The 57,671-nt window shown below is 64.3% G+C and carries 32 protein-coding genes and 1 CRISPR repeat array (2 of these 33 only partly in view); of the genes, 7 read left to right on the top strand and 25 right to left on the bottom strand.

The genetic code is table 11. From position 1 onward, the window contains the following. The 6 genes from ACSJJU_RS14340 to ACSJJU_RS14315 all read right to left on the bottom strand — a co-directional run. Positions 1-520 carry the 5' portion of an SDR family NAD(P)-dependent oxidoreductase gene (locus ACSJJU_RS14340; RefSeq protein WP_435916269.1) on the bottom strand. 308 nt of this gene lie to the left of the window's left edge, so 520 of the gene's 828 nt are visible here — the first part of the coding sequence; its start codon is at positions 518-520; the stop codon falls past the left edge of the window. Between the two features lie 75 nt (positions 521-595). Further along, the gene (locus tag ACSJJU_RS14335; protein WP_435916268.1) at positions 596-1,402 is read right to left on the bottom strand and encodes an enoyl-CoA hydratase/isomerase family protein; all 807 of its coding nucleotides are present in this window, start codon (positions 1,400-1,402) and stop codon (positions 596-598) included. Beyond that, positions 1,399-2,445: an NAD(P)H-dependent flavin oxidoreductase gene (locus ACSJJU_RS14330; protein WP_435916267.1), complete on the bottom strand. Its 1,047-nt coding sequence runs from the start codon at positions 2,443-2,445 to the stop codon at positions 1,399-1,401. The genes ACSJJU_RS14335 and ACSJJU_RS14330 overlap by 4 nt, the downstream gene beginning before the upstream one ends. A 25-nt stretch (positions 2,446-2,470) precedes the next feature. Then, positions 2,471-3,352, bottom strand: a complete 882-nt coding sequence (locus ACSJJU_RS14325; protein ID WP_435916266.1) for an SMP-30/gluconolactonase/LRE family protein — start codon at positions 3,350-3,352, stop codon at positions 2,471-2,473. A gap of 39 nt (positions 3,353-3,391) precedes the next feature. Beyond that, complete coding sequence (locus ACSJJU_RS14320; RefSeq protein ID WP_435916265.1) at positions 3,392-4,792, bottom strand: aromatic ring-hydroxylating oxygenase subunit alpha; 1,401 nt, start codon at positions 4,790-4,792, stop codon at positions 3,392-3,394. Positions 4,793-4,836: 44 nt separating this feature from the next. Continuing rightward, on the bottom strand, positions 4,837-6,207 hold the full coding sequence (locus ACSJJU_RS14315) for an aromatic ring-hydroxylating oxygenase subunit alpha (protein WP_435916264.1): 1,371 nt from the start codon (positions 6,205-6,207) through the stop codon (positions 4,837-4,839). Between the two features lie 166 nt (positions 6,208-6,373). Here ACSJJU_RS14315 and ACSJJU_RS14310 point away from each other — a divergent pair, with 166 nt between their 5' ends. Further along, entirely contained in the window at positions 6,374-7,084 is a 711-nt protein-coding gene (locus tag ACSJJU_RS14310; protein ID WP_435916263.1) for a TetR/AcrR family transcriptional regulator, read from the top strand. Here ACSJJU_RS14310 and ACSJJU_RS14305 read toward each other — a convergent pair. The 3 genes from ACSJJU_RS14305 to ACSJJU_RS14295 form a co-directional block, all read right to left on the bottom strand. Continuing rightward, entirely contained in the window at positions 7,081-8,826 is a 1,746-nt protein-coding gene (locus ACSJJU_RS14305) for a sensor domain-containing diguanylate cyclase (protein WP_435916262.1), read from the bottom strand. The two genes, ACSJJU_RS14310 and ACSJJU_RS14305, sit on opposite strands and share 4 nt — an antisense overlap. Before the next feature lie 118 nt (positions 8,827-8,944). Further along, entirely contained in the window at positions 8,945-9,364 is a 420-nt protein-coding gene (locus ACSJJU_RS14300) for a GFA family protein (RefSeq protein WP_435916261.1), read from the bottom strand. After that, positions 9,361-10,158 carry an SDR family oxidoreductase gene (locus tag ACSJJU_RS14295; protein WP_435916260.1) on the bottom strand — a complete coding sequence of 266 codons (798 nt, stop codon included), beginning with the start codon at positions 10,156-10,158 and terminating at the stop codon, positions 9,361-9,363. Before ACSJJU_RS14295 ends, ACSJJU_RS14300 begins: the two co-directional genes overlap by 4 nt. Positions 10,159-11,077: 919 nt before the next feature. Here ACSJJU_RS14295 and ACSJJU_RS14290 point away from each other — a divergent pair. After that, positions 11,078-11,749: a TetR/AcrR family transcriptional regulator gene (locus ACSJJU_RS14290; protein WP_435916259.1), complete on the top strand. Its 672-nt coding sequence runs from the start codon at positions 11,078-11,080 to the stop codon at positions 11,747-11,749. A gap of 27 nt (positions 11,750-11,776) precedes the next feature. On the opposite strand, the gene ACSJJU_RS14285 is transcribed toward ACSJJU_RS14290, so the two are convergent. Both ACSJJU_RS14285 and ACSJJU_RS14280 read right to left on the bottom strand, forming a co-directional pair. Then, positions 11,777-13,729 carry an outer membrane protein assembly factor BamB family protein gene (locus ACSJJU_RS14285; RefSeq protein WP_435916258.1) on the bottom strand — a complete coding sequence of 651 codons (1,953 nt, stop codon included), beginning with the start codon at positions 13,727-13,729 and terminating at the stop codon, positions 11,777-11,779. Between the two features lie 59 nt (positions 13,730-13,788). Then, positions 13,789-16,095: a TonB-dependent receptor gene (locus tag ACSJJU_RS14280; RefSeq protein WP_435916257.1), complete on the bottom strand. Its 2,307-nt coding sequence runs from the start codon at positions 16,093-16,095 to the stop codon at positions 13,789-13,791. A gap of 251 nt (positions 16,096-16,346) precedes the next feature. Between ACSJJU_RS14280 and ACSJJU_RS14275 the strand changes: the two genes are divergently transcribed. After that, positions 16,347-16,829 carry a GAF domain-containing protein gene (locus ACSJJU_RS14275; protein ID WP_435916256.1) on the top strand — a complete coding sequence of 161 codons (483 nt, stop codon included), beginning with the start codon at positions 16,347-16,349 and terminating at the stop codon, positions 16,827-16,829. 35 nt (positions 16,830-16,864) lie between these two features. Here ACSJJU_RS14275 and ACSJJU_RS14270 read toward each other — a convergent pair whose 3' ends face one another. Then, positions 16,865-18,109, bottom strand: a complete 1,245-nt coding sequence (locus ACSJJU_RS14270; protein ID WP_435916255.1) for an MgtC/SapB family protein — start codon at positions 18,107-18,109, stop codon at positions 16,865-16,867. Positions 18,110-18,563: 454 nt separating this feature from the next. Between ACSJJU_RS14270 and ACSJJU_RS14265 the strand changes: the two genes are divergently transcribed. The 4 genes from ACSJJU_RS14265 to ACSJJU_RS14250 all read left to right on the top strand — a co-directional run bounded on the left by ACSJJU_RS14265 (position 18,564) and on the right by ACSJJU_RS14250 (position 25,203). After that, complete coding sequence (locus tag ACSJJU_RS14265; RefSeq protein WP_435916254.1) at positions 18,564-20,336, top strand: DUF885 domain-containing protein; 1,773 nt, start codon at positions 18,564-18,566, stop codon at positions 20,334-20,336. 53 nt (positions 20,337-20,389) lie between these two features. Further along, positions 20,390-22,180: a DUF885 domain-containing protein gene (locus ACSJJU_RS14260; protein WP_435916253.1), complete on the top strand. Its 1,791-nt coding sequence runs from the start codon at positions 20,390-20,392 to the stop codon at positions 22,178-22,180. Between the two features lie 505 nt (positions 22,181-22,685). Beyond that, entirely contained in the window at positions 22,686-23,384 is a 699-nt protein-coding gene (locus ACSJJU_RS14255) for a lasso peptide biosynthesis B2 protein (protein WP_435916252.1), read from the top strand. A 16-nt stretch (positions 23,385-23,400) separates the two neighbouring features. Continuing rightward, entirely contained in the window at positions 23,401-25,203 is a 1,803-nt protein-coding gene (locus ACSJJU_RS14250) for an asparagine synthase-related protein (protein WP_435916251.1), read from the top strand. 699 nt (positions 25,204-25,902) lie between these two features. On the opposite strand, the gene ACSJJU_RS14245 is transcribed toward ACSJJU_RS14250, so the two are convergent. From ACSJJU_RS14245 to ACSJJU_RS14185, 13 genes are all read right to left on the bottom strand, one after another. Then, on the bottom strand, positions 25,903-29,004 hold the full coding sequence (locus ACSJJU_RS14245) for a S8 family serine peptidase (protein WP_435916250.1): 3,102 nt from the start codon (positions 29,002-29,004) through the stop codon (positions 25,903-25,905). A 185-nt stretch (positions 29,005-29,189) separates the two neighbouring features. Continuing rightward, the gene (locus ACSJJU_RS14240) at positions 29,190-32,048 is read right to left on the bottom strand and encodes a TonB-dependent receptor domain-containing protein (RefSeq protein ID WP_435916249.1); all 2,859 of its coding nucleotides are present in this window, start codon (positions 32,046-32,048) and stop codon (positions 29,190-29,192) included. Between the two features lie 580 nt (positions 32,049-32,628). Continuing rightward, on the bottom strand, positions 32,629-34,842 hold the full coding sequence (gene katG / locus ACSJJU_RS14235; RefSeq protein WP_435916271.1) for a catalase/peroxidase HPI: 2,214 nt from the start codon (positions 34,840-34,842) through the stop codon (positions 32,629-32,631). A 494-nt stretch (positions 34,843-35,336) separates the two neighbouring features. Continuing rightward, on the bottom strand, positions 35,337-38,996 hold the full coding sequence (locus ACSJJU_RS14230) for a hypothetical protein (RefSeq protein WP_435916248.1): 3,660 nt from the start codon (positions 38,994-38,996) through the stop codon (positions 35,337-35,339). Between the two features lie 11 nt (positions 38,997-39,007). Beyond that, on the bottom strand, positions 39,008-47,899 hold the full coding sequence (locus tag ACSJJU_RS14225) for an isopeptide-forming domain-containing fimbrial protein (RefSeq protein WP_435916247.1): 8,892 nt from the start codon (positions 47,897-47,899) through the stop codon (positions 39,008-39,010). 405 nt (positions 47,900-48,304) lie between these two features. After that, positions 48,305-49,246, bottom strand: coding sequence for an MBL fold metallo-hydrolase (locus tag ACSJJU_RS14220; protein WP_435916246.1), 942 nt, complete (start codon positions 49,244-49,246; stop codon positions 48,305-48,307). A gap of 411 nt (positions 49,247-49,657) precedes the next feature. Beyond that, a CRISPR array of direct repeats spans positions 49,658-50,763; the repeat unit is 32 nt; unit sequence GTTTCGATCCACGCCTCCGCGCGGGAGGCGAC. 197 nt (positions 50,764-50,960) lie between these two features. After that, on the bottom strand, positions 50,961-51,251 hold the full coding sequence (cas2, locus tag ACSJJU_RS14215; RefSeq protein WP_435916245.1) for a CRISPR-associated endonuclease Cas2: 291 nt from the start codon (positions 51,249-51,251) through the stop codon (positions 50,961-50,963). A 3-nt stretch (positions 51,252-51,254) separates the two neighbouring features. Beyond that, positions 51,255-52,295, bottom strand: coding sequence for a type I-C CRISPR-associated endonuclease Cas1c (cas1c, locus tag ACSJJU_RS14210; protein WP_435916244.1), 1,041 nt, complete (start codon positions 52,293-52,295; stop codon positions 51,255-51,257). Positions 52,296-52,319: 24 nt separating this feature from the next. Next, positions 52,320-52,967 carry a CRISPR-associated protein Cas4 gene (gene cas4, locus ACSJJU_RS14205; protein WP_435916243.1) on the bottom strand — a complete coding sequence of 216 codons (648 nt, stop codon included), beginning with the start codon at positions 52,965-52,967 and terminating at the stop codon, positions 52,320-52,322. 3 nt (positions 52,968-52,970) lie between these two features. Beyond that, complete coding sequence (cas7c, locus tag ACSJJU_RS14200; protein WP_435916242.1) at positions 52,971-53,906, bottom strand: type I-C CRISPR-associated protein Cas7/Csd2; 936 nt, start codon at positions 53,904-53,906, stop codon at positions 52,971-52,973. Beyond that, a complete protein-coding gene (cas8c, locus tag ACSJJU_RS14195; protein ID WP_435916241.1) occupies positions 53,903-55,720 on the bottom strand; it encodes a type I-C CRISPR-associated protein Cas8c/Csd1 in 1,818 nt (605 codons plus the stop codon). Before cas8c ends, cas7c begins: the two co-directional genes overlap by 4 nt. After that, positions 55,717-56,388, bottom strand: coding sequence for a type I-C CRISPR-associated protein Cas5c (gene cas5c, locus ACSJJU_RS14190; protein ID WP_435916240.1), 672 nt, complete (start codon positions 56,386-56,388; stop codon positions 55,717-55,719). The genes cas8c and cas5c overlap by 4 nt, the downstream gene beginning before the upstream one ends. Before the next feature lie 163 nt (positions 56,389-56,551). Next, positions 56,552-57,671 carry the final stretch of a CRISPR-associated endonuclease Cas3'' gene (locus ACSJJU_RS14185; protein ID WP_435916239.1) on the bottom strand. 1,226 nt of this gene lie beyond the right edge of the window, so the window shows 1,120 of its 2,346 coding nt (coding positions 1,227-2,346); the start codon falls outside the window, past its right edge; its stop codon occupies positions 56,552-56,554.

Genomic DNA, 57,671 nt, shown 5'->3' with positions numbered 1-57,671 from the left:
AGCTCTGGCAGCACCCGGCGAAGGGATGGGATTCCACCGCGCTGATGGTGGCAATCTGCACGAAGCTCGCCGCGTCCGATTTCCGGAAATAGGGATAGGCCGCATCCCACATGGCCACCGCCGACAGCAGATCCACGTGATAGTTGAGATCCCACCCCCGGCGGTTGCGGGGAATGCCGCCCAGCGCGCTGGCGTTGGAGACGACGATGTCGATGCCGCCCATGCGCTCGGCCGATTCCTGCACCCAGCGCGTCACCTGATCCTGATCGGCGCAATCGACGACGGAGCCGTGCACCGTGCCGAACTGGCTGAGCGCCGCCAGCGCTTCCTCAAGGCCGTCATTGCGCAGGGTGTTGCTGACCAGATCGGGCGCGTCCGCGTTCGGGTCGCGCGACGACCGGCGGCGGGCGCAGATGGACACCTCCGCCCCTTCCCGCAGGAAGCGCTCGACAATGGCCCGGCCGACCCCGCGCGAGGCGGCGCTGACCACCACTTTCTTTCCCTTCAGCTCCAGATCCATAGCCTTGTCTCCCTCCCTCTCGGCCCTGCGGCGACGCAGGCGACGGCCCCGAAGGCGCGTTGTCGGTCTTTCCCGCTATTGCCCCCGGAACACCGGGCTGCGCTTCTCGGCAAAGGCGCGCGCCGCCTCGGCGAAATCCTCCGTCATCAGCCCCACCACCTGGGTGTGGTTCTCCAGTTGCAGCGCGGCCTCCAGGCCCGGCGCCTCCAGATTGGCCCACATCACCTGCTTGCTGTGCTTGACCGCATAGGGGCTGTTGGCCGCGATCTGGCGCGCAACGCCCAGCGCCGCCTCACGCAGCGCCGGACCGTCCGCCAGCTGCGTGACCAGCCCGATGCGCAGCGCCTCCTCCGCCTCGACCGGCCGGCCGGTGAGCATGATCTCGAAGGCGCGCCCGGCCCCCACCAGACGCGGCAGGTGATAGCTGATGCCGCACTCGCCCGCCGTGATGCCGATGCGCACCGCGCCGATGAGAAACCGCGCGTCCGCCGCCGCCACGCGGATGTCGGCGGCAAGGGCAAGCCCCAGCCCCGCGCCGACCGCGACGCCATTGACGGCGGCGATGACCGGCTGGCGCACCCGGCGGACCGCCAGGATGAGCCCGGCGAAGGCTTCCTGCAGGCGCATCCATGCGACGGCGCCCTTGGCCTCCCCGCCCTCCGGCAGCACGGCCTTGAGGTCGAGCCCGGCGCAGAAGCCGCGCCCCTCGCCGGTGAGGACGATGACCCGGCACTCCGGGTCCGCATCCAGCCGCTCCAGTTCGGCGCGCAGCGCCTCGACCATGGGCACGGTCATGGCGTTGAGGCTGCCGGGACGCGCCAGCCGCACCAGCGCGATGCCGGGCTCCGGCGTTTCCGTGACGAAAAATGCGCTGTCGCTCATGGCTGCATCTCGCATGCAAGGCCGGCGGCCTGCGCCGCGCTGTCCTGCGGTTCGAAAAATCCACTGGCCGTGCCCAGCGCCCGCTGGCAGTCCGCCACCATGCGGGCGATCAGTTCGGCACAGGTGGGCACGTCGCGGATGAGGCCGACCACCTGGCTCGCCCAGACGAGACCGCCCTCCACGTCGCCCGTCTCCAGCGCCTGCCGCCCGCGCGCGCCGGCGACCAGGTGGCGGATGTCGTCGAACGTGCAGCCGCCCGGCCGGGTCTCGATGGCGATCACTTCCTCCGCCACCGCATTTTTCAGCACGCGCCCGGTGTTGCGCAGGGTGCGGAAAATGAGGCGGGTGTCGCGCTCGCTGGCGTTCACCAGCGCCTGCTTGATGTTGGCATGGAGCGGCGCTTCCTGCGTGGCGCAGAAGCGGGTGCCCATGTTGACGCCTTCCGCGCCCAGCGCCAGCGCCGCCGCCATGCCGCGCCCGTCGCCGATGCCGCCGGAGGCGATGACGGGAATGTCCAGCGCATCGACCGCCGCCGGGATCAGCACGAGGCTCGCCACGTCATCCTCGCCCGGATGGCCCGCCGCCTCGAAGCCGTCGATGCTGATGGCGTCCACGCCCATGCGCTGGGCGGAGAGGGCATGGCGCACCGCCGTGCACTTGTGAACGATGACCGCGCCCACCGATTTGGCCCGGGCGATGAATTCGGGCGGCACGCGCCCGGCCGTCTCCAGCACGCGCACGCCGCCGTCCAGCGCCGCCTCCAGATACGCCGCATAGGGCGGCGGGCTGGCGGTTGGCAGCATGGTGAGGTTGACGCCGAACGGCTGATCGGTGAGCGACCGGCAGCGGCGGATTTCCTCCGCCAGCGCCTCCGGCGTCGGCTGGGTCAGCGCCGTCAGGATGCCAAGGCCGCCCGCGTTGGAGACGGCGGAGGCCAGCTCCGCGCGCCCCACCCACTGCATGCCGCCCTGGATGATGGGATAGCGCGTGCCAAGCAGCCGGGTGACCCGGGTCGTCATCGACTTCGGGGGGGTGGTCGTCATCGGTTTTGTCTTTCTCCTGTCGCGCTCAGGCGCGGGCGATGAGAGCAGCGTCGAGGCGGGTGCGGCCTTCCCGCAGGCCCGGAACGTCGGTGCGCAGGCGCGCCAGCCCGCCCGGTCCGGCCTCGCCGCCCAGCGTGCCGAGGCCCACATACAGCTCGGTCAGATCCTTGCCGCCAAAGCCGAGGCCGGTGACGGCAAGGCCGGGGAAAGTGACGGTGCGGTCGATCACGCCATCGGGGCGGAAGCGGATCACCTCGCCCGTTGACCAGCACGCAACCCAGATGCCGCCCTCCTGGTCCACCGCCAGGCCGTCGCAATCCTCCCGCGCCGCGAACAGCACGGGATTGCGCGGCATTCCGTCCGCGCCGATGTCGTAGGCCCAGATGCCGCTGAGCGAGATCGAGTGGTAGAAAATCCGCCCGTCCGGGCTGAAGCCCATGCCGTTGGAGACGGCCACGCCCTCGCGCAGCACCGTCGCCTTGCCCTCGGGCGACAGATGGAACAGCACGCCCGGCTGGGGCGGCTCGCCGCGCTCGAGAATGGCGGGGAAGTCCACCGTGCCGCCGAACAGGCCGCCCCGCCCGTCCGCCTCGATGTCGTTGACGGCAAGGACGGGCTGGCCGTCGATCTGCGAAAGCAGGGGGCGGGCGACGCCCGCGCCCGGGGGGACGACCGCAAGGCCGCCCCGGCCGGAGCAGACGACGGCGCCGCTCTCGTCGAGAACGATGCCGCCGACCCACAGCCGCTCCGGCAGCACGGTTTCCACCCCGCCCGGCCGCCAGCGGTAGATGCCGCCGCCGGTCAGGTCGCTGAAACAGACGCTGCCGTCGTTATCCGCCCGCGGCGCCTCGGCAAAGACGAACCCGTCCGCCAGCGTCTCGTGCGCGATCATAGCCGCCTCGCCCATCGGCCCTCCCCCCGTTCCTTGAGCGCCTTTGCGCGCCGGTCAGTCCGCCAGATACTTGTCGAGCGTCTGGTGGAACTGGCGGACGCGGATTTCCTGATAGTTGCCGAGCTGCACCTCGCCGTTCTTCGAGGCCTTCAGGCCTTCCTGAACGTAGGGCAGGTTTTCCATGTCCTGATCGAACACGTCGCCGAGGATGCCCAGCTCCTTGGCCGTGGACCAGGGCTCGTCCGCGCCCAGCATCTTCATCGGCACCGAGCGCGGGATCGGCTGGCCCGGCGGCACGCGGGTGAGAATGCGCACCTCCATCAGGCAGTGATCGGGATCGCTGCCCGGCCGCCAGCGGTAGACGATGTTCGGCATGAACCCGCCCCACGGCGCGAAGTTCGGGAACACGTTGTAGGTGAAGGCGTCGAGCAGTTCGGAGTCGGTCGCGTGGCTGTGGTCGTGACCGAACATCTGGGTGTACTGCTTGCGCGCCGCCTCCGCCAGCGCGCGGCGGGCGGTCAGACCCTCCGGCACCTCGACGCGCAGGCTGGCCTCGCCGTCATAGTTGTCCGCCGAGCGGCCGTTGTATTTGACGAACTCGTCGACGATCCACTGCTGGCTCTTGCCCTCCGGGTCGATGTGCGGGGACATGACCGCGAACGGCGTGAAGGCCACGTTCACGTTGTCGCCGTAGATGTTGTAGCGGGTGTTGGCATCGCCCGTGAACGGCAGCAGCTGCGGGTGGGTGACCAGCGCGTGCCAGGCCTCCATGAAGGCCTCCGCCGTCACCTTCCAGTTGGCCGGCACCACCTTGGCAACCCAGATGGCGGTGGTGCACTCCTCATGCCTCCAGCGCTTGAAGTGCTCCGGCAGCGGCGCCAGGAATTCCTCAAGGCTCGGGCCGCCCGGCTCCTCGCGCAGGAAAATATAGCCGCCCCAGCGGCCCACCTCGGGCTCGGGCAGCTTCATCTTTTCCTCGGTCAGGTGCGGGAAGTCCCAGCGGCAGGGAATGTGCTTCAGGCTGCCGTCCGTATTCCAGGTGAAGCCGTGGAACGGGCACTGGAAATCCGCCGCCCAGCCGCTCTCCGTGCGCAGCTTGCGGCCGCGATGGAGGCAGACGTTATGGAACGCCCGCACCGAGCCGTCTTCCTGACGCACGATGAGGTAGGAGCGGCCCGCGATCTCGTAGACCACATAATCGCCGGGCTCGGGCAGGTCTTCCTCGCGCGCCGCGAACTGCCACACGCGCGGCCACATCTTGCGGTTTTCCAGCTCCATGAATTCGCGGCTGGTGTAGCGCTCCGCCGCCAGCGGCTCGGACCCGCGATACTCGTAGGCGTCCTCCTTCATGAACTCGGGGACGGGCCGGGTGTCGGTTGCCATGATGTCGTCCCACGATGTCCCGGGGCAGCGGGGAATCTGGGCGGAGCGGTTGGCGGGATCGCGGTCTGACATGGGTATTCCTTTTTCCAGTATGGGCCCGGACGCGAAGGCTCTGACTAGCGGTTCAGGTAGAAATCCAGCGTCTCGTGCAGATGCCGGATGCGCGCTTCCTGATAGCGGGCGAGAGTCTCCGCGCCCTTCTCGCTGGCGTACATGCCCTCACGCTGCCACCGCATGATGTCGGTGTCCTGGTCGAGCACGCTGGCAAGGAACGGATCCATGCCGGGCACGGTGGTGTAGCTTTCGTCCTCACCGATCTCGACCACTTCAGCAACGGGCGGCTCGGAACCATCCGCCGGTTTGGGGCGGAACACCAACTGGTCAAAGTAACAGTGATCCGGGCTGTTGCCGACCGGCCGGTACTGCTGGAGCAGGCGCAGCGCCACGCCCGCGTAGAGAAACACGTTCGGGAAGAGATGATACTTGATGGAGTCGATCATCTCCGGCACCGACAGGTGGGAGTAGTCGTGTCCGTAGCTGTTCCTCATGGTCTCGCGCATCTGCTCTGCCATCACCGAGCGGGCGGTCTTGCCCTCCGGCACCAGACGGCGCTCGCTCACCACCGAGCGGTCCGACACCAGCATCCGGTCCAGCAGCTCCTGCTCCGACAGGTTGAGCGGCGAGGTGGGGCTGGGGCTCGCCATCGGGCAGAGGTCGCGGCTCACATGGCGGCTGAAGATGTCGTGCTGCATGTTGTGGTCGCCCACCACATGGGTCATCTCCGGGTGGGCAACCGGCGTGTGATAGGCCTCCATGAACGCCTCGATCGCCACCTTCCAGTTGGCGGGCAGGCGCTTGCGCACATGGGTGTGGACATACCAGTTGGTCATGTCCCAGCGCTTCCAGTGCTCGGGCAGCACTTCCAGATACTCGAGCAGCGGCGGAGCGGAGCGGTCCATGTTGATGAACACGAAGCCGTTCCAGCTGTCCACCTGCACCTCCGGCAGGCGGGCGGCCTCGTCCTTCACGTGCGGGAAATCCCAGCGGCAGGGCAGGTTCTTGAGGGTGCCGTCCAGGTTCCAGTCCCAGCCGTGGAAGGGGCAGGCCAGACTCGGGGTCCAGCCGCTGCTGTTGGACGGCTTGAGCTTGGTGCCGCGATGCAGGCAGCTGTTGTGATAGGCCTTGAGGCTGCCGTCCTCCTGCCGGACGATCAGAATGGAGCGGCGGCCGATGTCGTAGACGTAATAATCACCCGGCTCGGGCAGGTGCTCCTCGCGGCAGGCGTACTGCCACACGCGGCGCCACATCCGCTCCATCTCCAGATCGAAGAAGGCCTGGCTGGTGTAGCGCTCGAAGGGAATATCGGCGGTGGACTGGGGCGGATTGGACTGAATCGACAGGGGCTCGGGCACGGGGCCGTCCCGCAGGGCGATATCCTGATAGCTGGGACCAGGGCACCGGGCGGCCGGCACGGTTGGCGTATCCATCTCTCTTTTCTCCCCACCGAATTAGAATTATGATTCTATTTTTCGGATAATGCGGGAGGCAGGGCGATCCGCAACCTGTGACTTTGAACAGGACGCGGCCCGGCGCGCGGCCTGATCTATAGGCAGTGCCGGGAGATCATCGCCGGAAGACTGCGGGGCCACGGGCATGAGCCAGCTCATCAAGCGCACAAGCGACATCGCTGTTTACGAGGACAACGACTGGGTCGCGCCGCCCCGGCAGAGCCGCAGCCGCGCCTCCATGGAAAAGGTGCTGCGCGCGGCGACCACCCTGTTCACCGAGCAGGGCTTCGAGGAGACCTCCATCGCCGACATCGCCCGCGCCTCGGGCGTCTCGATCGGCGCCATCTACAACCGTTTCGCCGACAAGCAGGCGATCCTGCTCGCGATCATGGAAGGCTACCGCCGGGTGCGGTTCGAGCAGATCACCGAGATGGGCCGGCCCGAGCGCTGGGTGGGCAAGCGGGCGGAGGACATCGTCGCCTTCCACATGGAGATCATCTTCGGCGCGTTCCGGCAGGACGGGGGCGTGCTGCGGCTGATGGAGCGGCAGCGCATCGTCAACCCGGTGATCTATGACCAGGTCCACCGGGGCAACGCGCTGGTGGTCTCCACCATCGCCCGGCTGCTGGAGCCGCACGCGGCGCGCCTCGCCCACCGCGACGTGGAGGGGGCGGTGCGCTACCTGCACAACACGATCCGCAGCGCGGTGGTGTGGGGCGAGATCCCCCTCACCCGCCGGCCGGACGCGCCCCTTCAGGCGGCCAGCGACGCCTTCAAGCGGGAGGCGCTGCGCATGAGCCTCGCCTACCTCGGCCTGCCGACGGAGGCGGCGGACCGGATGGAGGAGACCCGCTAGCCGGAGCGCGCCGCCGGGCGGGGGCTGTCGGGCTGCGCCTCCCAGGCCACATTCACCCGGTTGCGGCCCGCCGCCTTGGCCGCGTAGAGCGCAGCGTCGGCGCGGGAGAGAATGGCGTCGAGCGAGGTCTCGCTACGCAGGAAATTGGACAGGCCGATGCTGATGGTGACGGGAATGGTTCCCCCGTCCCACGGCACCGTCAGCGCCTCCACCGCCTGGCGCATGCGCTCGGCCGCGCGGAGCGCCTCCTGCGCGTCCACATTGACCAGCAGCGCCGCGAATTCCTCCCCGCCCCAGCGGCACATGAAATCGGACCGGCGCAGGGTGGCGTCCAGACACCGCGCCACCGCCCCCAGCACCGCGTCACCCGCCGCGTGGCCGTAGGTGTCGTTGATGCGCTTGAAAAAATCGATGTCGATCAGCGCAAGGCAGTCGTGATCGTCATACCGGCGCGCCCGGAGCAGCGCCTTGGTCGCCTGCTCGGTGAAATGCCGCCGGTTCCACAGGCGGGTCAGCGCGTCGGTCGTCGCCACCTCAAACAGCTTGCGCTCGGTCTCCATCCGCTCGGTGATGTCGGTGGCGATGCCGAGATAGCCCAGATGATTGCCCTGCTCGTCGGCCAGCCGGGTCAGCGCCAGCTCCACCGGCAGACGGCTGCCGTCCTTGCGGATGTAGGTCCAGACCTGAATGTCCGGCTCGCCCGACGGGGCACGGCCGTGAAATGCCTCGTCGATGGAGGCCTCCCGCCCCAGCATCTGGCCCATGGCCGTGCGGCGCTCCTCCACCTCCACCGGGTCGTGAAGCAGCAGGGGCGTCGCCTTGCCCACCATCTCCTCGGCCGTGTAGCCCAGGAGGCGCTCCGCCGCCGCGTTGAAGCTGCGGAACACCAGATGGCGGTCCACCGACAGGATCATCTGGTGCGCGCTGCCGAGAATCGCCTTCTGGAGCGCATGGGCCTCGGCCAGCGCCCGCTCGGCGCGCTTGCTCTCGGTGATGTCCCGCACGAACCAGATGCGCACGCGCCCCAGGCTGTTTTCGTCGATCAGGCTGCGGCTGAGGAGCTGGTAGATCTTCCCGCTGCGCAGCTCCAGCTCCTCGCCCGCCAGCTCGGCGCACGGGCTGCGATTGAGGGCGTCGATCTTGCGGCGGGCGGCCTCGGCATCGGCAAGCTGGGCGAAGATCAGCGGAAACACCCGGTCCGCGCCCTGGCTCATGTCGGCGTCCGTCAGGCCGAACAGCTGGCGGAACCGGGCGTTCCAGCTCAGCATCCCCCCGTTCGCATCGGTGATGAGGATGCCGTCGGGAGACAGATCCTGCTGGGCCCGCAGCAGGAGATTCTGGTACCGCACCGCCTCCTGCGCCTGCCGCTCCTGCGTCACGTCGATCGCGGTGCCGAGCAGGCGCACGACCGCGCCCGCCTCGTCCCGCACCGGGTTGAGCGCGACGCGCAGCCAGCGCTCGCCCCCGGGCGACGTCAGCGCCGTCTCGAACATCACCGGCGCGCCCGCCAGCCAGCACTGGTGAAAATAATGGCGGAACACCTGCCCCTGCTCCGGCGGGGCGATGGCGGCGCAGGGCTGGCCGCGCAGATCCCCGGCGGAGAGGCCGAGAACCGCCTGCATCTCCCGGTTGGCGTAGAGGATGACGAAGTCGTCAGGGCCCGTCACGCCGACGAGAAAGGTCGGCGTGCCGATGCTGTCCATAAGCCGCTCCAGGTCGGCTCCGCTCAGGCGTGCAAGCATGATCTGGCCCAGTGAGGATCAGCAACGCGCAAGGCTCGATGCCCGAGCCGCGCACTCTGTAACGCACGAGAGGCGCACTCCGCCGCAGCGCAAACCGCACGCGGCCCGTGTTCCGGGGCTATTCCTGCTCCAGAAGCTCCGCGTCGGGCGGCAGCGGCAGCCACGGATGGGCGCGCTTGACCCAGTAATGGGTGGTGGGCCTGAGGTCCGACACCTCGTCGAACGTGCCCGCCTTGACGAAGATAACGCCCTGCTCGCGGGCCCGCTCCGTATCGGTGAGCACGGGCGAGCCGCAGCGGCCGCAGAACTGGCGGAACACGGTCTGGCCGCTGGTGCCCCGGTCCTCGTAGACCGTGAGCTGCCCCTCCACCCGCAGCTCGGTGCGGGGGAACACGGCCACCACCGACAGGGCGCTGCCCGCCTGCTTCTGGCAGTTCCGGCAGTGGCAGACAACCGTTGCCAGCGGCCGCGCCGGGGCGACGTAGCGCACCGCGCCGCACAGGCAGCCTCCGGTGCGGGTGGGCTGAGTGTTGCTCATCTCGCAGTGTATCCTCCATCCAGAACCAGCTCCGCGCCGTGCATGGCGCTGGCCTCATCCGACGCCAGAAAACGGACGCCCGCCGCGATCTCCTCCGGCTCGGAGAGACGCCCCAGCGCATGGGCGCGCACCGACAGGGCGCGGGCCTGCTCCGCCGACTCGACGACGCCCAGTTCGGCGAAACGCTCGAAAATGGTCTGGACCATGGACGTGTTGACCCCGCCCGGGTGGACCGAGTTGACGCGAATCCGGTAGCCCAGCGCGCTGAACTCCAGCGCCAGCGCCTTGGTGAGCATCCGCACCGCACCCTTGCTGGCGCAATAGGCGGCGTGAAACTCCGCCCCCACCAGCCCGGCGATGGAGGACATGTTGATGATCGAGGCGCCGCCCGGCCGCCGGGGACCGCTCTCCCGCAACAGCGGCAGCGCCTTGCGGATGCCGAGAAACACGCCGTCCACGTTGACCGCCTGGCACTGCCGCCAGGACTCCAGCGTCATCGCCTCGAAGGTCTCGACGATATCGACCCCGGCGTTGTTGACCAGAATGTCGAGCCGGCCGTAGCGCCCGCTGATGTGCGCCATCACCCGGTCCCAGTCCTCCGGGCAGGTGACGTCAAGCCGCAGCTGCTCCGCCGCCGGGTGCGCGCCGGGCCCGGACCCGGCGTCCGACGACAGGCCCCGGTCCGCGCCGAGGACGGTGGCCCCCGCCTCCGCCAGCGCCGCGCAGATGGCCCGGCCGATGCCGCGCCCCGCGCCGGTGACAAGGGCGACGGTTCCCTCCAACGATCGCGCCATGACGGCTCCTTCCCCCACTGCCGTGCCGAGGAAAACTGTAGCCGCCCCGGGCGGCCCCACACCTGCGATAAAGGTGAGGCGGGCGCACCCTCACCGGAAGGCCCGGGCGTGGTCATTCGGGGGAGGAGGAAGGGGGGGAGCCTGTCCGCCCTTTCGCCTGCCTTGCGGCCTGTTGTGTCTGTTCGGTCTGTTCTGCCTGGTCTGCCTGTTTCCTTTCGGTCTCGGAGAAGAAGTGCCGGTGGTTGAGGGTCTTGGTGTCGGGAGGTCAGGGTTTGTCAGGGGGGCGGAGCCAAACGGGTTTTGTCATACGTCTGCCACGCCATGGGTCAGACGCAGGGGCCAGGGACCTCGGTCTATGGCCCGGATGACGCAGAACGCGGTGACGCGCACGACCCTCAACCATTTCAACCGGCGTGCAAAGGCAGCCATTCTGCTGCCCAACCCTGAGCACTAGAACCGACCCGATGCGCGGAACCGGACTCGCCCTGCCCGCCGCGCCCTCCGCGACAGCGGTTCACCCCAGGCGGACTCCTGTCCCCTCACAGGCCCGATACGCCGCGATGTTCAACCGAGAGGACGTCTGTACACCCCGGCGTTGTGCCGGAGCGCCCCGTGACATTTCGCCCCGCGGGCGGGAAATACGCCCCGCTGCGACGGCCCCAGCGCCCCCGTACGGGGCCATCCCGCAGACGTCTCCCTCGAACTCCCCCGCGCGGGGGCGCGGAAGAGACGCATCGAAACGCAACCGACTCATCGCGACAGGCAGACGATAGGTTTTTGACGATTCCGTGTCAAGGGTTTTCCCTTTTATGGTGGTTCATTTCCTATCACGGCCGGTCGCAAGACGGTTTGTTCTGCTCTTTTTTTCGGGTACCGCCGATGCTCTGGCTAACCTGTAAGGCGTATGAAGGCGTCCATCATGAGTGAGCAGGCAATCATCGAACCCAAAGCCGACCGCCGGTTCCGCCGCCGCGGGGCCGAGCGCCATACCCAGCTGCTGGATGCGGCCGAATCCGTGTTCGCACGCAAGGGCTACTGGGGCGCCGGGCTTCGGGAAATCGCCGAAGTGGCGGAGACCAACCTGGGTCTCATCAACTACTATTTCCGCACCAAGCAGGCGCTGCTGGAAGCCGTGGTCTCCCGGCGGCGCGGGGACCTGCACAAGCTGGTGGACGAGCGCCTCGGCCAGTGCGACCCGGCGTCTCCCAGCTACGGGCGCGACGTGATCCGCGCCTTCATCGGCACCATCCTGGAGCTGCTCGGCAACCGGGGGCCGGGCTGGCGGAACTACCTGCGGGTGATCTCCCAGTTCCTCGCCTCCTACGACGCGCCGGAGCTGCACCAGCCCCTGCAAAGCGTGGACCGCACCGGCCAGCTGTTCGCCACCGCCCTGCGCCGGGCCTTCCCCGACCTCTCCGAGGCCGAGTTCACCGCCCGGCTCTACATCATCGAATCCTCGCTGACGTTTCTGGTCATCGACCGGGGCACGCTCGACAGGCGCGCGCCCGGCATTCACAGCGTGACGCGCCTCGACCAGTTTCTGGAGCCGCTGGTCGAGGCCTATTATCACACCATGAGCACCGGGCGCTGAACCCGTCTCCGGTTGCGCGCGGGCGCGCTACTTCCCGTCCACGGAATAGACGTGCAGCGCGTTGCCGGGCATGTGGAAGGAGAAGCCGTAGCCCGAGTTCACCACCACATGGCCATCGACGATGAGGGGGCCCGGGCCGCTCATGGAGCCGCCGCGGGCGACCATGCCGTTGGCGGTCTCGACCGGCCGGGTGGTGTCCACCTCCCAGAGAACCCGGCCGGTCTCGCCCTCATAGGCACGCAGCCAGCCGTCCATGCCGCCCGCGAACACCACGCCAGGCATGGCCGTCGCCGCCGCCGAGATGCCGGGGTCGCAGTATTTGCGCCCGCCGCAGGTGTCGGGGCTGAGCGCGCTCCACAGGATCTTGCCGGTGCGGGCGTCCACCGCGTGGAGGCCAGACCGGCCGGGCTCCTGGATGGGACGGCCCAGGCTGTCCTCCGTCATGTCGGTGATGGGCACGTAGATGCGCGTGCCCTCCGCCGCCATGCCGAAGTGGACGCCGCCCTGCATGCTGCCGCGCCCGACGCGGGTCTGCCACAGGCGCTGGCCCGTGTCCGGGTCGAGCGCCGTCATCATGCCGGACTTGGGCGCGGCGATGAGCACATCCTTGCCGCCGCCGATGTCGATGACGAGGATCGAGGCGGACAGGTCGAAGTCCGGCCCCTTCTCCACCGGGCAGTTGGGATGGTCCTTCATGACGCAGGTGGAGTTCCACGCGTCCCCCGCCAGCAGCTGGTGATGCCAGCGGCGCTTGCCGGTCTTCAGGTCCACCGCGAACACGGCGTCCGAATTGTCGTCGGCGGGCGAGGAATAGTTCTCGCTGCTGCCGTGGTAGAGCACGCCGCGCTTCAGATCGAGCGTCGGGCTGGTCCACACCGCCGCGCCCGACGGGCCGAGGATCGGCGTGCCGACCGCGGTCTTGCCCTGCTCGGTGGGCGGATTGGGCACGGTGAAGTGGGTCCACTTCTCGGCGCCGGTCTCGATGTCCAGCGCCACCACCGACCCCCGGAAGGTGCAGCACGCATAGTTGGGGTCCGCCGCCGTCACCACCTCCAGCGAGGAGACGGGCACGTAGAGCGTGTCGCCATGGAGCAGCGGCGTGCCGGTGATGGTGGCGTTGGCGTGGTCGTCCGGCCGCACGCGCCACAGCACCTGGCCGGTGAGCGCGTCCATGGCATAGACCCGGCCCATCAGGTCGCCGAAGAACAGGCGGGGATTGCGGGCCGGCTTCTGCCCCTCCGCCCACGGCTCGACCACGATCGCCGTGCGCACCTCGGCGGTGACCTTCGAGGTCCAGCGGGCGCAACCGGTCTCCAGATCGAAGGCGTAGATGGTGCCGTCCTGGCTGCCGACGAACACCGCGCCCATGGCCGCAACCGGCTGGGAGCGGGCGCGCAGCGCGCCGGGGAAGGCAAAGGACCACTTGCGCTTCAGGCGCGGCACATCCTCCTTGCCCAGCTTCGCCACGATCGCCGGGGTGAAGCGGCGGGTGTCATAGCCCCAGCCCACCTGTGCCGGCGGGCGGGTGAGATCGAACTCCGCCGCCTTGCCGGTGCACATCTGCGGGCCCGGCGCGGGCTTGTAGCTGGCCAGATCGGTGCGGGTCAGAAATTCGGTGATCTGGCGGCGCTCATCCGCCCCCAGATGCTCCGCCTGCTGCTGCATCACGCCCTCGTTCAGCGCGTGCAGAATGCCCTCGGGCGGCATCATTTCCAGAAATTCGCGGTGCGGCGCCTTCGGCACGCCGCCCAGATGGCACATGGCGCAGTTCTCCTCGAACAGCGCCTTGCCGGGATGGGTCTCGGGATCGAACGCCGCGTCGGGACGCTCGAAGCTGTTGACGTTCCGGTCCCCGTTCGGCGCGCCCGCGGCCACGGCCTCCTCCGGCCCCCGGCCCGTCGCCACAACGGCAACGCCCGCCAGCGCCAGAAGGGCAGGTCGGCTGGCGACCCGTTTTTTCAGCCCCTTGTCTGTCCGCATGTTCACTCTCCCCCGGACGGAGCGCGGGCCCGGCGGCGACGCCGGGCCCGCTCCATGCCCTACCACTTGACCTTGAAGCTCACGCCGTACTCACGCGGCGGCGCGTAGTTCACCAGGCCGAACACACCCGGCGCGTCGTAGACGCTCTGGATGTAGCGGTTGTCGAAGAGGTTGGTCGCCCACACGCCGATGGACCAGGCCTCGCTGTCCGGCGTCCAGTCCAGGTTGGCGTTGACGATGTGGGTCGGCTGCACCTCGGCGCGGCGCGCGTTGTTGATCGCCGTCAGATACTTGGCGGCGGTGTAGGTGTAGAGCACCCGCGCCCGCGCCTCGCCCGGGCCCACCTGGGCGGTGTAGGTCGCCCCCAGGGTCGCCTGCCACTTGGGCGCGTTCTGGAGACGCTCGCCCGCCATGTCCACCCGGGTGACGGTGGTGCCCGCCACCTGGTTGTAGAGGAACCGGTCGTAGGTGGCGTCGAGATAGGCGAGCGAGCCGTCGAGCGTCAGCCCCTCGGCCGGCAGCGCCTGCATCTCGAGCTCGAAGCCCTTGATCTCCGCCTTGCCCGCGTTGAGGATCGAGTTGCCCTGCACGGTGGTACCGGAGCCATCCTCCGTGAAGTAGATCTGGGCAATCTGCATGTTGCGGTAGCTGGTGTAGAAACCGGCCAGGTTGACGCGCAGGCGGCGGTCCAGCAGATCGGCCTTCACGCCCGCCTCGAAGGTGTCCACCTTTTCGGGGTCATACGGGCCGATGTCCTGCGGAATGCCGACGCGGCCCACAAAGCCGCCCGACTTGAAGCCGCGCGCCCAGTAGCCATAGAGCATCACGTCATCAAGCGCCTGGTAGTCGAGGCCCAGCTTCCAGCCCACGTTGTCCCACGACTTCTTGCCGGCCACGGTGAAGCCGCCCAGAGGCGTGTTGCCGGTGCCATCGAAGGTGGTCACGCCGCTCGGGTGGGCGGAGTTGTAGGTGCCCGCCACCATCTCGGTCTTTTCATGGGTGTAGCGGATGCCCGCCTGGAAGCGCAGCTTGTCGGTCACGTCCACGTAGCTCTGGGCGAACAGCGAGGCGGACCAGTTGTCCTGATCCTGGTTGTTCACCTGAAGCAGGCCCGGCGGCGGCGAGAAGGAAATGCGGAAGTCCTGCTGGTGATCGTAGTGCGTCTTCATGTAGAAGCCGCCCAGGATCACGTTGATGCTGTCGTTCACGTCGAACGCGGTGCGCAGCTCCTGGCTGAGCTGCCAGCCTTCCGTCTCGCGGCGGGTGTCATCCCGGCTGACCGGCGTGCCGTTCTGGTCGGTGTACTCGAACAGGTCGAACTTCTTGTAGCCGGTGATGGCGGTGATGTCGCCAATGGCGGTGTCGGACACGTTGAGGGTGAAGTTCACCCGGTAGGTGTTCATGTTCGACTTGTCGGGCACGCCCTCGAGCGCCGAGTAGTATTTGTCCGGCGCCTTGCAGCGGCCGCCGTCCGCCGGGCAGGGGTTGGCGTACATCGGCAGCTTGGCATTGTCGAAGCGGGTGCCGGGCGCCACATACCGCGCCTCGCCGGGGGTCGCGCCGTTCACCACGATCGGCGCGCCGTTGCGGGCGCGCACATATTCGCCCATGAGCGTCGCATCCACCCGGTCGTTGGGCGTGGCGCGCAGCGCGGCGCGGAACAGGGTGACGTTCCGCCGGCCCATGTCCGAGCCGTCGACGATGTTGGTGACATAGCCGTCGCGCTCGTTGTGCGAGATGCCGATCTTGCCCGACAGCTTGCCCTCGACCAGCGGCGCCTCCACCGTGCCGCTCACGTCGAGGCGGTCGTAGGTGCCGTAGCCGATCTCCGCCTTGCCGCCGAACTCGCCGGTGGGCTGGTTGGTGATGATGTTCACCACGCCGCCGGTGGTGTTGGCGCCGAACAGCGTGCCTTGCGGACCGCGCAGAATCTCGATGCGGTTGATGTCGTAGAGATCAACCAGCGCGCCCATGCTGAAATATTCGGGAACGCCGTCCACCATGATGGAGACGGTGTTGCCGGCATAGGGGTCGGACTCGATCACGCCGATGCCGCGGATGGTGTACACCGCCGAGTTGGGCGCGTTGGAGAAGTTGTTGATCTGCACGTTGGGCACGGTGCCCTGAAGGCCCTGCAACGTGACCGCCCGCAGGTTCTCGACCGCCTCGGACGTAACCGCCGTCACCGAAACCGGCACGGTCTGCATGTTCTCCGCCCGCTTCTGGGCAGTGACCACAATGGCGTCGAGACCGATCGACGCCGCCGGCGCCTCCGTGCTCCCCTGAGCCTGCACCGGCAGGGCAAACAACGCAACAAGCGGCAGGGCGCCAAAGCGCGCGCCGCCCCACAAAGAGCGAACTGTCATAAACTCCCCATCTCCCCAACAGGCCGGTGCCCCCTCAAGGCAACCGGCGCGCGGCTTTTTCGCGGCGTCTCTTGCGAACGCCCCACGGCAAACTCGCGTTTCTTGGTCGGCCGAGTAACTAACGTTTTGGATAGCCTGATTGGATGAACCGCCCCGAACGCGCCCCGCGCCGCGCCCGGCTTGCGGCGCGGCGGCGCGCGCCCTATGGACAGGGGCATCCCCCAACAGACATCACAACCATCGGATTGCCCATGTTCCAAGCCCCCGCCTACAGCACCGACAAGACCGAACGCTACGCCGAGCTGCTCAAGCAGCTCGACTCGCTGACGGACGGCGAGCCCGACGCGGTCGCCAACATGGCCAACGCCGCCGCCCTCCTCTACGAGGCCCTGCCGGACCTCAACTGGGCCGGGTTCTACCGCCTGATCGACGGCGTGCTGGTGCTCGGGCCGTTCCAGGGCCGCCCGGCCTGCATCCGCATCCCCGTCGGCCGGGGCGTGTGCGGCACCGCCGTGGCCGAGGCGGCCACCCAGTGCGTGCCGGACGTGCACGCCTTCCCCGGCCACATCGCCTGCGATTCTGCCTCGCGCAGCGAGCTGGTGGTGCCGATCACGGTGGAGGGCCGCATCATCGGCGTGCTCGATCTGGACAGCCCCCTGCCCGCCCGCTTCGACGCGGTGGACGCCAGGGGCTGCGAGGCGCTCATGGCGCTGCTCGGCCCGCGCATTGCCTGAAATCGCACGCGGGATCGCCAACGCCGCGCGCGGCCTTACACCACAAGAAGCGCCGCGCCGGCGGCGGCGAGCGCCGCCGCGCTGCCCAGCGCCACCGGGCGGCCGATCGGCGCGCCGCCCACCCAGAAGGCCATGACCACCTTGGAGAGGGTGTTCACGCCCGCCGCCAGCACAATCGCCTGAATCGCCGTGTCGAGGCCGAGCCGGCTGTCCTCCATGCTGGCGACGGAAATGGTGATGGCATCCACATCGACAACGCCCGACACCGCCGCCACCACCAGCGTGCCGGCGCTGCCGAACTGCTCCTGCACCACCTCCGACACCAGCATGATGACGCCGATGGCGAGCGCCAGCTTGATCGCCATGCCCAGCTCCAGCGGGTTGGCCGCCGGAATGACCGGGTGGGGATGGCCCGAGGTGTGAAACAGCAGCGCCAGCGCCCCGAGGGCCAGCACCACGCCGCCCGCCGCCAGCGGTGGCCACAGCGCCGGCAGGAGGGACGGATTGAGCAGGGTGGCGACGACACCCACGCGCGCCGCCATCACCACGCAGGAAATGAGGATGCCCGCCGCCAGCGGCCGGGCCGAGGCGGGCTCCCCCCGCCCCAGCCGCGCCAGCGCCAGGGTGGTGGCGGTGGACGAGGCGAGCCCGCCCGCCAGCGCCGCCATGACGATGCCCAGCCGCTGCCCGAACACCCGCATGGCCACATAGCCGCCAAAGGAAATGCTGGCGATGAGAATGGCCAGCAGCCAGATGCGCGCCGGGTTCACCGACTCCCACGGGTCGATGGTGCGGTTGGGCAGAATGGGCAGCAGCAGGAACGACATGGCCAGCAGGATCAGCACCGCCCGGATGTCCTCCCACCGCAGGGCGGCGATCCAGCGGTGCAGCGGCTCGCGCAGCGCCAGCAGCAGGGTGACGGCGACGGCGCAGCCGATGGCGATGTTCAGGTTGCCCATGACCGCATAGGCGCCAAGCACGAAGGTGAGCATACCCGCCACCACCGAGGTGACGCCCAGATCCCGGTTCACCTTCGCCTCCAGCCAGTGGAAGGCGGCAAAGGCCCCCGTGTAGCCGAGAAAAACCAGCCCGAGCAGCACCGGCCCGGCCACCTGCCCCAGCGCGCCGGCAATACCGCCCAGGAGCCCCGAGAGCGCGAAGGTGCGAAAGCCCGCGGCCCGCTGCTTCTCCTGCTCCCCGCGGCTGTGCCAGCCGCGCTCCAGCCCCACAAGCAGGCCAATAGCCAGCGCAACGGCGAGACGGGTGGGCAAGCTGTCCATGATGTCTGAACGAACCTCCAAAGAAAAATGCAGGATCCCGGACCCCGGAACCTTACCCCATCGCCGCCCGAAAAGAGACCACCGCCGGGCCGCTTCCGGAAAATGTCAGCCCCCGCACTAACAAAAAAGCAATAACATGGTTGACGGGTTATTTTCTGGAACGTCATAAATATCTCCCGGGGGAAAAATGTCCTTGCAGGGCTCTGCGGGGACGGGAGGATTTCCGAGGGGGCAGGCCATGGATCCATCCCGGACAGACCGGCCTTGCAGGCTGGTACGTGCCCGCCCGATCCCGGGTGAGGGCTTGCGTCCGCGTCCCATGTCGCGCCCGCACCCGATTCTGCCCCCACGCTGCGACCACGCACCCCGGGCTTCCCGCACGCCCCGGCATTTCCCGCATCCGCCGCATCCGCCGCATCCACCGCATCCCGTGATTTTTTGAGGAGTCGTCCGCATGAACCGGTGGCGCACCAGCTTTCTCGCATTCGGCCTGTCCCTTGCAACCGCGGGCCTGCCCGCAGGCGCCTTCGCCGCCGATCCGCCAGAGCAGCAGCTGCGCGCGCTCTACGAGGCCGACTGGGCCGAGCGCATGCAGGAATCGGGCATGATCCCGGATGGCAACGGCGACTTCGTCGCCTCCGACCGCCTGCCGCGTGTGGACCCCGCCACCTACGAGCGCCGCGCCGCCCGCGCCCGCGACATGCTGGCCAAACTCGACCGCATCCCCCTCGACCAGCTCTCGAACGAGGACCAGGTCAACGCCGCCGTGTACCGCACCATTCTGGAGCACACCCTCATCGAGGCCCGGTTCCGCGAATGGGAAATGCCGTTCAACAGCGACAGCTCGTTCTGGATTTACCTGAGCGCCCGCGCCCCGTTCCGCACGGCGGAGGACTACCGGCACTACATCGGCCGCATGCGCGATATCCCGCGCTATTTCGACGAGCAGATCGCCAACATGCGCGCCGGCCTCAAGCGCGGCTTCTCGGTGCCGCGCGTCACGCTCAACGGGCGGGACCAGACCATCGCCAACTACGCGGTGAGCGATGTGGAGGCGAACCCGTTCTACGCCGCCTTCAAGGACATGCCCGCCACCATCCCGGCGGAGGAGCAGGCGCAGCTGCGCGCGGCCGCGCAGGCCGCCATCCGCGACGCCGTGGTGCCGGCCTATACCAGGCTGCTCACCTTCTTCCGCAACGAATACCTGCCCAAAACCCGCACCACGCTGGCCGCCACCGCCATGCCCGACGGCAAGGCCTACTACGCGGCGCAGATCCGGAAATTCACGACGCTCGACCTGACGCCCGAGGAAGCCCACGCGCTCGGCCTCAAGGAGGTTGCCCGCATCAAGGCGGAAATGCATCAGGTGATGCGCGACAGCGGCTTCACCGGCACGCTGGAGGAATTCCTCCACTTCCTGCGCACCGACCCGCAGTTCTACGCCAAGACGCCCGAGCAGCTCCTGCACTACTCGGCGTGGGTGGCCAAGCGGGCGGACGCCACGCTCGCCGACACCATCGGCACCCTGCCGCGCAAGCCCTTCACCATCGTGCCGGTGCCGGACGCGCTGGCGGCCTTCTATACCTCCGGCCGGGGCGGCCTTGGCGCGTGCATGATGAACACCCACAACCTGCCGAGCCGCCCGCTGTTCCATATTCCGGCGCTGACGCTGCACGAATGCGCCCCCGGCCACAGCTTCCAGGCGGCGCTGGCCAAGGAGCAGCCGGAACGCCCGGCCTTCCGCCGCACCACCTATTTCTCCGGCTACGGCGAAGGCTGGGGGCTCTACACCGAATGGCTGGGCAAGGAGATGGGCATCTACCGCACGCCCTACGAGCACTTCGGCCGCCTCTCCTACGAGATGTGGCGCGCCGCGCGCCTGGTGCTGGACACCGGCATCCACTACTACGGCTGGTCGCGCGAGAAGGCGATCGACTACCTCACCAACCACACCGCGCTTTCCGCGCACGAGGTGGAAACGGAGATCGACCGCTACATCAGCTATCCGGGCCAGGCGCTGGCCTTCAAGCCGGGCGAACTGACCATCCATCGCCTGCGCGCCGAGGCCGAGCAGCAGCTGGGCCGGAATTTCGACAAGCGCCGCTTCCATGACGCCTTCCTCGCGCTCGGCTCGGTGCCGCTGCCGGTGCTGGAGCAGCAGATGCGCCGCTTCATCGAGAGCGAGAAGGCGCGCCTCGCGCAACAGGCGGCCGCCGCCCATCCGTGACGGGGGATCTTTCCGGAAACCAGAACCCGAACAATAAAAGGAGTGACCAGGCCATGAACCGGTGGCGCATCAGCCTTCTTGCCCTCAGCCTGTCGCTGGCGACCGCGGGCCTGCCCGCCAGCGCCTTCGCCGCCGATCCGGCGGACCAGCAACTGCGCACGCTCTACGAGACCGACTGGGCCTGGCGCCTGAAGGAGACCGCCAGAATTGAAAAGGAGGACGGCTCTCTCGACGGTGCCGACCACCTGCCGCGCGTCGATGCCGCCTCCCAGGAACGGCGCGCCGCCCACGCGCGCGAGATGCTGGCCAAACTCGACCAGGTGCCGCTGGATCAGCTCTCGGACGAGGAACAGATCAACGCCGCCGTGTTCCGCACCAACCTGGAGCACGCCCTCATCGACGCGAAATTCCGCGCCTGGGAAATGCCCTTCAACAGCGACAGCTCGTTCTGGACCTCGCTCGAGGCGCGCCGTCCGTTCCGCACGGCGGAGGATTACCGGCGCTACCTCGGCCGCATGCGGGACGTCCCGCGCTATTTCGACGAGCAGATCACCAACATGCGCGCCGGCCTCAAGCGCGGCTTCACGGTGCCAAGGGCGACGCTCAACGGGCGCGAGCAGTCGATCGCGATCTACGCCAATAACGACGTAGAGGCGAACCCGTTCTACGCCGCGTTCAAGGAGATGCCGTCCACCATCCCGGCGGACGAGCAGGCGCAGCTGCGCGAGGAGGCGAAGGCTGTCATCCGCGACGCCGTGGTGCCGTCCTACACCAGACTGCGCGCGTTTTTCCGCGACGAATATCTGCCCAAGGCCCGCACTACGCTGGCGGCCTCGGCCCTCCCCGACGGCAAGGCCTTCTATGCGGCGCAGATCAGGAAATACACGACGCTCGACCTGATGCCCGAGCAGATTCACGAGATCGGCCTCAAGGAGGTCGCCCGCATCAAGGCGCAAATGCTTCAGGTGATGCGCGACAGCGGCTTCAACGGCAGTTTCGAGGACTTCGTCCAGTTCCTGCGCACCGACCCGCGCTTCTACGCCAAGACACCAGAGGAGCTGCTCGGCTTCTCCGCCTGGATCGCCAAGCAGGTGGACGGCAAGCTCCCCGACATCATCGGCACCCTGCCGCGCCGCCCCTTCACCATCATTCCGGTGCCCGAGGCGCTGGCGCCGTTCTACACCGCCGGGCGCGGCGGGCTCGGCGCGTGCATGATGAACACCTACAATCTGCCGAGTCGCCCGCTCTACAACATTCCCGCGCTGACGGTGCACGAATGTGCCCCCGGCCACAGCTTCCAGGCGGCGCTGGCCCGCGAGCAACCGACGCGCCCGGCCTTCCGCCGCAACAGCTCCTTCTCCGGCTACGGCGAAGGCTGGGGGCTCTACACCGAGTGGCTCGGCATCGAAATGGGCATCTACCGCACGCCCTATGAGCACTTCGGCCGCCTCTCCTACGAGATGTGGCGCGCGGCGCGGCTGGTGATCGACACGGGCGTCCACCACTACGGCTGGTCGCGCGAGAAGGCGATCGAGTTTCTCGCCAGCAACACCGCGCTGTCCGCGCACGAGGTGGAAACGGAGGTGGACCGCTACATCAGCTGGCCGGGCCAGGCGCTGGCCTACAAGCTGGGCGAGCTGACCATCCACCGCCTGCGCGCCGAGGCCGAGCAGCAACTGGGCCGGAACTTCGACCAGCGCCGCTTCCACGACACCATCCTGGCGCTCGGCTCCGTGCCGCTGTCGGTGCTGGAGGAGCGCATCCACCGCTTCATCGCCGACGAGCAGAAGCGCATCGCCACGGCGCAAGGCGGGCAGACCGGCGGCGCCACCACCACGCGCTGATCACCGTACGCTGATACCGCCACACGCTGGCACCGGCCGGGGGAGCGGGCACACCACCCGCTCCCCCGACGCGTATTGCCTTGCGGAAACCCCCGCCCCATTGGCTTGCTCCCAGTCGGGCTTCCCTACCGCTGGATGCCGCGCATCTGCCCCGCCCATTCCGAACGCGGGTTGCATCCGGTCCGAACGCCAATCGCACCGATCAAGGGGCTGTCCCCACATCCAGAATTTCAAGACAGACGACGCCAGGAAGCACATCAAATATTATCTACCTCCCATATTCAGGATGTTCCGAGAGCAGACAAATATAAAATTGCTATCATTTAAATACTTTATTCATAATCAGAATTGCGATTCCCCACGTCAACGGACTGCGGGATACACCCATGTTGATCCATGATCATGTTCTGTCGCCCGGTTCCCCATGAATAATTCCTGTTGGAATTGTCATGAAGAGATATCCCCGAAATATTGTTTACTTCCCGTCTCCCGGCCTGAGGGCGATATGAGCCAGTTTTATCTCCCGGACTTCATCCAGACCTGCGTTGCCGGTGGGTACATCGTCTTTCTCGACTGCAAGCGCGACGCCTACACCGCCTTGCCGAAAGAGGTGACGCCTTGTTTACGCAGCCTCGTCACCGACCGGGCGATCCGGCTGCCGGACGACAGGAGCGAAATACAGGACCCAGAAGTCTGGAAAGCCGTCGATGAACTCCTTGAAGAGGGCATACTGACAACAAAAAAACCGGACAAAACTTTTCACAACAAACCGAGAGTGCGACTGCAAAGAGACCTTCAGACTGCAAACCTTTCCAACAAGAACATCTTTGATCTGCGATTTACCCTCTTCATCCTGAGAGCGATCATATTTTCCTTCTTCCTGAAAAACATCCTCGGCCTGAGGCGGACAATCAGCATCATGTCCTCCCTGCCTCCCCGCGCACGGCCCAGCCCGATCCCTCTGGATGAGCTCATATACACGTTCCGGTATATCAGGCCCTTCTTCTACAGAGCGAAGGAGCACTGCTTCTTCGACGGCCTGGTCACGACATACATTCTGAGAAAATACGGGTTTGACGCCGTCCTGGTTTTCGGCGTCTCCATGCCGGAGTTTGCCGCGCATTGCTGGGTCGAAGTCGGCGACACCATTGTGACCGACCCACTGAGTGCGACGATTTTATTTTCCCCCATTATGGCGATCTAGAAGCAAGGAATGCGCGATGTTGTCTTTCTTCGCCCTGGTCAGGAAAAGCAAGGGCAACCCGGATGCCCTGCCGTCGCGCGTCAACGAGATCACCGGCAAGCTCCCGGACTTCCACATCGTGCATCAAACACCCAATGTCTGCGTGCTGATGACCGATCCGGAAGAAAAAGGCACCTTCGTCTACCGATTGTCCGGCGGCACCGGGCTAATACTCGGAACCCTGTTTCACAAGGATGAGGCCCTCACAAACCACGCGCCCCTTGCGATCGATGAGAAGACTACCAACGCCATTCTCGACACAAGATGCCAGTACATCATCGAGAAATACTGGGGGATGTACGCCGCCATTGTGGGCAAAGAGGATGGAACAGAACAGTTCATCCTGAGAGACCCTACCGGCGTTCTGCCGGTCTATATCTATGAGACGCCCGACCTCTACCTCTTCTTCTCGGATGGAGAACATTTCCGGTCGCTCCACCTGGGACAGTTAAGCCTGGATCCTCATTCGGCAATCCTCGGTCTCCAGCTCCCGCTGCTGCATCTTCCCGGGACATGCTTGCGCGAAATTGACAAGGTGATGCCGGGCGAGCTCTTTGCCATATCGCGGGACAAGACCGAGCGGTTCATGCTCTGGAAGCCGCGTGATTTCTTTGTCAAAGATGGAAACTATACAACCGAGAAAGCTGCCGCCGAGCTACGCACGACTGTCTTGAAATGCACCCATGCGTGGGCCTCGCACTTCGACAAAATCTGCGTGCGGGCATCCGGTGGCCTCGATTCCTCCATCATCCTCAGTTGCACGGCTCTGGCGCCCCATCGCCCGGAGGTCATCGCCGTAACGCATTATACGGAAGGCAATGTGGATTCCGATGAGCGCGAGTTTGCCAGAGCGGCAGCCCAGCATGCCAACGCCCATCTGATCGAAGTTCGTGACTCCGCTGACGACATCGACATGAAGGATCTTCACGACTTTGCCTTTCTACCAGAGTTCTACAAGGATCGTTTCATGATCGGCAGGGCCCGTTATCAGAAGCGCCTGGCCGACGAACACGGGATCGATGCCTTTTTTGGTGGAGAACCTGGGGATACGATCTTCTACACACGGCCCAGTTACACAGCCATCGACTATCTTTACCACAAGGGACTCAATGGCGGCTTCTTCAAAGCGTGCTACGAAGAGGCCTTGATCAGCAAGCGACCTATTGGAGCCATTCTCCTTGAGGCTGCCGCCTCGACAATTCGAACACCGTCATGGTGTCTCTCGAAGAAATTTGAGGGCTATACGGGCTTGTTCGCGGAAGATCTGCTGCATGAGACCAGCATTGATGCCGCACTTGCGCCATGGGAACAGTGTCAGGAAGGGTCAACCATTTCCAAAAAGGAGCAGCTGGCATTTACTTTTATCTGGCTGCCGTATGCCAAGCCAAGCCGCCGTTGTGATTACGTTCGCATGGTTGAACCGCTCATGTCCCAGCCTGTTCTCGAAGCAGTCTGCCGGATTCCGAGTTACCTTTTTGCCTACAACGGTGAAGATCGAGGCCTGGCGCGTCTGGCCTTCCTCGATATCGGCCACCCAACGAATATGCTCCGGAAATCCAAAGGCGGCCCCGAGGACTTCTACAAGTCTGTCTGGAGCCAAAATGTCGATTTCATAAGGGAAGCTATGCTGGATGGCCTGCTCGTAAAGCACGGCCTGCTCGACCGGAAGAAGGTTGAGAACGCCTTTTCCCTCGCCCTCGATCAATCGCTTGGTGTGTGGGGCGAAGTGTTTAATCTGGTGGGGAATGAATTTTGGGCAAGGCGCTGGCTAAAAACATAGGAATCAGAGCAGTCATGAGAACATATTCTCAACCACAACAGCCGCGCGCCAAAATAAGACCGCTTATTTTCGAATATCATCATTTCAGAAATAAAACATATATTCATAATAAAACTATTCTCAATATTCAATTCAATATACTTAAACCAAGACCTATTATTATTATTGCCGCACTGAGCGGCCTTAATTCGCGATAGGAGAAGCAAGATGCTGAAACTTGGACGTGTTTCTGTCGAAACCAAAGACCTGACCCCAGTCGCCAAGCCGTTTGACTCTCAGTACCAGCGGTATGTGTAAGATACTGCCTTGGGGCAGGCTCAGCACACAGCAACGCATTACTTGGGAGATTAGACATGCTGAAACTTGGACGCGTCTCCTTTGAGACCAAAGATGTTTCTACTAAGCCGGGCATGGACTCGCTCATGAACCGGCCTAACTAAAGCAAACAAGGAGCGGCATGAGACTTCTGCCTCATGCCGCTCCTGCTTTCGGCAAAAAAATCAAACCCTGAAACATCAGCGCACCTTCTTCGGAACAAAAAGGCGCAACTCTCCTTTACAAATTTGGGGCGCTTTTATCGATAGGCTCCACGTGATGCACTCGTCATGCACACAGCGCGATGATGACATGAGCCATATCCCGCGACATTTGCGTTAAAATTCCATTCCCAAGACTGGGTTTACGCGCGGTGACCAATGTCTACCTGACAGTTGCCGTATGACCGCCCCGTGGGGCCTCACACAACCGGGCGAGCGGGACAATTGTGCGTCCGTAGAGGCGGTGCTCGCCCGTTAACATGTCGGTGCCATACTCACCCTGAAGGTATGCATCACTATAAAGCTCTTTCACCTCAATGAGCCTGTAGCCATGCGGCAACTCCGTGGCGCTGCTTTGGCACAAGGTATTCCCGGATGAGGTGAGAGATTTCTTGGCACCTTCCGATCGCTCCTCGCCATCAACGAAAATGTTGTACGCGATCTTTGCCCACTTACTGTCGGAGCCGACACCGTCAATAACGGCATACCATTGCACTTCAGTCTGTGGCGAAAAAAGCAGGGTCGATGTGTTGCTTCCCGCGATGCCTTCGCGATAGGAACATGACGCCCCATCACATTGCAGCAGGGCGACCAGCACCGCTATCTCGGAAGGGCTGGATGCCGAAGCCGTCATCAGATTGTTTACGGCGGCGGAAACTTCGATGCGCTGGAAACCTTCCGGGATGTGGATCGGTATGACCGCAGGAAGGCGCTCCTGCGCAAGATCAAGAACGCCCTGTTTCCAGGCCGTCTGAATTATCCGGGTGTGGAAGCCGGAAGGAGACACACCCCCCGAGATATCGACTCCTCCGCGCGCTTCAGCGACCCTTTCTAAATCGGCCTGACCAAGCGTTGAAATGTTCACTCGGAAAGGCAAAGGCCCCATGCGGTCGGTATCATAAATATAGTAATTCAGAAAAGAGATCTCCCACACGCCGGGCGTTGGCTGGTGGAGTATCTGCTCATACCGGTCCGCAACAACCTCAGCGCTCGCTCCGACCATCGTCCCCTTGCTGTAGACTGGCCCTCCGCGTTGCCCCAACGGCCCGTCGAAGACAACGCCCATACCAAGCCCTCCCGTATGGGAGAGTTTGAGCGCAGCAGTTTCAGGCGGAACTCTCACATAGAGATTCACCGCATGGGGATTGTGCAAGGTTACGTCAAGTGACAGGCCCTCACCTTGAACGGAAGCCAGATCAATTGCTGCAACAACAGTCAGGGCGATATCCTCTGCCACAAGTCCTGTCTCCGGATCGGCAATCCGCAGTATGGCTGCATGGACACCGGCCTGCTTCGGGCGAATGCGAATGGCGACCGGAACGTCCCGGTTCAAGGGGAGGACAAGCTCCTTCGGCCCGGAAAATGTGTGCTGATAGTCACCGAGAATCCTTGCGGAAAACCTCAGAGGGCGATCCGCCCCGGTGGTGCGCCGCAGCTTTATGACACGCCCCCCCTCATCTCCTGGCGACCAGCCTTCCCTTTCATAAAGACCCGGCCCCTTATCAGCCTGAAGGCCCGCAGACACCAGCCCCGTTTTGACCGGCGCCATGACGTCAATCTTGACCTGGGCGGCCCTGTTCTCAACCAGGCGGTTGAGATACTGCCATGCCGCGTAAACGTCGATCAAACCGCGCCCCTGCACGTGGGTGGAAACGCCGTTGCTCAAATGCGCCGTTGCCCGAACAGCCTGCACGATATCCAAAGGCGTGAACTTCAATTTTTTCTGACGTGCCGCGCTGATAAGGGCCGCGACGGCGCCAGTGGCGGTTGGCGTGGCGGCGGAGGTCCCCGAAAAGCAGGTAAAGTTATTGGTGGCAACAAACGTTGGGCATGCATTATCCGCCGCACCTCGTACGTAGCGAGGCAGCGGTGTGACGACGTATCCGACTCCCAGCACATCTGGCTTCAAACGGCCGTCCAGTGCAGGACCGGCAGACGTCGCGTAGGCAGGACCGCCCTCATAATGTCCACCGTTCAGCGCCTCCCAGGAGCGAGCACCAACATACTGCCCGATGGATAGAACGTTCGCACCTCGCCCATTTGATCCGATTTGACCAATTTTATGAGCAAAGTTCCCACCTCCGCCGATTACGATCTTGCCGTAGTGTTGTGCAATGCGGTCCATAATGACCGCATCGATCGCGTTGTCTGGTGCCAGCGCCAAATTTGCGGCCAGCATGTTGACGATGATGTCGACAGACTCCTGACGAGCCGCAAAAATTGCCGCCTCGATGAGTGTTGAGAGAGACGTATCAACGGCAATCGGCAGGATCTGGGCGCCCGGCGCGGCAGACCCCAGATTTGGGGCCAGAACGGGTTGCCCTGCGGCGAGGGAAGCTACGGCATGGGTATGGTCGTTGGGAACGGCAATGTGCACCCATTCTTCCCGAAACGTCGTTGAGATATAAAATCGCGCGCCGACCGGATCGCCAGCGGCATCGCGAAAGAAGCCTCCTTTCCCGTCCTTGGAATAGGGAAGGTAACATTGCTCGTCTGTCAGGTCGTCATCCTGATTTGTGTCGACCCACACACAATCCCCCGAAGGACGGCGGGCCACTGCAAATGTCCGGGGTTTCGAACTCGGGTTCTGATCGAAGTTCAGATCCTTTCCGTAAAGGACGAAGTCGGACTCGTCGAGAAACCCAACCTCGAATGGCCCCACCCCCGGCATTCTCACGCTTCGCCCATTCAGATTGATGGACTGTTGGCGATCCGTTGCGTGAGTCTGCAGTTTCACCCAGCCGCTGGCCCGGAAGTTCTTGTCCGACAGGGAATTAGGCCCCAGATCGGCAAAGGCATAGATGTTCTCGATTTTCTTGATGCGCCGCCCATCCAGATCATAGGCATCGGCCAACTCAGGCGCTAAAGGATCGGGTATATTCTCGATAATCGCAATCTTGACGCCCCGACCGTCGTAAAGGGAATTTTCCACCCGAAGTGCGGATACATGCATCTCCTCAATAGCGTGGTATACAGGATCTTTTTGCGTGAGCCTGATGAAATCGGAAAGTGTCATCTGATGTGGCTGGGTCTCATCCCGCGCCGCGGGAGACTTGTCCTGGCTCAACGCTGTATATCTGAAATGCCCCAGTCCCGCAGCGAGAACCGTGGGGTGCGAAACCAGAGACAACACTTGTTGCGGCGGAACCTCGACCCGGAGATAGCCGATTTCCTCCGCACGATATACAATCTTGTACCCGCGCCTTCCGAGTTCCTCAGCAAGCCCTGACACCTGCCCATCCTTGGCGACGAGCATGACATCCATGGACGGACGCTGTTCTGCGACCGATCGTGCGACAAGACTTCGATCAGGGACGGAAAGCTGCGCAGCAGATGCAGCAAAAGTTTGCACCAATCCCAAGAGTGGCACAATCCACGGGATCAAGAATCTCATTTTAATTCACCAGTTTTTTTCTGGAACAAATTCAGAAAAATCGCCTGAGGAGCCGGCTACCAGCGCTTGGAGAGAGACAGAGCGACAACGCGACCCATGGGATCCGCGTTTGCGGAATCATAGCCAAAGCCCGTTGTCACATTTTCGTAGAATGGCGGAGCATCATTGAAGAGGTTGGTGATCGACAGCGTTATACTGAGATCCCGCAAGAGAGAGCTGGTTTTGGAATCGAAGTTGTGCGCGACAGTGAGATCAACTGTTGTATTCGATGATATCTTGCGATCGGGAACGATATCCTTGTAGCTATCGGTATAGTTAATAAACGTCGAGATCGTGGTAGTCGCAGTGGGCATCCACGCAATGCTGCCACGCAGGCGCCAATCAACCGGATTTCCAGGCGTATTCAGACGGTCGACGGCAGGTGCCCGAGGCGATATGGCATTTTCAAAGTTCGCGATATAAGTCCCGTTTATAGAGACGAGAATATCGCCTGCCCGCCCCACTCCTATTCTCTGAGTCACACTGACATCGAAACCTTCAGCCAAGGTACGACTGAAGTTACGCGATCGTGCATCCACAATTGCGCGAACAATGCCAGGCGTTGAGCAGCTTTCAGGTGATGCATCCAGATTGCCCGGTGCTGCGAGCGCACACGTATCGGCGAGTTGCTGAGCGTTCGGGTTCCAGATAACCAGTTCGGCGTAGGACGGGTCGATCAATGCTGTGGGATAATTGGGATCAATGACCTGATTTTTGAATTTGATCTTGAAATAGCTGATCTTGAGATTTGTGCTTTCCGTAGGCTGAAGCTCGACGCCCATTGTAAAATTGTCGGAAGTCTCATTGGTAATATCCTCGGCCGATCCGATGGCGATCAAGGCCAGAGAACTCCCTGTTGGCGATGAAGAGTCCGGAAGAAGAAGAGTGGCCACATAATTCGGCGTAGTTAACAGATGCAAGCCAGGCGCACGGAACGATGTTCCATAACTTGCGCGAATATTGAACCCATCGACCAGGGACCAAAGGATGCCGACCCGCGGGTCGGTTGAATGCTGCGAGTCCCGCTTCCGGGATTCAGGAATGACACTTTTGTCCTTATAACGCTCGTATCGAATCGATGATGAAATTATAAGCTTGTTGAACCCAGGTATGTTGTCGGCTTCCGTAATGAGAGGTATGAACACCTCACCAAACAGAGCCCCGACATTCCTTTTGACCTTCATATTTGTATCGAGCTCGTCGTTCACAAAGAGCGTGTTCGAGAACTCTTCTATCCGGCCGTCAACGCCAGCGGCGACACGAACATAATCGCTGCCGAGCTTCAGAAGCGGCCCCGATGTGACAATATTTGCCTGACGAACCTTTCCTTGCACTTTCACATCCGACGTGTTGGAGAACAGCTGCGCCAACACGTCGGGATTGGTATTCGACCCGTCCCCAAAGGGATTAAAAGCCTTCGCAGGATCCGTTTCTCTCAGAGCAGCCGACAACTTGGCGTAAGTCATCGTATCCCTGGAAGCCCGTAGAGAACTCTCCTTTACATAGGATGCCCAAGCTTCAGTTTGCCACTCTCCACCATGATCGAACGTAAAACCGGCCGTGGCGCTATAGCTCCTCACCCTTCCCGTTCTGAGGTCGGTCGGCCCGTCACGATGGAATGAATACGCAACGTAAAGCGGCCGGTTATCGCCAAAGGCATCCACGTAGAAGGGGTTTTCCGGAGGGACAAAAAGGAGAATACTGGACGGCGGTGTACGGTTATTGAATTTTCTCTGTGAAAACCTGCCCTCGACAAAGAATTCCAGGTTGTCCAGAATGGTCTGGGACGCCGTTCCGTAGACACTGTGCAGCCGTTGCCTTGGCATCAGGTCAACAAATTCCGACCGTTCCTGGTAATTGGCCTGGCTCCCCGGAAGCAACTGGTCTGGGGTGAGGTTCTTTCCATCCTGACCGGCCGGAATCGCGAACAGGACTTCAAGCGTATCGGGATCCACGATATTCCCTGGATTTGCAAAGATCGAACGGCGATCCTGCCCACCCCTTGAACGGAAATCGCTCGAACGGGAGAACTTCCTATCGGTTGCCCGCACCCTTTCCCGAGATGTGAATTCATACGTCAGAAGAGCGTTCCCGCTCGACCATGTATGCCCGGCCGCTGCACCAAACTGATACTCCTCAAATCGGCCCGGAATTGCTGCTCCATAGCGAGCCGTCGTCTCCAACCCCTCAAAATCCTTCCGCAGGATGAAATTCACCACACCGGCAACAGCGTCTGACCCATAGACGGCAGAAGCACCATCGGGAAGCACCTCGATGCGCTCGATCGCAGTAACTGGAATGATGGAGACATCCGTAACGTCATGTTCGTTTCCCGTTGCCGGCAATCGCCGCCCATTGACCAACACCAGAGTTGCAATGCTCCCCAGGCCTCTGAGATTGATCGTATTGCCTTGGGTCACGTTATTCCGGCTTCCGGCATCCAGACTGAATTCACCGGTTGCGCCTCCGCCAAAATTCTGCGGGAGAGCCTGGAAGACATCCCGTACCGTCGCATGGCCGGCCTGGGTGATCTCTTCACGCCCGATAGAGATAACCTGGCTTCCAACGCTCGTGTCCGCCCCGCGAATATGGGAGCCGGTCACGACAATGGTGTTGAGTTCGCCGGCCTCACTTCCGGCTCTTGCCGGGTACAGAGCCTCATCGGGAGGGACCAGATCCTGACGCTTTGCCGGGGCAGGACTTTCCTCGCTCGAATTCCGGTTCCGGGTGTCGGCAGGAGCGTCACCGGACCCGCTTGGCTCAGGCTGCGAAGCAGGCACCTGGGCGTGAACATCATTTCCAGCGGCAAACAGAAGACCAAGAGACGTGGAGGTGATCAACAAAAGTTTGAAGAGTGCCGTCGGGTTGTTTTTCATTCTTGTTCCCCCGTTAAATAGATATTCCGACCCCATTCACGTGAATATCGTCCGGCTCCGGGCGACAGGCCTCGGTCGGCCGCAAAGAGCAGCACCACTTGAGGATTAGCGACATACACCCTCGCCAGATCTGGAATAACATCAAATAACGTCAATTAATAATGAAAATTTAACAGTCATAATGATGGCTATAGGAACAATACCTGCCACATTATTCATGATATGGCGAGAGGCATTTTTTAGTAACAATTCGAATTATGATTCCACAATTATTTGAATAATAATCACAACCTATTGATAATTCATACTTATTCGTGGCCGCGATCAAAGCGATTTTATTGGGCATTTATGCCCCTGGTCATGACGCCTCGATCTCCGACGCACCCGTTTTCTGCAATGCTTCACCGTCCGGGAGATTGTTTGGTGGGGTTGATGACCGGCCGCATCAACCCGCCTTGAGACAACAACAACCGGCGGTGCTGCCTGACGGATGAACTTCCGGTCCCGTTTACCTGCGCACAAAAAAAGAGGCGTCCGTTTCCGGACGCCTCCATTCCTGATGCCTGTAGGGACTTCAGGCTCAGAAGAGATCGGCGTTCATCACCTTGGTCCAGGCGGCGACGAAGTCCTTCACGAACATCTCGCCCGCGTCGGCCGAGGCATAGGCCTCGGCGACGGCCCGAAGCTCGGAGTTGGAGCCGAAGATCAGGTCGACCGGCGTTGCGGTCCACTTCAGCTTGCCGGTGGCGCGGTCGCGGCCCTCATAGAGACCCGGCTGCGCCGCCTTGGACCACTTTGTGCCCATGTCGAGCAGATTGACGAAGAAGTCGTTGGTCAGCACGCCCGGCCGATCGGTGAAGATGCCATGGGTTGCGCCGCCCGCGTTGGCGCCCAGCGCGCGCATGCCGCCCACCAGCACGGTCATCTCCGGCACGGTCAGGTTCAGCTGATCGGCCTTGTCCACCAGCGCCTCGGCAGGCGGCAGATGGGCCTCCGGCGCGTAGTAGTTGCGGAAGCCGTCCGCCTTGGGCTCGAGGTAGGCGAAGGAGGCCACGTCGGTCTGCTCCTGGCTGGCATCGACCCGGCCCGGCTTGAACGGCACGGAGATCTTGTATCCGGCCTTCGCCGCCGCCTGCTCGACAGCCGCGCTGCCGGCCAGCACCACCAGATCGGCCAGCGACACCTGCTTGCCGCCCTTCGCGGACGTGTTGAAGTCCTTCTGGATGGCTTCCAGCCTGGCCAGAACCTTGGCCACTTCCTGCGGGTTGTTCACCGCCCAGTTGCGCTGCGGCTCAAGCCGCAGGCGCGCGCCGTTCGCCCCGCCACGCATGTCGGTGCCGCGGAAGGTGGAGGCCGCCGCCCAGGCGGTGCGTACCAGTTCCTGGGTGCTGAGGCCGGAGGCGAGGATCTTGCCCTTCAGCTGCTCGACATCCGCCGCCTCGATCATGGCGTAGTCGGCCTTGGGCAGCGGGTCCTGCCAGACGAAGGTCTCCTGCGGCACGTCCTTGCCGAGGTAGCGGGCCTGGGGCCCGAGGTCGCGGTGGGTCAGCTTGAACCAGGCGCGGGCGAAGGCCTTCTCGAACTCCTCGGGGTTTGCCTGCCACCGCTCGAGGACAGCCCGGAACGCCGGGTCTTCCTTCAGCGCGATGTCGGTGGTGAACATGATCGGCGCATGGCGCTTGCCGGGCACGTGGGCGTCCGGCACCATGTTGGCAGCCGCCGGATCGCTCGGAATCCACTGGACGGCACCAGCCGGGCTGCGGGTCTGCACCCAGTCGAAGTTCAGCAAATTGTCGAGGTACTGGGTGGTGAAGCGGATGGGGTTCGCCGACCAGGCGCCTTCGAGACCGGAGGTGATGGTGTCCTCCGAGTGGCCCTTGCCGCACTTGTTCTCCCAGCCGAGGCCCTGCTGCTCGAGGCCGGCAGCGGCCGGCTCGGGGCCGAGGCACTTCTCGGGATTGTGCGCGCCGTGGGCCTTGCCGAAGGTGTGGCCGCCCGCGATCAGGGCCGCCGTTTCCTCGTCGGTCATCGCCATGTTGCCGAAGGCGCGGCGGATGTCGGCCGCGGCGGCGATCGGGTCGGGCACGCCGTTCGGGCCTTCCGGGTTCACGTAGATGAGGCCCATCTGGGTTGCGGCGAGCGGGCCCTTGAGGTTGCCCTTTTCATCGCGGCGCTGGTCGCCCATCATCTTGAGCTCGGGGCCCCAGTAGACCAGATCCGGCTGCCAGGCATCCACGCGGCCGCCCGCGAAGCCGATGGTCTTGAAGCCCATGTCCTCCAGAGCGACGTTGCCGGTCAGCACCATCAGGTCGCCCCAGGAGATCTTGCGGCCGTACTTCTGCTTCACCGGCCACAGCAGACGGCGGGCCTTGTCGAGGCTGGCGTTGTCGGGCCAGGAGTTCAGCGGATCGAAGCGCTGTTCGCCGCCATCGGCGCCGCCGCGGCCATCGGCCACGCGGTAGGTGCCCGCGCTGTGCCAGGCCATGCGGATGAAGAACGGCCCATAGTGGCCATAGTCTGCGGGCCACCACGGCTGGGAGGTGGTGAGCACCTTGCGGATGTCCGCCTTCAGCGCATCGAGATCAAGGGTGGAGAATTCCTTGATGTAGTCGAAGTCGGGGCCATAGGGGTTGGACTGGGCCTCGTGCTGGCGTAGCGCCGTCAGATCGAGCCGATCCGGCCACCAATCCTTGTTGGTGAGGACAGTCGGCCGGGCACTTTGCGGCGCAGCGGTTGCGTCATTCTGGGAAAAAGCAGGCGCGGAAAGAGCCGAAAGACTCGCTCCCAGAAACATGGTCAAAAACAATTTCTTTTGATTTCCAGACATATATTGCATAGTCCCCTCGTGAAACGTGGCGTTATATTCGATGCATTGATGTCTGCGATCCAACGAATTTTCCTGCTCAGAGTAATCGGCAGAACTGATGAATTGTTCGGAGCTATTTGTCCGGTCATTTTCGTTGGTCGGTTTTACTAAATTCCGTCCGCCCGATACTTGCCGCACGACGGGGCAAGCCGCAGAAACCAAAGGAGTTGCCGCGCAAGTGGCGGCAGCGCGCGGCCCGGAGTCCCGGAGCGCAGCCGCGCCCGCTGCGATCGCCGCAGGCCGTCTGGTTAAAATATTGGTAGCGATGAATGGTCAGGTTCGCGCCGTGTCGCTCGGCGTCACGGCGTCCCGATACAAGACATGAAGATTCCCTCCTGCCGGGTCACGCACAGCCCACACGCCAAGCACACGCCCGCCAACGGACCCTCCGCAGTAACGTCATCAAAATACATCCGCCGGCATCAGAACATGCCGACCAGGTTGATGAAGAAGCCGCGGTGGTCGTAGTCGAAGTCGGTCAGGTCGTCGCTGAACTCGGTGAAGTTGTAACCGACACCGATCCGGAAATTCCGGGCGACATCGCGGTCCACGCCGACAAGGAAGCCGTGTTTGGTGCCGCCTTTATCCACATCCAGAACGCGATATTCGGCCAGCGCATGCCACTTTGACAGCACCTCGTAGCGCACCTGACCGGCGAGGAAGGTGGTGGCGGAGTCATACCAGTCGCCACTGCCGCGCCCCATGCGCACCTTGCCCTCGCGCCGCGCCGTCTTGGCGGCCACCTCCCAGTGACGGTCCAGCCGGAAGACGCCCTCAAGCGAGACGATCTGCGATTTCTGGTCGTAGTCCGCACCGCCCACCTGCGCCAGGGTGGCGAGATCATAGAGATAGGTGTAGCGGCCAAACACGCCCCAGCGTGTGCTGTTCCACGGCCGCCAGGCAAAGCCCAGATTGGTCTCGATGAACTTCGCGCCCGCCAGCGGATTGTTCGCGTCATCCGTATCGGAGTAGTTGAACCGGGCCGCGATACGCCAGCTTTCGTTCAGCTTGTGGATGATGCGGTTGGTGGTCACCCACTGCTCGCGCCGCTCCGCGCCGGTGTCCTTGCGCCACTCAAACTTGCTCTGCCAGTCGGTGTCCAGCGACGTGCGGCCAAGACGCACGCTCACCGCCCGCCGGTCGACAATGCCGCCGGTCTCGTTGCGAAGCTCGCCGGTCTGGAAGGTGACGCCGGTGCTCCAGCCCTGCGCCGGATAGAAATCCAGTCCGTAGGTATGGGCAATGCCGGATTGGGTTGCCTCCTTCAGATGCTGGCTTTCGTTGAACACGTTGACCTGGTTGGACAGCCGCCAGCGCTGACCGACCGTCCAGCCATTCTGACGGCTGGGATTCAGCAGGTTCTCGTATTCCGTGGTGTCGGTCGAATAGGTGTAGGCGCCATACACGCTGTGATCCGGCGCCAGCCTGTATTCCGCGTTGATGGTCGCGGCGTCGCCCCGGTCGCCGGTGCCGACCTCCGCGCCGATCGAGGACTGGTCGCCAAACAAATAGCGCCCGCCCGCCAGCACCATGTCATTTCTGCGATAACGTCCGTGGTCATCGTCGAGCGTGAGCTGGCCCTGCGCATAGAGATCAACGTTGGCGCCGATGCGGCGGGTGTATTTCAGCGCGCCGAGCGTACCGGCGGCGTCCGCATAGACGGACTGCTCGTCCACCCGGCGGATCTCCGCGGCGAGGCTGTTGTTGTCATCGATCCGCCAGTCAAGACTGCCCTGCGCCTGCACGAGCGCATTCGCCCCCTGCTCCGCCTTGCTGAAGCGCGCATAGATGCCCAGGTTTTCGGTGATCTGCCCAAGCACCTCGCCGCCATACTCGGTGGTGGGCAGGCCGGTGTTGTAACGGCTGGTGGAATAGCCAGCGTCCGTCTCCCGCCACCAGCCGGCCGCGCTCCAGTCCAGCGCCACCCAGCCCAGCTCGGTGAAATTGACCCGTGCTTCGAGGGACTTCGCCTCTCCCTCCTGAGGGCCGGTGCCGTTCAGGCGGGTGAAATCGAAACCGCCGTTGGTCGAGAAGAACGTGGGCGCGGCCAGCGCTTCGGTGCGGACGAACTCGCCCTTGAGGTACGTGCCCCGCCCCGCCTGCAAGGTGATGTCGCTGCCGTAGAGGGTGTAGTCCTCACCCGCCCGGTTTTCGTCGATATAGGTCGCGCCGATGCCGATATGGTCGCCCAGCCAGTGCTTTCCGCGCAGGCCAAGGGTGGTCTCGTCGCTGTCGAAGTTGGACGGCACCCACTCGTAATCCACAATCAAGCGCTGCTCGTAGCCGTCGAGCGGCGCATCGCGCGTCAGCGACGGCATGTTCTCGCGGGTGATCTGGGCAAGCGGGCGCGTGAGGATGATGCGGCCCTGCAGCTCGTCGATCTCATAGTCCGCGCCGCGCGTGAGCTGGACGCGCTTTTGCGGACGGCCGGTGGTGCGGTCGCGGATTTCCAGATACACCACGTCCGAGCCCGGCAGCAGGTCGGTGTGCTTCAGATAATACAGACTGCCGCCCGTGCCGATGAATTCGTTGTGACCCGGCGCGGACTGGGCCTGCGACCCGAACGCGCGGAACTCGGACTTCGCTTCGCCCCACGGATTGGTGGCGTTCGAGCGCAGGTTGAGCGCCGCGCCATACAGCGAGCGGACATACTGCGCGTAATCCGTGCCGGTGAGGCCCGTCTGGTAGTTGCCCCACAGCGCCTGGTTCCTGTCCCAGTCCACGCGCAGATAAAACCGCCCCATCGTGTCCACGTCCCGATAGGTGGTCGAGTCATCGCCATAGACGGGATAGTAGAGATCGGGATCGAGCCGCCGGAACACATCCTGCGGATCGGCCTTGCCGAAGCCCTTGAACAGCTCGCCGATCTCGCGCTCGGTCGTGTCCGCATGGGCCGTGACCAGATAGCGCCCGCCGAGCTTGGATTTGATGTAGAACGCCAGACGCCCTTCAGAGAGGAAGTCGTCGGTGACGCGGTCATCCACCGCAAGCGGCTCGACCGAGCCGGAGGCGTCACTGGTGGACAGCGTCAGGTCCGCAAGACCGACGCCGAAGAAATAGCGCCCCGTCACCTCCACTTCGAGCCGGTGATGCTGCTCAGTCTCGCCACCGGTATTGCCCTTGAGCGCGATGTCGAACGCGTGGCGGCCAATGGGCACCAGGTATTCGGCAACGAACTTGCGCTCCAGATCGACGGGGTAGGATTCCCCGTTGATGGTGAGCTGCGTGTTCTCCGGCAGATTGCGGCCATGGATGCGGATGCGCGAGCCGCGAATGGTGATGTTCTGCTGACGCAGGCCATTGCTGCCGAACACGTCGTTGAGAAGGTTCTGCGCCCGCGCCTGGTCGGTCGTCAGCGCCGTGCCCATCGTCTTCTCGATGGTGTTGCGCAGCAATTGATTGTTGCGTGCCACGTCCTCGGGCCGCGCCAGCTGGATGGTCCGCTGGATGGTCTCGTCGAACGCCCCGTTCGCCCCATAGGCGCGCAGCACGTAGATCAGCGCGTCGCCCGTGCGGAACCGGTATTTCCCGGGAAGCGCGCCATCCCAGTGGGCCTGGGTGACGGCGGCAACCTCCAGCGGGATGACCGCCAGCGGTTCGACCAGATCCGTGTCGGTGCTGCGGTAGACCGAAATCTCCATCTTGCGGATGAAGCCGGGATAGTTGCCGCGCACGAAGAACTGGACCGGATCGACGATCCGTTTGCCGTCATAGGCCACCATCGAAGGCGCGGACACGGACAGCTCGGGCTGGCCGAGCGTCGGGTCTTCCGTCGCCCAGATGGCGCCGCCATTGGGCAGCGAGACCGAGAACTTGCCGAGCGCCGTTGCCTTGCCCGCCGGCTCCACCGCAACCGTCGCCCGCCGGTCGGGCTCAAGCTCCCCAGACGACGAGCCCGCATGGGTGCCGGTTGTCACCGGCCGCGCCGAGCTGCGCGTGCGCAGACGGAACACCAGGCCGTCGTCGTCAGCGGCGGTTTCGGACGGAGCCAGAGCCGCGCCCGCCTGGTCTTGCGCCAGAGCCTGAAGCGACACCCCGGTGAGCAGTGTGGAGAGGCCGAGTTTGATCAAACACTTTTTCATGACCCACCCCCTCACTTGCCATGCGTGCCGATTGCCGCGGCCGGGTCGCCGGTTTGCTCGACCCGGATGTTCGCGCGCACGTCGGGCGAAAGCCGGCCGGCGAGCGCGTCGTAGACGGCCCGGGCGCGGCGCATGCCAAGCGCGGTATTGTCTTCAAAGGAACCCCGAACATCGGCGTGGCCAACGATGGTGACCGCGCCGCCGCCCTGCTGCGCGAGCCACGCGGCCATGCGGTCGAGCAGGGGCCCGAATTCGGGGCGAATTTCCGCCGTGCCGGTATCGAACAGGACGGTGCCGAGCAGCGCGCCGCCCTCGTCAAAGCCGACGATCATCGCGGACGGATCGTCCACCCGGCCGCGCGCGGTGATCCTGACGTTTGGCGCCGAGGCCGGGTCCAGCCGCGGCAGCAGGGCTGCCTTCACCGCCTCCGCGCGCTCGAACGCCAGTGCCTCGGTGGTGCCGCTGGCATCGATCACCACCTCGCCGCCCTTGAACTCGCGAAGTTTCGCCGCCATCGCCTCGATCGCCGGGAGATGCTTCTCCCGGATCTCCGCGCTGCCCGGGGCGAAGGCCACGCTGCCCAGCTCCAGCTCGATCGTCTGCGTGCCTTCGAGATGGACGGAGGGCAGCTTCACGCCCCAGTCGAACCGCACCGGAATGCCCGGCGTGATGCGCCGCAGCAGCGGGTTGGCCGTGGTGAACGTGGCCCCATCCGGCAGGGTCGCGGGATCGACCTTGAGGATGAAGTTGCGGCCGCGCTCCCAGGCCCCGCCAGGGATGCCTTCAAGGTGATAGCGGCCGAACTGGTCGGTCTCCATGATGAGGCCTTCGACCGAGGCAATGCGCACACCCGGAATGCCGCGCTCGTCGATGCCGGCATTGTCGATGATGTAATCGACCACATAGCCGCCCTCGCCCTGCGCGACCCGGCGCGTGACGCGCGGCTCGGCCGCATTCAGGCCCTTCGCTGCCTCGCCGCTTTTCTCGATCCGGGTTTCACCCGCCGCGTTCATGCGGACGGTGACGCCCTGATCGCTGGTGAGGATGAAGTCATCCGTGAAGGCGAGCGCGCTCAGGCGCTGACGGATCACGATCCGATGCCTTTCCACCGGATCGGCGTCCGACTGGCGGGCGCTGAGGCTGCCGAGGCGAAGCCCGTGCAGCAGCGGCGCGCTGGCATCGGGCACCGGCGTCATGCCCTGGCCGCGATCGATCGTCGTCGAGCCAGGGATGTAGGCCTCCGGCGCAAAGCCGCCCTTCACGGAAAGGCCGGTGAGCGCGGCGCTGTCCTGCCAGCCGTCGCCGTCGCGGTCGTCGAATACCGTGCCGAAGATGAGGGTGTCATCCAGCAGCGGATCGGCCACCAGTTCAACCTGCGCCGTGGCCCGGTTGGAGACCGCCACATTGTCGCTGCCATAGACCTGCGCCTGGTTGACATGGGTGCCCTTGCGGACACCCGCGCCCACCCGCATCAGGTAGACGAGCGTTGCCGTCTCGCCGGCCCTGAGGTCGATGCTGCCAAAGCGCAGCGGGCTCTGACCGGAAACGGTCGCGGCGTTGTCGCTGTCAACGACGCGCAGGGAGCCCTCCACATAGGTGAAGCCTGCCGGGGGGATGTCGATGATGCTGCCGCCGATCAGGTCGCGCTGGCTCACATTCTCGAGCGAGAGCGTGTAGCGGATGAGATCGCCGATCTTCACCTCGCGAACCGACGCGGTCTTGACGAGGCGTACCAGCGGCTGCTCGACCTTGTGCTCCACCGCACAGACATCGCAGCTGGGAGCGCCTGCGCCGCCGCCCGACGCCGTCACCTGGTTGCGGACCGTATCGCCCACGTCGGCGTTGACGGTCGCCGTGTAGGTCAGGCGGTGCGCGCCCACCGGCGTGCCCGCCGGAAGCGTGCAGGTGATGACGCCGTTCGCTATTTCGCAGAGCTCCGGCACCTCGGTGATGGTGAGGCCCGCATCGGGCGTATCCACCAGCACCAGCGGCTCGGTGGTCGCGCCGTTGGAGACGGTGGCGGTCAGCGCATAGGTGATCGTATCGCCCACCTGCACGGTCTCGCCCGCCGCCGGATCGGCCGACTTGACGATGTGGATGACCGGGCCTGTCACCGGAGTCCTGACGGTGCAGACGTCGAGGCAGACCGGGTTGTCCGCGCCGCTGCCAACCACGTTGTTGCGGACATCGCCACTCGCCGTGCCGTTGACGGTCGCCGTGTAGGTGACCGCGTAGGTGCCGGGGCCCGTGCCCGCCGGCAGGATGAACCGCACCACCGGTGCGCCCGAAGCATCCACCTGGTACGCGCCGGCGTTGGTGACCTCCTTGAAGTCGAGGCCGGTGCCCAGCGTATCGGTCAGCAGCACCGTGTCCGACGTGGTCACGGAGTTGGCGACCGTCGTGGTGAGCGTATAGGTGATGACATCGCCCGCCTTTACCGGGCCCGTCGTGCTGGCGGTCTTGGCATAGACAACCGTTGCGTCCTCAACCGCCGTGGTGGTGCCACATGCGGTGGTGCAGACCGGGTTGTCCGCGCCGCTGCCGACCACGACGTTGCTGACCGCGCCGCTCGCCGCGCCATTGACGGTTGCCGTATAGGTGACCGAATAGGTGCCCGGGCCCGTGCCCTGCGGCAGCCTGAATTTCACCACCGGCGCGCCAGACGCATCCACCTGGTACGCCCCGGCGTTGGTGACCTCCCTGAAGGTGAGGCCCGTGCCCAGCGTGTCGGTCAGCAGCACCACATCCGACGTGGTCATGGAATTCGAGACCGTCGTCGTGAGCATATAGGTGATGACATCGCCCGCCTTCACCGGAGTGGACGTGACCGCCATCTTGGAGAAGAAGACCTCCGGCGCGATTACCGGCGTCGTGACCGAGCAGCCGCCCGCGCAGGACGGATTGTCCCCGCCTGCACCCGCCACCGTGTTGACGACGGAGCCGGTTGCTGCGGCGTTGACCGTGGCGACGTAGGTGACCTCGTAGGTGCCGACCGGCGTACCGGCAGGCAGGGTGCACACCAGCGTGCTGGACCCGGTGCAGGTGAACGCGCCCGGGCTGGTCACCGCATTGAAGGTGAGTCCTGCCCCCAGCGTGTCGGTCAGCGTCAGCACGTCCTTCGTGGCCGCGCCCGCCACGTTCACCCGCAGCGTGTAGGTGATGGCATCGCCCACCTTCACCTGGGTGGCATTGGCGCTCTTGGAATAGGTGACGGTGGGATCCGCGACGGTCGTCGTGGTCGAGCAGATCCCCGAGCAGAGCGGGTTATCGCCGCCCGCGCCGACCACAGCATTGGTCACGACGTCGGAGGCCCCGCCGTTCACGACCGCCGTGTAGGTGACCTCATAGGTGCCAACCGGCGTGCCGGCAGGCAAGGTGCACATCAGCGGAGCGGTCACCGTGCAGGTGAACGCCCCGGCATCGGTGACCGAGTCAAGGTCGAGGCCCGTCCCCAGCGTATCGGTGAGCGTCAGCACATTTCGGGTTGCCGCGTTCGCAACCGTCACCGTCAGCGTATAGGTGATGACATCGCCCGCCTGCACCGGCCCCGCCGTGCTTGCCGCCTTGGCATAGGTGACGGACGGGTTTGCAACCGAGGTGGTCGTGCCGCAGCTGGTGGTGCAGGATGGGCTGTCTGCCCCGCTGCCCACCACAACGTTGGCGACGGTGCCGCTTGCGGTGGTGTTGACGGTTGCGGTGTAGGTGACCGAGTAGGTGCCCGGCCCCGTGCCCTCCGGCAGCCTGAACCGCACCACCGGCGCATCGGAGGCATCAACCGTATATGCCCCCGCATTGGTGACCTCCTTGAAGGTGAGGCCCGTGCCCAGCGTATCGGTCAGCAGCACCACGTCCGAGGTGGTCTTGGAATTGGAGATCGTGGTCGTCAGCGTGTAGGTGATGACATCGCCCGCCTTGACCGGACCCGCCGTGCTCGCCGTCTTGGAGAACAGCACTTCCGGCGCCACCACGTTTGCCGTGGTTGTGCAGCTGCCGGAGCAGGCGGGATTGTCGCCGCCCGTGCCGACCACCGCATTGGTGACCGTACCCGAAGCCGACGCATTCACGGTCGCGGTGTAGACGACCGAATAGCTGCCAACCGGCGTGCCGGGCGGCAGGGTGCAGACCAGCGGATTGGCCGGGGTGCAGATGAACGGGCCCGTGCTGACAACCGCCGTGAAGTCGAGGCCCGCCCCGAGCGTATCGGTCAGCGTCAGCATATTCCGGGTTGCGCCATCCGCAACCGTGGCCGTCAGCGTGTAGGTGATGACGTCGCCCACCTTCACCTGGGTCGCGTTGGCGCTCTTGGCGTAGGTGACCACAGGGTCGGCGACAGGCGTCGTTGTCGCGCAGGTGCCGGAGCATGTCGGATGATCGCCACCCGTGCCGACGACCGAATTGACCACAGAGCCGGCAGCGCTGTCGGTGACGGTCGCCGTGTAGGTGACCGCATAGGTGCCGGCCGGCGTGCCCGCTGGCAGGGTGAAGCGCACCATCGGCGCACCGGAGACATCGACGCTGTACGCGCCCGCATCGGTGATGGTGGTGAAGTCGAGGCCCTCGCCCAGCGTATCGGTCAGCGTCAGCGCATTCTTGGTCGCCGCATTCTCGACCTTTGCCGTCAGCGTATAGGTGATGACATCGCCCGCCTTGACCGGACCGGACGTGCTGGCCGACTTGGCATAGGTAACCGCCGGATCCTGCACCGTGGTGGTGGTGCTGCACCCGGTGGTGCAGGACGGATGATCGCCGCCCGAGCCCACCACGACGTTGCTAACGGTGCCGCTGGCCGAGGCTTTGACCGTCGCCGTGTAGGTGACTGAATAGGTGCCGGGCCCCGTGCCCGCCGGCAACCTGAACTTCACCACTGGCGCGCCGGACGCATCGACGCTGTACGCGCCCGCGTTGGTGACAGCGGTGAATTCGAGCCCTGCGCCCAGCGTGTCGGTCAGCAGCACCACATCCGAGGTGGTCTTGGCATTCGCAATGGTGGTGGTCAGCGTATAGGTGATGACATCCCCCGCCTTGACCGGACCGGACGTGCTCGCCGTCTTGGAGAAGGTGACCTGCGGCGCGATGATGGTCGCCGTGGTCGTGCAGCTGCCGGCACAGGTCGGATTGTCGCCGCCCGCGCCCACAACCGCATTGGAGACGCTGCCGGACGCGCTGGCATTGACGGTCGCCGTGTAGGTGACCGAATAGGTGCCGGCCGGCGTGCCCACCGGCAGGGTGCAGACCAGCGGATTGCCTGCGGTGCAATTGAACGCACCCGCGCTGGTCACGGCATTGAAGGTGAGCCCGGCCCCGAGCGTATCGGTCAGCGTCAGCACATTTTTGGTGGCCGCATTCGCAACCGTTGCCTTCAGCGTATAGGTGACCACATCGCCCACCCTCACCTGGGTCGCGTTCGCGCTCTTGGTGTAGGTGACGGTGGGATTGTCGACAGTCGCCGTTGTCGTGCACGTGCCCGAGCAGGCCGGGCTGTCGCCGCCGGTGCCCACGACCGCGTTGGTGACGCTGCCGGACGCGCTGGCATTGACGGTCGCCGTATAGGTGATGCTGTAGCTGCCAGCCGGCGTCCCGGCCGGCAAGGTGCAGACCAGCGGATTACCGGCCGTACAGGTAAATTCGCCCGCACTGGTCACCGCGGTGAAATCAAGCCCTGCGCCCAGCGTGTCGGTCAGCGTCAGCGTATTCTTGGTGGCAGCGTCCGCAACCGTAGCCATCAGCGTATAGGTGATGACATCGCCTGCCTTGACCGGTCCGGACGTGCTCGCCGACTTGGCGTAGGTGACAGCCGGATCAACCACCGGCGTCGTGATCGCGCAGGAACCCGCGCAGGTCGGGTTGCCGCCCATGCCGACCACCGTGTTGGTGACGGTGCCGGAAGCGTTCTCCTTGACGGTTGCCGTATAGGTCAGGCTGTAGGTGCCGACCGGCGTGCCTGCGGGCAGGGTGCAGATCAGCGTGCTGCCCGAAGTGCAGGTGAAATCGCCTGCATCCGTCACATCCGTGATTTCAAGCCCTTCCCCCGGCATGTCGGTCAGGGTCAGCACGTTGTTGGTGGCGGCGTCCGCAATCGTTGCCGTCAGCGTGTAGGTAATGACGTCGCCCACCTTGGCCTGGGTCGCGCTCGAGGTCTTGGCGTAGGTGATGACAGGATCAGCCACCGGCGTCGTGGTGGAGCAGGAGCCCGTGCAGGACGGGTTGTCGTCGCCCGTCCCCACCACCGCGTTGGTGACAGAGCCCGAGGCATCATCCTTGACGATGGCCGTATAGGTCAGGCTGTAGGTGCCGACCGGCCGGCCTGCCGGCAGGGTGCAGATGAGCGGACTTTCGGCGTTGCACGTGAACGCGCCCGCATTGGTCACCGTGCCGAAGTCAAGACCCTCGCCCAGCGTATCGGTCAGGGTCAGCTCATTCTTGGTAGACGCATACTCGACCGTTGCCGACAGCGTGTAGGTGATGACGTCACCCGCCTTGACAGGTCCCGATGTGCTCGCGGTCTTGGTGTAGGTGACCGCTGTATCCTGCACCACCGTCGTGGTTCCGCACCCGGTGGTGCAGGAGGGCGCGTCCGCGCCGCTGCCGACCACCGCGTTGCTGACCTCCCCGCTCGCCGAGGCGTTGACGGTCGCCTTGTAGGTAATCGGATAGGTGCCCGGGCCCATACTCGGCGGCAGCCGGAACTCCACGACGGAAGCGTTGATCTGGTTGACCGTGTAGGCGCCCTGATCAACGACCTCGGTGAACGTCAAGCCCGTACCGAGCGTGTCGGTCAGCAGGACCACGTCGGAGGTGGTCATGGAGTTGGAAACCGTGGTGGTGATCGTATAGGTGATGACATCCCCCACCTTCACCGGACCTGCCGTGTCGGCCGACTTGGCGAACGTGACCTGCGGCGCGATGATGGTGGCCGTGGTCGTGCAGCTGCCCGTGCAGGATGGATTGTCTCCGCCCGCCCCCACCACCGTGTTGGTGACGGTGCCGGTCGCATCTTCATTCACAGTCGCTGTGTAGCTGACCGAATAGGTGCCCGGAGCCCTGCCCGCCGGCAGCGTGAACGTCAGCACCGGTGCACCGGACGTGTCAGCGGTAAAGGCGCCGGCGCTCGTCACCTCCTTGAAGGTGAGCCCGGTCCCCAGCGTGTCGGTCAGCGTCAGCGCGTTGTTCGTTGTCCCGTTGGCAACCGTTGCCGTCAACGTATAGCGGATGACATCTCCCACCTTCGCCTGGGTTGCGTTGGAGGTCTTGCTGAAGGTCACCTTTGGCGCCAGCGGTGTGACGACGCACTGCGCGGAAGGACAGGACGGAGTCGACTGTTTCGGATTCCGGGCAATGTTGGTGATGGTCCGGGCAGAGGCCGGCAGGGCATTCTTCACCTGCACCACAACCGTCAGCGTAAGCGAACCACCGGCGGGAACGGACAGGTTGCTCCACGTCACGGTCCCGCTGCTGTGGGTGCCGCCGTTGGACGCGCTGACAAACGTGGTATTCGCATCCAGCGTGTCCACAAGGCTGTAGTTGGTTGCGGCGGACGTGCCCGTATTGGTCAGGGTGATGCGGTAAGTGAGCTCCTCGCCTGGCTCCGCCTGGCCGCTGACCGATCCGTTCTCGGCAAACAGAGCCTTGGAAATGCGGACGCCGACATCCTTGTCGGTGGCGGTATTGTTGGACTGGTTCGAATCCAGAGCCGTCTCGGGCGCCGTGACGGTTGCCTTATTTGTCAGATCCCCCGTGAAGGACGAGGGAATCTGCATCGTCATCGTGAAGGTGACGGTTGCATTGACCGGCAGGTCGACCGCGACGTTGGAAATTCCCCCCGTGCCACTGGCCTGACCGCAGACGCCGCCGTTGGTCGCGCTGCCGCACGTCCAGCTGGCCGACGTAATGCCCGACGGCAGCGGATCGTTGACAATAGCGCCCTGAACGCCGAAGGGGCCGTTATTTCTTACGACGATGCTGTAGGTCGTGCTGGTGCCGGGCGTGTAATAGGTGGTGTTGTCCGTCTTGGTGATGGAAAGATCGGCACCAAATTGCAGGGGCGTGCTGTAGCACTTGGCACCGTCGTTATTGGACGTCGCGGGAGAAGAGGAGATGAGCGTGGCCTTACCCGTCTGCAAATTGAACTGGTAAAAACCACCTTCGTTTCGAATGCCGAACACGCCATTTGAGGCACTGACCAGCGCCCCGAATGTGCCGCTTACACCCGTACTGCCAATGACCTGAACCTGACCATTGCTGGGATTGATCGTGTAGAGCCTGTCATTGCTGCTGTCGTGCGCGTAAAGCTTGCCGTTGTACCAGGCAAGGTCGGCGGAGGCGCGGGCCTGCGACATGTTAATTCGCGTCGCTGCCCGTGTTGACAGATTCACACGGTACAGCGCCCCATCCGTCGCCGCATTGTGCTTGATATAATAATAGCCGTCGGCGCCAATCTCGCCGGACGCGGGATAGGTGGTGGGGACATTGATATTCCCGCCCGTGATGGTGCCCACAACCTGGTAGCCGCCATACCTTCCGATCCGGAGAAGGCGAATATTCGAACCGGAAGGCCGGTCAACGCCGTAGATGTATTTATCGGCCGGATTGAACGCGATTGCATTATAGCCCGCGCTATGGGTGGTACTGCCAAGCGCAGGATAGCTGAAAGGGTTGGTGGCAGTATTCACCCGATACATCCGGGTGGGGATGTTCTGCGCCAGGTAGACATCCGAGGTACAGCCTTCGAAGGGCTGCACCGTCGTTTGTGCCTGCGCTGGCGCGGGAACCAGAAGCGACCGGAGCAATACCGCTCCGGCAATCAGCAAAAACAAGAAAGCCTGGAGACCTTTGGAGACCTGCTCCGCGGCTGTAAGCACATGCGAAACCACGCCATCGAGAGTGGCGAAGCCTGCCCTGACCATTTTTTGTAAGCCCCCCGGACACAGATGCGACGGATCGAATCACACAGGAAATTGATGCCCGAGCAGTTACTGAAACCTTAAAATTTGCAGTATCGGCGGGTCAGAACAAAAGAATCTACGAGTTATCGGCAATAAAATAGAGTGCTCTTGGCAACTGTGCTATTAGCACTCGGTCTTTTTATTTTACCGCTGGCACCCTTTTCCTTCCCCTTGGTCCCATAAAAATAATCTATACTTTTTGTGCTATGCGTCGTTTCTGAGCCGTCCGTCTTGCCTAGCGGGGCCTAGGGGCCAGGCGCAAGGCGCAAAAATCCGCGGGGCGCGCGTTCCCGGCAGCCCCTCGGCCCCTTGCGGAACGCCCCCATTTTTCCTGTGGGCGGAATTTTGGCGGGCCGTTTTCCGGCTTCAGAGCGTGTTCAGCGGGATTTTCAGGTACCGGACGCCGTTGTCTTCCGGCGGTGGCAGGCGCCCGCCCCGCATGTTCACCTGAATGGCGGGCACGATGAGCTTGGGCACGGGCAGGGTCGCATCCCGCGCCGTGCGCAAGGCGACGAACGCCTCCTCGCTCACGCCGTCATGCACATGGATGTTGCCGGCCTTCTGCGCCGCAACCGTGGTCTCCCAGGCATAGACGTCGCGCCCCGGGGCCTTGTAGTCGTGGCACAGGAACAGGCGGGTCTCGCCGGGCAAGGACAACAGACGGCGGATGGAGCGGTAGAGCTGACGCGCGTCGCCACCGGGGAAATCCACACGGGCGGTGCCATAGTCCGGCATGAAAAGGGTGTCGCCCACAAAGGCCGCGTCACCGATCACAAACGCCATGTCCGCTGGCGTGTGGCCCGGGACATAAAGGGCGATACCCTCGAGGTTGCCGATGCGGAAGGTATCGCCATCGGCGAACAGGTGGTCGAACTCGGAGCCGTCGCAGGCGAAGTCAGGCCCGACGTTGAACACCGTGGCGAAGATCCGCTGGACCTGAACAATCTCCCGGCAGATGCCCACGCGCCCACCCAGCGTCTCCTGGAAGTAAGGCGCGGCGGACAGATGGTCGGCGTGGACATGGGTTTCCAGCAGCCAGTCCACCGTTATGTTTTCATTTTCGATATAGCTGGCGATCGCATCCGCGGAGCGTGTATCCGAGCGTCCCGCCGCTGCCTCATAATCCAGCACACTGTCGAGAATGGCCGCGCGCCGGGTTTCGGGACAGTGAACCACATAGCTGACGGTGTGCGTCGCCTCGTCAAAAAAGGCCCTGACCACCGGCCTTTTGCCCGGATCGAGCGCCGCACGCTCAATCTGCGCTGCAGCTTTGATGCGCGGTTCGTCGATGAGCGGTTCGTCGGTCACACCTCACTCCCCATTGTGGAGGCCGCATCCAATAAATTCATTCAATTGTCTTTTTGATCCGCAACCCCAAAGCAAGAAAAAGCAAGAAAGGGCGGGTCCTGTTCCGCCGGGTCTGACAGAGCCCGTTCCCCGGCAAGCCCACCGCTTCCCGACACCTCATACCGACAGAACGACGATCGAGCCCGGAATGACTGTACGGGAACGCGACACGCACTTGATCTGAACCTTACGGACGCCTGGAGACAGCGGCGAATGGTCTCCTCGCCCCCGTCGACCGCACACCAGTCTATGCTACCAGCGACTTTGGCCCCAAGGGTATAGGCAACAGACCCGCCCCCGCCGCAATCCCGGGGTCAGGTGTGCAGGGACGCAGGGGCAGATGCTCTACAACATCTAGCTGTCCAGCTGGAAGTTTTGATCCACGCCTCCGCGCGGGAGGCGACATGCGGTCGCACGCGGCGCTATCATCCTCACGGAGTTTCGATCCACGCCTCCGCGCGGGAGGCGACGCTCCACCGGCGCCCCTGGCACGACACCAGGAGGTTGCGTTTCGATCCACGCCTCCGCGCGGGAGGCGACGGCGTTGCGCGGGTTTGCGCTCCAACTGATCCGCGTTTCGATCCACGCCTCCGCGCGGGAGGCGACGCGATCACGAGGCAAACCAAAACGAACAGCGCGATGTTTCGATCCACGCCTCCGCGCGGGAGGCGACCGCGCCGCCGCGAATTCGGAAAACCGAGCCGTTCGAGTTTCGATCCACGCCTCCGCGCGGGAGGCGACCTGTCGGCGCAGTTCTGCGGCGTCCGACTCGCCCAGTTTCGATCCACGCCTCCGCGCGGGAGGCGACCGGGAGACGGCGGACAACATCGTTGGCTGGGTCAGTTTCGATCCACGCCTCCGCGCGGGAGGCGACCGAATTACGTTGGCCCGAGCCGCTCCGCATTCCAGTTTCGATCCACGCCTCCGCGCGGGAGGCGACGCGACGCGGGCCTGGCCGCGGTTCGGCTCCAGCGTGTTTCGATCCACGCCTCCGCGCGGGAGGCGACCGCCCGGACGCCTTCACCTTGGAGATGGCCTTCGAGTTTCGATCCACGCCTCCGCGCGGGAGGCGACCCTGGCCGACGCGCGTGCGCAGCCAGCCGTAGACTTCGAGTTTCGATCCACGCCTCCGCGCGGGAGGCGACACGCCCTGACCAGCGCCCCCGCTGACACCAAGCCGTTTCGATCCACGCCTCCGCGCGGGAGGCGACCAGAGCACTCGCAGCGGCACCCGTCAGGAGCGAAAGTTTCGATCCACGCCTCCGCGCGGGAGGCGACCAACATCGCCGTTTGCGTCGTAGGTCTGGATGCCGTTTCGATCCACGCCTCCGCGCGGGAGGCGACGGCCTCGGTGGCGGCCTGACCGATAATCTCGCCGCCGTTTCGATCCACGCCTCCGCGCGGGAGGCGACCAACGGAAGACGTGACTCCCATGGCGGCCAGAATGTTTCGATCCACGCCTCCGCGCGGGAGGCGACGGTATAGTGATTAAGACGATGAGAAAGAACAGTAAATGGCCTTCGCCCCGCGAACCTCTCGACGGCAAAGGTGCCATAATCAAAGAACAAATACCTAAAATGAGATAACCGACTGACTTTTAATGACTTTTCCTGTTCGCGAAACTGCCGGGAAGCGGTCAACCGCTTCCGGTTCGCGCGGCAACAGCCTTGCCAGCCTAGAACACCAGGGGCCCGTCAAGGTCCATTGCCGGCTTCGCACCGACATGCTCTACCCGGCGCTTTCCGTCGGCACCCAGGCGATAGAAGCGCAGCGAGTCCTTCTCTGCGTCGATCTCCTCAAGCAGACGCGCCCGCAGTTTCGCCCATTGCGCCGGATCGACCTCGCATTCGAATACCGAATTCTGCACACGCTGCCCCAAATCCTGGCAAGCCCTGGCGACGCGACGCAGGCGACGCCTGCCGGCAGGGTCCTGCGTGTTTACGTCATAGGTCACCAGCATCAGCATCACTCATCTCCACAAAAAGGGAGGATAGCCATCGAGATCACCGCGCAAATGGCGGGATAGCAACAGCGCCTGCACATGAGGAACCAGACCCATCGGCATGGCCTCGCCCAGGAAGGGATGCCGGAGCTCGCGCTTCTTGCGCTCCTGCCAGGCCACCAGAATTGCCTTGCGCCCGTCATCGGTCAGCGACACTGCGCCTCCCTCGTCGATGTGGAAATCGCGCGCCTTGACCTGTCCCCGGTTGACAAGCGTGAGCGCAAGGCGGTCGGCAAGTACCGGGCGCAGTTCCTCCATCAGATCAAGCGCAAGGCTGGCGCGGCCCGGCCGGTCCGCATGCAGCAGTCCCACCTGCGGGTCGAGCCCGACGCTTTCCAGCGCCGAGCGACAGTCATGGCCGAGCATCGCGTAAAGGAACGAGAGCAGGCAGTTGATGCGGTCGAGCGGCGGGCGGCGGGAGCGGCCGCGAAAGGCGAAAGCCTCGCGATTGCCCTGCACCATGGCATCAAAAGCCGCGAAATAGACCTGAGCCGCCTCTCCCTCGTAGCCGCGCAGCGTGGCCACGTCCCCGGCGGCGGCAGCCAACCGGGCGACGTGCGAGAGACGCTGCTCCGCGCGCTCGATCGCAGCGCGGGCGTCCGGCGCCATGGATGCCCCGTGATCGCGCAACGCGCGGCGAAGCACAGTGCGCTGGTTTGCCGCCTTGCCGGTGACGATGCCGCGCACAATCGGCACCGCCCGGGCCGGATCGTCGGCGACGCGGTACTGCGTACGGCGCAGCAGGACATTTCCCGTCCGCGGACCCTCCACGCGCGCGAGAAACTTGCCCTGGGGTGTCAGGAACGACAGCGCAATCCCTTCCTCGGCGCAGGCAGCCATCAGCGCGGGCGATGCGCCCGGGCGCGCAAAGCTGACCACGCCGTCGACCAGGTGCATCGGCACGCGGCCACGCTCGACCCCGTCAACCTCAATCACGATGTTGGCGCCATCCTTGCACAGCCAGGCGTTTTCGCTGGTAACGTAGATCGTGTTGAGGTGACGACGCATTCTGAAGTCCCCTGCGACTGGCGCTCAATCGTCCTCCAGCGCCATAAGCTGGCGTTGCAGCCAACGGCCGACTTCCGGCGGCCTTTCAAGCTTTTGCGGACGACACATCCCGGCGAGCGAGCAGCGCCGGCAGGCGGGCGTTGCCCGGGGCGGCGGCGTGTGTCCTGCCATGATCATGCTGCGTGTTTCCGTGGCTATCCGTGCGGTCAAGGCGCGAAGTTCCTCGTCAAAGGCGACAACCTGCCGCCTGTGCGTCTGGCCGTAGAACAGCGCGCCTTCGGACACCGCCACGCCGAACATCTCCTCCAGGCACAGCGCCTGCGCGCAAAGCTGGACTTCATCGGCGCGGTGCGACTTGGGCCGACCGCGCTTGTACTCGACCGGATAAGGCGTCGCCCCGTGAAACTCGACTGCGTCGGCTTTACCAGAGAGGCCAAGCGCGAAGGAGCGAAGGGTCAGCCCACGCACAGTCCGGATGCCGGCGCGACGATCAGGCCGGCCGCTGTCCACCCGGGCATGCAACAACTGCCCCTCCGCCGTGGCACCGTCCTCCGCCCAGATGCCCTCAACATGGATCAGTGCACACTGGCGCGGACAGAAGAGATAGTGCTGCAGCGCAGACACAGGAACCAGTGCCTCTTCGGCGTCCGGATCCGGTGGTGGCTGCAGCATCGCTCAAATCCGCTCGATTACCTCGACACCTGCGGGCAGGCCTTCGCGGTCGATGGTCACTGCATAGTCAGACCAGTGGCGTGCCGGCGGCCAGTTGTCGGTGGCGCGGCTGCCGACGGGTTGACGCGCGCCTTCATGGACACGCCAGGTCTTCACCCGGTCGAACAGCGATTGTGCCTGGGCATTGCCCAGCGCGCTTTCGTGGCGGAACAGGATGAGCTTGCGCGTTGCCATCTCGCCGCGAGCTGCTGACCGGTCATGTTCGAACATGTTGCCGAGCGCCTCCCAGAGCAGCTCGAGGTCATCCTCGGAAAAGCCTGTCCCCTTGGTCGAATGGCTGGCCAGCGGAGCGGAGACGAACCCGTGCGCGCGGTAGAGGCCGTAGGGCACGATATGCTTGCGCCCCATGGTGCGACCACCCTTGTCCTCGGAGTCCTTTTCGGTGGTCGCGGCCATGCGGGTGATCGCCACTTCCAGTGGCAGGATTGGCTCGACGGAGCGGGCAAAGGTGAACTGCACGGGCCCGCGCACCTGTCCGGCGTTCACGCCGGTCGACATTACCGCCCCGAAAGCGCGGATGTCCCAGAAGTTGGCACACATCCATTTAGTAAGCTCCCGCGCCTTCTGCTGATCCTTGGGCAGCTTCTTGAACTCATCGTCCTTGGTGACTTCCGGCATCACCGCGGCCCAGGCCTTCCTGTGCAGATTGTTCAGCGTCGCGCCCTCGGACATGTAGATTTCACAACCCGGAGCATCTCCTTTCGCCAGCGCGACGTAGTTGCGCACCTTGCGCTTCAGCGCGACATCGGAGACGAGGCCCTGGTTCGTTTCCGGGTCAAGCCGGGGCATGTTGCCGGCGTCGGGGTCGCCGTTGGGATTGCCGTTCGTCACGTCGAAATACAGGACGAACTCGTAGCGGTTGGTAACGGGATTGCTCATTCTTCGCCCCCTTCGCCTTGCAGGTCTTCCAGCTCTTTCGGATCAAGGTTTTCATTCTTGTCGTTGGACAGCCTCGCTGCGCGCTGGTGGTAGTAGCCGATGGCGAACTCACCCTGGTCCTGCAAGGACAGCGAGCGCGGCAGCGAGCGGGGCGCCACCGGTTCGATATGGCTGTGAATTTCCTCCAGCTCGCGCTCGATCAGGCTGGCCCAGCCGGGCTTTTCCTTGCGCACTTTGGCAAGGTGGTTCTGGCCGCCTCGCACAATCAATGGAAAGACGCTGGCTGGCGTTGCCGAAGCTGCGCCGAAATACTTGTCCCGGATCGTTGCATTGACTCGGCCCAGTGCCGCGCGCTGCGCCAGTTCATAGACGGCGAACAGCCGGCCGAGTTGGTAGCCCACGTTGTCGTGGTCCCTCTTCAGGCTCATCGGAGTCTCTCCTTCCTCGGGAATTTCAGGATGGCGGCGCTTGAGGCGCACGAGCACGGCGCGAATGACGGCAGCGTGCCAGCCAGTGGCCGGGCTGTCGCCGGCACGCAGGCGGATCAGCACTGCAGACAGGAAGCTCTGCGGATAGCGTGTGCCGCTCAGCACCGCGCGCATCACCTCCCCGGCAAGCAGCGGCGGGATGTTCTTGAAGTCGCGCTGGAGCGCCGTGGTGTTGACGAGAAGCCGGTTGATCGAAGGCGCTGCGCCCCACTTCAGCGGCGCGGGTTCGATGCGCAGGTCTTCGTGATGGCGGGCAAGGCGATGCGCGAAGGCATCGATCGTGTCACTCAGCCAGAAACGCACGGAAAGACGCGCAGCGTTCGGCGACAGGCCGAGGACGTGGAAACGCGTATCGGGTTCGATCTCGGGCAGAACATCCGAAATCCGTTTGCCGCGGGCAACCGCCTGCATTTGCTCGCGCAACTTGCGCGTTTCGCTGGCGTCGTCATCGGCCGTATCTCCACCAAGCCAGTTGGCGAACAATGCATCGGCCTGGCCATCGCCGGCCTCGGCCCAAAACACGACGGTCGCATCGCCGACCGGGCGCGGCAGACGGTTCGGTCCGCCGCGCGTCAGCAGGTAGTTGAGTGTGGTACCGTAACGGAATGCCGCTCCCTTCGAGGTCGGCGCGTTGGCACCTTGCGTCTTGCCCAGCGAAGTGAAGGCGTCGAGATTGAACGAGACCAACGCTGCGCCAGAAGACTGCGCACCTTCGACACCCTTGATCGATGGATGCAGACGCTCGACCGGCCCTCGCTCACCCGTGACAAGGCAAAAAATGTCTTCGCCCTCTTCATTCCCGCCACCCGCCATTTCAACAAGCGCGCGCGCAGCAGGGCGTTCGTGAATACGTTGCCGTTCCCCGTCGAGGCGGAACATCACATTGGCATCGAGCATCTCCGGCACAAAACCGGGCACTGACTCCAGCCTGTCCGGCTGCCACTTTTCGAGGAACAGACGCAGCGCGATCAAGCCCTCGTCGGTCTCATCAGCGAGCCGCGTCAGATGCATTTCGCGAAAAGCTGCGTGCTCCTGGGCCGTACGCTGGCCCTTACCTGCAGTACGTCCCAGCGCATAGGACGTCTTGTCCCAGAGGAAGTTGGAAACAATGCCCACCGTGCGCTTAACGGCAGCCGGCACCGGGTAATCCGTGGGTTTCCGCTTCTTGCCTGAAGGCGCACGAATGTCTTCGATCCATACAGGCTCGCCATCGCGGCTCAAGACCACGCAAAAGCCGAACTTTTCCCGGCTCCACCCCGGCGAGGAGACCTCGCCGCGCTCGGCCAGGCGGTGATAGTGGCGTTCCAGCGCCTGCAGAATGGTCACCGCACCACCTCCTCCGCATGGAAGGGGGGGACCTCAATCACGCCGTCCACCATTTGCGCGCGGAAAAAGCGCGATTCATTGCCGCGGGCAAAGTCAATATCGTGCAGCATCCAGCCCAAATCACGATCGCGTTCGGTCAGCGGCGGGTCATAGACCGGAAGCGGGTCGTCCGGCCCCAGCAGTTCGAACTCGGCAGCGAATTCGCGTGTGCCGAGGCAAGGGCGGTGGAAGCACTGGCCCTGCTGGGCGCGGCGGTTGAACATCGCAATATGCTTGGCAGGCGTGTCTTCCGGTCCCGCCCTGTCGGTCATCGTGAAGTGTGCCTCGATCACATAGGCGACATCGACCAGCACCAGTGCCGCGCGCTGCTGGCGTTCCTCGTCGACGAGGATGCCCAGACCCTCGGTCGTTCCGAGATTCATGGCGCTGCGTGCGTTGGCTGCGCTCGCCTTGGCCCCTACTTCATTGCGCCGCAACGACTGGAACCGGATCGGACGCAGCACATGGATGCGATCGACATGCCAGCGGATCGCCGGCTTCCAGTGAATGGCCTCGAGAATGCCGCGCGCCGCTGACGGCGTCATGACGTCATAGCTGACGCGCTCGACCTTCATCTCCGGACGCGTGAAGCAGGCACGGTCCCCCCAGACGTGCAGCCTGACAGACATTACCCCCCCGATATCGACACCTCACCATCCAGAGGCAACTGAATGGTACGATAGTGTTATGACTTTTGGCAATGCCTCGCATTGCATGCGCGACATCATTGCGCAACAAACCGAGGCGCACAGCCAATCGAGGGGGGAGCTGGAAACCATAACAACACTGACCCTAGAAAATGTTGTCTTCCGACGATCTGATCGCCGGGTCACCATCGATTTGCAGACCGGCATTCAGGTCATACAGCGGCGGAAGTTCACCCGGCCGCTCCTCGGTCAGCACAACAAAGCGATCCCCGTAATCGTCAGGCCTGATCGCCTCCACCACGCCCTTCGCCAGCCAGTCCGCCCGCAGCTTTGCCGGCACAGGCACGACATACTGTTGCAGCCTGCGCTGCACGCCCGCTGGCGGGAATTCGGCAAATCGCAGCTCGTCGATGGCCTTGCGGGCCGCGTCATCGAAGGGCACGATGATCGGGTCCATCACCTCGTCAATGAGGCGGAAGGCGCGGGCAATCGTCGCGAAGGGGAAAGTCAGGCTCCTCGTCGTCTCCATGATCGCGCGCATGATCTCGAGCGTCTCGCCGGGGGCCAGATGTGCGCGGTCGAGGGCTTCATAGCCCTGCGCCCAGTAGAGCCAGCGATAGTATTCCCGCACCGCCTCCAGAGCGAGCGGGTCATCGTTGCGCTTCAACACCTCTCGCGCGGCCTGGTAGAATGGTTTTATGGCATCGGGCGTTCTGCGCCCGGCTGGCTCGAACACGACGGTTCTGCCCAGCGCCTCGCCCAGCGGTCCCAGTTCGCCGTTGCGGTTGCAGCGCCCCGCCGCCTGCGCAATGCTCGCAAGTCCGCTTACGGCGCGCCAGACTTCGGGGAAGGAGATGTCCACACCCGCCTCGATCAGGCTGGTGGCAACAAGCCGGACCGGCCGCCCCTTCTTCAGGTCTTCGCGCAGTCGCGCCAACACTTCCCGCCGATGCCGCGCGCACATCAATGTCGTCAGGTGCGCTGCGCCTTCCTGGCCTTGCTCACGCAACAGTCCATACAGTTCGCGCGCGTGAGCACGGCTGTTGACGATGCATAGCATCTGCGGCTGCGTGGCGAAGCGCGCGCTCACAGCTTCGTCACTCACCGGTTCACGCAGCCATTCCACCCGCACGCGCCTGAGCTTTTCATAAAGTCCCGCCGGATCCGGCGCGAGTTCCCGGTGATCGGGAATGTCCAGGCCCTCACACTTTCCATTCCGCGGCTTCGGCAGCGCCTCATCCCACACACGCAGCGCGGGCTGTGTT

The organism is Pedomonas sp. V897 (genome assembly GCF_051304405.1).
Lineage (GTDB): Bacteria > Pseudomonadota > Alphaproteobacteria > Sphingomonadales > Sphingomonadaceae > Pedomonas.
Note: the sequence above shows the minus strand (reverse complement) of the source record. Positions and strands in the feature narration are given on the sequence as shown.

Coding starts and splice junctions, on each gene's coding strand:
- ACSJJU_RS14335 (WP_435916268.1), bottom strand. CDS start 1,402: ATGAGCGACAGCGCATTTTTCGTCACGGAAACGCCGGAGCCCGGCATC.
- ACSJJU_RS14330 (WP_435916267.1), bottom strand. CDS start 2,445: ATGACGACCACCCCCCCGAAGTCGATGACGACCCGGGTCACCCGGCTG.
- ACSJJU_RS14325 (WP_435916266.1), bottom strand. CDS start 3,352: ATGGGCGAGGCGGCTATGATCGCGCACGAGACGCTGGCGGACGGGTTC.
- ACSJJU_RS14320 (WP_435916265.1), bottom strand. CDS start 4,792: ATGTCAGACCGCGATCCCGCCAACCGCTCCGCCCAGATTCCCCGCTGC.
- ACSJJU_RS14315 (WP_435916264.1), bottom strand. CDS start 6,207: ATGGATACGCCAACCGTGCCGGCCGCCCGGTGCCCTGGTCCCAGCTAT.
- ACSJJU_RS14310 (WP_435916263.1), top strand. CDS start 6,374: ATGAGCCAGCTCATCAAGCGCACAAGCGACATCGCTGTTTACGAGGAC.
- ACSJJU_RS14305 (WP_435916262.1), bottom strand. CDS start 8,826: ATGCTTGCACGCCTGAGCGGAGCCGACCTGGAGCGGCTTATGGACAGC.
- ACSJJU_RS14300 (WP_435916261.1), bottom strand. CDS start 9,364: ATGAGCAACACTCAGCCCACCCGCACCGGAGGCTGCCTGTGCGGCGCG.
- ACSJJU_RS14295 (WP_435916260.1), bottom strand. CDS start 10,158: ATGGCGCGATCGTTGGAGGGAACCGTCGCCCTTGTCACCGGCGCGGGG.
- ACSJJU_RS14290 (WP_435916259.1), top strand. CDS start 11,078: ATGAGTGAGCAGGCAATCATCGAACCCAAAGCCGACCGCCGGTTCCGC.
- ACSJJU_RS14285 (WP_435916258.1), bottom strand. CDS start 13,729: ATGCGGACAGACAAGGGGCTGAAAAAACGGGTCGCCAGCCGACCTGCC.
- ACSJJU_RS14280 (WP_435916257.1), bottom strand. CDS start 16,095: ATGACAGTTCGCTCTTTGTGGGGCGGCGCGCGCTTTGGCGCCCTGCCG.
- ACSJJU_RS14275 (WP_435916256.1), top strand. CDS start 16,347: ATGTTCCAAGCCCCCGCCTACAGCACCGACAAGACCGAACGCTACGCC.
- ACSJJU_RS14270 (WP_435916255.1), bottom strand. CDS start 18,109: ATGGACAGCTTGCCCACCCGTCTCGCCGTTGCGCTGGCTATTGGCCTG.
- ACSJJU_RS14265 (WP_435916254.1), top strand. CDS start 18,564: ATGAACCGGTGGCGCACCAGCTTTCTCGCATTCGGCCTGTCCCTTGCA.
- ACSJJU_RS14260 (WP_435916253.1), top strand. CDS start 20,390: ATGAACCGGTGGCGCATCAGCCTTCTTGCCCTCAGCCTGTCGCTGGCG.
- ACSJJU_RS14255 (WP_435916252.1), top strand. CDS start 22,686: ATGAGCCAGTTTTATCTCCCGGACTTCATCCAGACCTGCGTTGCCGGT.
- ACSJJU_RS14250 (WP_435916251.1), top strand. CDS start 23,401: ATGTTGTCTTTCTTCGCCCTGGTCAGGAAAAGCAAGGGCAACCCGGAT.
- ACSJJU_RS14245 (WP_435916250.1), bottom strand. CDS start 29,004: ATGGATGTCATGCTCGTCGCCAAGGATGGGCAGGTGTCAGGGCTTGCT.
- ACSJJU_RS14240 (WP_435916249.1), bottom strand. CDS start 32,048: ATGAAAAACAACCCGACGGCACTCTTCAAACTTTTGTTGATCACCTCC.
- katG (WP_435916271.1), bottom strand. CDS start 34,842: ATGTTTCTGGGAGCGAGTCTTTCGGCTCTTTCCGCGCCTGCTTTTTCC.
- ACSJJU_RS14230 (WP_435916248.1), bottom strand. CDS start 38,996: ATGAAAAAGTGTTTGATCAAACTCGGCCTCTCCACACTGCTCACCGGG.
- ACSJJU_RS14225 (WP_435916247.1), bottom strand. CDS start 47,899: ATGGTCAGGGCAGGCTTCGCCACTCTCGATGGCGTGGTTTCGCATGTG.
- cas2 (WP_435916245.1), bottom strand. CDS start 51,251: ATGCTGATGCTGGTGACCTATGACGTAAACACGCAGGACCCTGCCGGC.
- cas1c (WP_435916244.1), bottom strand. CDS start 52,295: ATGCGTCGTCACCTCAACACGATCTACGTTACCAGCGAAAACGCCTGG.
- cas4 (WP_435916243.1), bottom strand. CDS start 52,967: ATGCTGCAGCCACCACCGGATCCGGACGCCGAAGAGGCACTGGTTCCT.
- cas7c (WP_435916242.1), bottom strand. CDS start 53,906: ATGAGCAATCCCGTTACCAACCGCTACGAGTTCGTCCTGTATTTCGAC.
- cas5c (WP_435916240.1), bottom strand. CDS start 56,388: ATGTCTGTCAGGCTGCACGTCTGGGGGGACCGTGCCTGCTTCACGCGT.